This window comes from Pristimantibacillus sp. Z349TD_6, assembly GCF_056173205.1.
Map to the genome: position 1 here is coordinate 2,249,386 of NZ_CM149662.1, position 57,671 is coordinate 2,307,056.

Here is a 57,671-nt window from a genome sequence, read left to right on the forward strand (position 1 = left end):
CAGTATTACATATGGTTTGCTATTTTTAATGGGATCGCCGCGGGGCTTTACTGGACTGGTTATTTAGTTATTCAATATGATGTCTCAACGGAAGCGAATCGCATACGTTTTCTTGCAATCAATATGATTTTCTTTAATGCATCCGGGCTAGCAGGGCCGGCGCTTGCGGGGTTCATTATTCAGCGAAGCGAGGGGCTACAGGGTTACATCATTATTTTCACGCTTGCCTTCATTATGTTCCTTATCGCAGCGATCGTCAGCTTCCGCATTCCGATGATCAAATCACATCACAAAGCCTATTATTTAAAATTCATGGGGCTGGTGATGCATAAGAATCGTCGCTGGCTGAAGGCATTGTACAGTTTTTTTGTATTAGGTCTATTTCAGGGAATTATGCTCTTCCTGCCCAATATTATGCTGTTTCAGACGGTTGGGCGTGAGGATTGGGTAGGTTACTTGGGTGTTTTCTTTTCTTCGCTTACGGTAGCGACGGGTTATGTCATTTCAAGAAAAGCACAGAAGGAGCAAGTACGCAAATATGTGCTCCTGTCTACAACTGGGGTAGCCATCGGTTCATCGCTGCTGCTCATTCAAGTGGAATTTTGGTCGGTTGCCTTATTTATGATTTTGTTCTCGATATGCAATCCGCTTGCCGTCAATACGCTTACTTCCTATTATTATCGCTTAATCGGTACATTGCCTCTTAAAGGGCAGCTGCGAATAGAATCCGTTGTTATGCGGGAGCTTTTTCTAAATGCGGGAAGGGTGCTTTCCATTTGCTTGCTCATTATACTTGCTAAAGATCTGCAATCTATATGGATGCCGATTGTGCTGTTTGCCATGGCGGTATTGCAATACATATCGGTATTGCTCATTAAGGAGAAGCAAAACTCGGAGCAAAATTAACGAAAAGAAGGTAGTATTAATTATCTTGGAAGAAGAGCCTCGACCGTGGGATGACATGGTTGGGGCTTTTTGGCGTGAAGTTCAGGAGCAGTCTGTTAAATCGTAAAAAAGTATTAAGATAATCTTTATGAAATCTTAACGGTTACATTAAGCTCGCTTTAGGCGTCTTCCTTATACTAAGTAGAGTGCAGGGTATCGTACAGGTACCAAGGCAGAAGGAGATGTCACTAAGCTATGACAACAAAAAATCCCGTTATTGATATAAGACAAATATCCAAAATATACGGAAGCAATAAGGCGAATCAGGTATATGCGCTGAACAATATTTCGTTCACGATGGAAGAAGGAGAGTTCATCGGCATTATGGGAGCTTCCGGTTCGGGCAAAACTACACTGCTCAACGTAATCTCGACGTTGGATAATCCAACAGAGGGTACGATTTCAATTGCTGGAACAGATATTACACGAATGAAAGCCCGTGAGCTTTCGGATTTCCGGGCGCAGCGGCTTGGGTTTATTTTTCAAGATTTTAATCTGCTCGACAATCTGACAGTCTATGAGAATATCGCACTTCCCTTGTCCTTGCAGGACGTCCCTGCTAGCGAGATCCGAATTAAAGTGCGTCAAGTTATGGACAATCTTGGTATTACAGCGCTAGCCGAACAATATCCAGCGATGATCTCAGGAGGGCAGCGGCAGCGTACAGCCGCGGCGCGCGCCATCGTTCATGAGCCTGCGTTGCTGCTGGGTGACGAGCCTACTGGCTCGCTTGATTTGAAAAATGCGGTCAGTCTGCTCGAGACGATGAAGCGCCTAAACGAGGAACAGCGAATATCGATTCTCATGGTGACTCATGACGCGTTCAGTGCAAGCTATTGCGGAAGAATTTTATTTATACAGGACGGTCAGCTTGTGAAAGAGCTGTACCGCACGGGCAGCCGTGAATCCTTTTATAAGCAAATTTTGGACGTGCTCGGCGATTATGGTTCGGCAGCTGCCGCTGCTGTATCCGATGAAACTTACGAATCGGAAAGGCAGTGAGGTGAGAACATGCTTATAAAACTAGCTTTATCCGGCATGAAAAGCAAATTCAAGGACTATATAGTACTGCTTGCTGGACTTGTCATGTCGATAGCCATCTTTTATATGTTCCAGACGATGGCGTGGAACCGCGATTTTACGGAGGCAAATGCAGTTATCAACTCAATAGGGCTCGTCTATATATTAGGCTCGGTACTGCTCTCGGCAATCACTTTTTTCTATATTATTTATGCCAACAGCTTTTTGCTGTCGCTGCGCCAGCGGGAATTTGGACTCTATCTCGTTCTGGGGGCACGCAAAAGTAAAATACGTACTTTAATGTTTATTGAGACGATTGCGCTCGGCATTATTTCACTAGCGGTTGGGCTTGGGCTCGGGTTTGGCTTATCCACGCTTGTGGGGCATCTCATGGCTAAGCAGCTTCAGACGAGTCTTATCGGTTACCATGCCGTATTTGGACCAGCCATTTTGTTTACTATTATCTTCTTTACTTGTTTATTTGGATTGTCTGCGTTATGGAATCAGCTGAAGCTTTCTCGCATGAAGGTATTGCATCTTGTCCATGGCAATATGCAAGCAGATCGGCTGTGGGGAAGCAGCCCGTGGAAAATTGTACTTAGCATCGTCGGAGCAATTGCTCTCGGGCTCGGTTACTTCTCCCTTACGTTTATGGAGCAGCTGCGGGAGATTGGATTGTATACCGCCACATTCATGACACCGCTCGGAACGTACCTTCTGTTTATGATGCTGCTCCCGCCACTTGTAGTAAGAATGAAAAAGAGGAATCAAATACGTGGAATCGGCGCCTTCACTTTCGGTCAGCTGAGCTTCCGAATTAACGGCTTAACGAAGCTGCTGGCAACAGTAGCGATGCTGATTGCACTAGGAGCTGGTGCAATTGCCGGAGGTATGGCTTTTGTGAATGATGCGAAAATTAGGGGAGAGAGCTACCGCGTTTATGACGCGATCGTGCATAACCCGAATGCGGAAGAAGCAAAGATACTCGCTTCCATTCCGTTCAAGGAGCAGTTCAAGTATCGCTACAAAATAGAGAACGAAATGGTTTATTATGCGAAAGAGGACCTCGAGAGCCAGCGGCCATTTGTTCATTCGGGGCAGAGCCGCGAGTATTGGGATGAGATAGAACAGATCAAAGGCCCTCTTCCAGCAAGCTCTGAGAGTGATGGAAATAATACGGATACGGAAGAGCTGTCCAGTCAGAAATGGAGAGGTTTCATCTGGGAGATTTCGCCACCCATAAGTGAGTTCAGGCTTGTTGACGCAGGAGACTTCGCAAAGCTTGGTGCGAAGGAACAGGTCGTTGTGATTGGAAGAACGGGCGACTTCCTCGCTTATCGGATGTCGTGGAAGGCGTTAGACCAGCTGGAAACAGAGAAATCAAATGGGGAGTACCTATCATGGAGCAAGTACAAGAACTATGAGAATGCAATAGGTATCGCTAGCGGTACAGTCTTTATGGGCTTTTTCCTTGGCATCGCCTTTCTTGCTATGATGGCGAGCTGTTTGATGTTCAAAATATTATCAGGTGCAGCGAAGGATGTTCAGCGGTATGAGATGCTCAGCAAGCTAGGGGTAAGGAGAGAGCGGTTATCGCGTTCAATCTATTACGAGCTGTTTCTCGTATTTTTATTTCCTGGCATCGTTGGGCTCGCGCATGTTCTAGTCGGTATGAACCTCTTCTCGTTTATACTAAGTGAGCCTTATTATCGCTTATGGATTCCCATTTCGTTGTTCGCGGCTATCTATGCTGCTTACTATCTATTAACCGTTCGATTGTACCAGAACATCGTGCTGTCTAAGCGGGACAAGACTGTACATTCAAGGTAACCAAAAAATGAGCTCTCAGGTTGAATGACCTGAGGGCTCATTATTTTGATAGGACATTACAAATAATTGCCTTTTTTATATTAATTTTATGTATAATAGCGCTTAATACGATTATTGATTATGGGAGGATCACATGAGAGAAATAGATTATAGTCAATATTTTTGGCAGGATGAGGAGATCAGATTACGAGCGATTCAAGACGCTGACTGGGAAGGGCATTACTACAACCGCTTTGATACGCCAGCTCGGCGCTTATTAGAGTGCACGGTTGAGCTGCCGCCTACGATTGCCGAGGCTAAAAATTTCGTTGAAACTTATGCTGATTTCTCTTCGGATAACAGGCGCATCATGTTTGCGATTGAAAATAGAAACGCTGAAAATATTGGAGGCGTAAATCTAAATAGTATCGATGAGAAAAACGGCACGTTTAGCATTGGCATACAGATCGATAGAGATCACCGAGGCAAGGGATACGGGACTAGAGCGATGAGAATTCTCTTAAAGTATGCTTTTATGGAAAGACGGCTTAATAAGTTTAATGACTATGTACTGGAAGGCAACGTAGGCTCAACAAACATGATGATCAAGCTGGGCTGCCAGCAAGAGGGTGTGCGCAGGAAAGTGATTTACACTAACGGTGAGTATAAAGATCTTATTTTATTTGGTCTAACGAAGGATGAATTTGTAGAACAGCTGAATAAAGATCGTTCTGTTTAGGTGGTTTAACAATATGAATATTCGATTGTTCGAGCACAACGACAGGCAAGATGTAATAAATATATTATCGGAGCATCCGCTGCAATTCCCAGATTTCGTTATTGAAAGATATCCGCCTCGGTGGGCGGACTTCGCCAAAGCTCCAGCGGGCAAAAGCCAATATCATGTAGCTTATAGCGATGACAATCAAATTATAGGTCATGCAGGATACCTATTTAATAATGAAGTAGGCCTTTATGAAATCGTAGGCGTAGTCGTGAAAAAGGATTTTCAACGAGCGGGCGTTGGCAAAGCTCTGCTTTCTACCATCTGCAATAAAGTAAACGAGCTGAAAGAGAAGGAAATTATTCTTTATACTTTAGGGCATCCGGGGAATGAAGATACGATAACCTTTTATCAACGGATCGGTTTTGAGGTCAGCCTGTATGAAAAGGACTATTTTAGCAGTGGTTACGATAGAGTCACGTTTATTAAACAATTGAGCTAGTAGATTCGTTGAGTATAAAAGAGTGGGTGATTGCATTCATGATTAACGATGTTGAAGGCTTGATAAGCGTTATGGAAATGGATCGACCAGAAAACAATGGTTTATCATCAAAGTCGTTGCTTGCGTTTTTCAGTCAAATCAAGCAATTAAACTTGAAGTTGAACAGCTTTATCTTGATGCAAAACGGCAAGGCTACTTCCAAGTTTTATCGTGATCCTTATCGTCCAGGCACGCCGCAGCTGTTATTCTCACTTAGCAAAAGCTTCACATCTCTCGCAATAGGCATTGCTTGTGACGAGGGCCTGTTGGATTTAAGGGACAAGGTTATCTCTTTTTTTCCTGATAAGCTGCCTCCTGCGATTTCTGACAACTTGTCTGAAATGACCATTCACCATCTGCTATCGATGAATGCTGGCCATCATGACAATATTTACGGAAGCGTTGCGGAGCAAACGGACTGGGTTAAAGCCTATTTAGCAATGGATGTAGAGCATAAGCCAGGAACCTATTACCGTTACAGTACACATTCTACCTATATGTTGTCTGCTATCCTTGAGAGAGTAACAGGTCAAAAGCTAACCGAATATTTAATGCCTCGTTTGTTTATGCCTCTAGGCATTTCATCCGCTTCTTGGGAAACCTGTCCGCTTGGCGTCGTTGCTGGGGGAATGGGACTAAGTATTCCTACTGAAGGGATAGCTAAGTTTGGGCAAATGCTGCTAGACAAAGGCATATTTAATGGCCAGCGAATCGTTTCAGAGAAATACATTTCACTCGCCACCAGCGTGCAAAGCGATACATCGCGAGACGAAGAGCGCATCGATTTTTCCCAAGGCTATGGGTATCAATTTTTTCTTTGTCGTGATGGCTGTTATATGGGAAATGGCGGGTATGGGCAGTTATGTTTTGTGTCGCCCAAACATCAGGTTGTCATTGCGGCAACATCGAGCTTCTCTTCCATGAAACAGCTTCAAACCATGCTAGATTTAGTGTATGAACATATTCTCATGCAAATAGACATGGATATCCACTTTGAAGATGGTGAACAAAAAACAGATTTAGATCAGCATCTCTTGAAAATGGCTAATCCGTTCATACCATCATTAAGTGAGCCTAGCCCTATTCGCTTAGATGATCTTCGTTTTTCATTCAGGGATAATAAACAAGGATTCACTGAGCTTCATTTTGCAGCAATCGGGAACGAATTTCAGTTTAAGTTAATTTTTGGCGAACAGAGTGTGAAGACGTATCCTTTTAACTTCAGTACCATCATTCATGCAACTGATCATTTTGTGAAAGATTTGGAAACACATGATCAGGAAGTGGTTACACAGGCTTGTTGGATAGACAGCAATCAACTATCTCTTACTTTGATCTACATAGAAACCCCGTATGTGATAACCTATTCCGTTTGCTTTTATGATCATAAAATAGAACTTAAATGTACCCATAATGTGTCATTTGGTATTGATGCGTACGAATTAATTGGTGTACAGGTTTAGTGTTGTGACAGCATAGCTATGCGCTTTAGCGTAAATTCAAAGAGGATGCCAAGCGGCGTCCTTTTTTCATACATACAGGAATAAAAAAATATAAATTTACCGAACGAAACGGAGTTTAGCGATCAATATCATATATTACACAATGTGATGTGAGTTCTTTTTGACAGCAGAAATCAATCGTCGGATTGATCAGGTATTAGGAGGCAATCTGGAGGCATTTTCCGATAGTTATAATACAATAAAGCGAGGTAGGAATAAGGAGATGTGGGCAGTAATATAATCACCTTGACTTGAAATATCATATTAAGTATAATTCCAATAAATTGAATATTCTAACAAAAGCTGCGATGAGAAAGAGTACCAAGGCGATGTCTTTTTACAGAGAGCCCCGGTTGCTGAAAAGGGGTAAAGAATAACTTTGGGAATATGGTCTCTGAGCTGCGCATCGAAACCTCATATGGTTGTAGGCTGCGCCGGAACCCGCACCCGTTACTGTGCTAGGGTATACATGCATAAGCATCGTACCTGAAGAGGTTAATGTCGCAAGGCATTAATAAAATTGGGTGGTACCGCGTGAGCACAGCTCTCGTCCCTTTGGGATGAGGGCTTTTTTGTTTGTCAAAAAAAGGAGGAATTATGATGACAAATGTGTTTATTGGCGGTGCTTGGCCCTATGCGAACGGTTCATTGCATTTGGGAAGATTGGCGAGTGTATTGCCAGGGGATGTGTTGGCACGTTATTACCGCGCAAAAGGAAATAAGGTATTGTACGTATCTGGAAGTGACTGCCACGGTACACCTGTTGCCGTGCAAGCAATTCAAGAAGGTGTTTCTCCGGGAGATATTGCAGATCGATTTCATCAGGAATTTGCCGAATGCTTTAAACAGCTTGGGTTTACGTATGATTTGTATACTCGAACAGATCAGCCATTTCATCACCAAGTCGTTCAACAGTTATTTTTGACACTTTTAGAAAAAGGACATTTATATAAAAAAACAATCCAACAAACGTATTGTGAAACAGACCAACGATTTTTACCGGATCGCTATGTTGAAGGGATTTGTCCTGTTTGCAGCAACCGTGCGAGAGGCGATCAATGTGATTTTTGTTCAACCTTGCTTGACCCAGCCGACCTGACAGACAAGACATGCAAGATTTGCGGGAATCCTCCAATTGAGCGGCCAACGGAACATTATTATCTTGCACTCTCTTCCTTCCAAGCTGAATTGACTAAGTATGCAAATAAAACAAAAGATTGGAAAGAAAATGCAGTACAATTAACGCAAAGATATCTTGCAGAGGGGCTTCAAGATCGAGCGGCGACAAGGGACTTAGATTGGGGCGTGGAGGTTCCGGTTGCAGGGTTCGAAGATAAAAAAATTTACGTCTGGATTGAAGCAGTGAGCGGATATTTATCGGCAAGCAAGCAGTGGGCTGCTGAAAAAGGCGATAGCTGGGAGGCCTTCTGGAAGGACGGAAATGAGGAAATAACCGCTTATTATGTACACGGCAAAGACAATATCCCTTTTCATACACTGATATGGCCGGCTGTACTTCTAGGCGCTGAGGATTATCATTTGCCTGATCGAATCATCTCTTGTGAATACATGACGCTGGAAGGGAAAAAGTTTTCGACAAGCAATAATTGGGCGGTTTGGGTGCCGGACATTTTGAAGCGTTATGAACCAGACTCTATTCGTTATTTTCTGATCGCAAACGGTCCAGAGAAGCGGGATACTGATTTTTCATGGCGAGAATTTATTTATAGTCACAACGGAGAGTTGCTAGGCGCATTTGGCAATCTAGTCAATCGTACGCTAGCGTTTGTAAATAAATCTTTTGAAGGAAACGTTCCTGAAAGCAAGCAGAACGCGGAATGGATGAAAGCCATTGCTTCTTTATATGTCGAGTCAGGTGCATGCATTGAAGATGGACGACTAAAGGAAGCGATTGAGTTAATTTTTGCTATTATTCGCAGAGTAAACAAATATTTTGATGAACAAAAGCCATGGATTCAGATTAAAGAAGATCGAGAGGCTTGTGCTTATTCAATAAACACTTGCGTGCAAATTATAGCGAATCTTTCTCAATTGTTGACCCCGTTTATTCCTTTCTCATGCGAGAAAATAAGAAGGTTTCTAACTCTTCCTGAGCCTAGCTGGAAGTTCATTACTGTAGCTGCTAATCAAAAAATTCAAGGTTTAGAGCTGTTGTTTGAGCGTATTGACGTTGGTCGCATTGAGGAAGAAACAAATGCGCTAAAGATTCAATCCAAAAGGGAGTGAGCCTATGAATAAGAGAATTATCGTTACTGGCGGAGCCATTATTAAAGATGAAGCTGGAAGAATATTGTTACAGAGAAGATCAGACTACGGAGATTGGGGTCTGCCTGGCGGCGGAATGGAAGCGGGAGAAAAAATTGAAGAAACGATGATAAGAGAGGTGCTGGAGGAAACGGGTCTGCATGTAACAGAATATGATTTGTATTCCATTTATACTGGTCCCAATATGCAGTATCAATATCCTGATGGCAATGAAGTTGTATTCGTCATGTTTATCTTCAACGTGGCGGTAGATCTAACAGGTAAATTAGCTGAGGATGGTAAGAATGTACTGCATACGGATAGCAATAATGAGTCGCTGCAGTTGGTTTTTACGAAGTTGGAGGATATCGACATTGAATGTATTAGCAGCGTGCAGAAGCAGCTGTTTAGTGATCTATTAAATCATAAAACGGATATTTTGCGAGGGTGATAATTGAAGGATCTTTTTGTTACAATAGTTAGAATAAATTATAAATTTTAGGAGTTGTTATTGGTGGAAAATAATAGTGTAAACTTGGTTCATTTGAAAGGACCATCATTTGTTTTTCTAGTAGCCGATTTACAAGATTCCATCCATTTTTATGAAAATATCGGATTTACTTCAGAAAATATTGGCGGACATATTCATATGAATTACGGCGATGTGACCTTTATTTTGCACGAAGCTAAAATGAAAAGTGATATTCGGCCCAATTCGTCAGTAGAAGGCGGACTTTATTTTGATGCTTTCTGCTACACGAATCCAGAGGGATTAAGACAGTTACATAAGTTGTTTATTTCAAAAGATGTGAAGATTGTGCAAGGACCGCATTGGTCAGATGGATGGAGTGAGCTCACCATTGCCGACAATAACGGTTATCGTATTGCTTTTGGCGGCTGAGCATTGTTTATTAAGTCGATGTGCCCGATCTTAAAAGCCTTGATTTGAATAATGGCATAAAGCCATGTCATTAATCGAAGTATGAGATAAATTTGAAGCGTTGAGAAATAGTTTGGGCAGTTTTTGCCTAGAGTTGACTATGAAACGTTTTTTACCTTTGAGCGAGACAGCAGTGAGGCTAAAATAAATGTATAACTTTGTTAAGGAGCTGCTGCAATGCTTAATAAAAACGAGCTTATCTCATCATTATTATTAATGGCCAAAGAATGGGGTTTAACGGATATTACGCCTCATGTGCTTAGTGAGGGTGGGAATTTAATTATTCATCTAGCTCCTTATCCCATTGTGGCAAGAATAGCGATTGTTCTCTCAGAAGCAGATGGAGAGTATGCATACAAGATACAGGATCGAGAGCTGCTTGTAGCGCGTTACCTACATTCCAAGAATGTCCCTGTGCTGCTGCCAACTAGCCTTGTTGATGCGGGTCCTCATAGCGTGGCAGATACATGGCTGACGCTGTGGGCTTATGTCCCTCCTGCAGCCTTGCAACCTCCATCACCGAAGGAAGCAGTTGATCTTATTAACAAACTTTCTAAGGCAATGAAGGACTTCGAAGGTGATGTTCCTATGCTTGGCGTCTGGGAGCGCACTTGTCAATCAGCACAAAGATTAAGACAAAACCCCGATGAACGAATACAAGCATTATTGCAGAAGTTTCATAAATGGGATGAGCAGATGCGGGAGGAGCTAGGCCTGTTAGTACCCAGTCATGGAGATGCCCATGCAGGAAACCTGATACCGAGCCCGGAGGGCTGGTTATGGATGGATTTTGAGGACATATCATTAATGCCCTACTACTGGGATTTGGCCTCCTATGTTGGCAATCTTGTTTTATTTGGTGGAACACAAGAGCCAACTTTCACATGTATGCTGAATCATTCTGATATTGTTTCTGACAAAAAGACTTTTGGTTTTGCAGTTTCTGCACGCATATTGATGTCTACCTTAGGCAATCTGGATTTTGCTCTCGCAGGGCATGGTGATCTGGAGTTTGCAACGAAACAACTTGAATTAGCTGAACCCATTTTGCAGCAGATAGATTTATTAACAGGCGAGACTCTCAAAGGGGAATAGATTCGATGAGCAACGATCAATTCTACTCTATAGGCCAAGCGGCAAAGATATGTAATATCGCTGTTCAAACACTGCGCTTTTACGACAAGATCGGCTTGGTCATACCCAGCCATACGGATAAATCCACTGGTTATCGGTATTACTCCAATTACGAACTTCTTTATATTAAAATCGTCCAAGACATGAAAACATTGCAATTTTCGCTTGATGAAATAAAAGCTGCTTTAAAAGATGGAAGCTTAAGCAGTTTAGTAGAGAAGCTTGAATTAAAACGAAGAAACACGATTACTGAAATAGAACAATTAGAGCAGCTTGTACAATTAATAGGAAAGAGATCGGAACAAATCAATTATTTGCTGGATTTAGGCGATGAGCTTAAAAACCTTGATGTGTTAGTGGAATTAAAACATTTGCCGGAGCGGCTTATCCTATCTGATCGCAGCAGATCAGCGTGCGGGATGGAAGCATCGGTTGTGAAGTTTACACGATTATTTCAGCAGGCGGAAGCAAACGGATTAATTCCGAAGCAATTGATGACGATTTACCATGAAAATATTTTGACATTTGATCGAGAGGATTCTGATTTGGAGTTTTGTATTTCTACTGACACTATTGGTGCTCACGCTCTTAAAGGTTATGGCCGAATCATCCCTGAAGGCGAGTATATTACAGCTCTTTATTGCGGAATTCCGAACGCCGAATCGTGCAAACGGATTTACAGCAAGCTGCTCGCGTGGATGGAGAAGCATAACTACATCGAAGCGGGTCCATCGATTGAGCTGTATTTGGTTGATATGGCTCAAATGATGAAGCCGGAGGAGTTTATTGTGGAGCTTCAAGTTTCTGTTCGAAAAGCGTTGACCCTATAGTTACTATAGGGTTTATATTGTTTTTATTCGCCAAATGGGGAGGAAAAAACAATATGAATGTGATTTTCGGAACGGGTCCGCTGGGCATGGCCGTCATGAGGGAGCTTGTTGCTCTTGGAGAACCTGTCAAAATGGTTAGTTTGAGCGGGAAAGCGACTGTACCTTCCGGGGTGAGTGTAAAGCAAGCGAACGTAATGAATGAGGATGAGACAAAGGCCATAATGAAACATGCAAAGGTTGTCTTTCAGTGTGCGCAGCCGCCATATCAGAAGTGGCATGAGTTGTTTTTGCCTTTTCAGGAGCATATCATATCGGGAGCTATAGCTGCAGGAGCGAAGCTTGTCGTTGCCGAAAATGTATATATGTATGGGCAGGTTAATGGGAGCATGCATGAAGGATTACCGTACACAGCCGTGACTAAGAAGGGGAAAGTACGCGCAGACATGTCTAATCGTCTGCTGCAGCTCTATCAAGAGGGGATGCTGCAGGTGACGATGGGACGGGGAGCGGATTTTTTTGGACCGAATGTTCACCATTCTTCTGTTGGTTCACGGTTGTTCAAGCCGATAGTGAAAGGTAAAGCATGCACGGTTATGGGGAATCCGGATAAGAAGCATACGTATACGTTTATCGATGATTTTGGGAAAGCGCTCGTTGTGTTAAGTCAACATGAAGATGCATATGGCCGCGCCTGGCATGTTCCGAACGATGCTGCGGTTACAACAAGAGAATTTATTGAAACAGCTTATCGACTTGCTGGATTCCCTGCAAACATTCAAACCATGGGGAAAGCGATGCTTCGAATAGGGGGATTGTTTATACCGGCAGCGAGAGAAAGCATCGAAATGCTGTACCAGTTCGAAAATGATTTTATTATTGACAGCAGTCTATTTTCAGAGAGGTTTGGCTTGAAGGCTACGCCCATAGAGGAAGCTATAGCAAAAACATTGGAATCGACGGTAGTGTAGAGGTTATGCAGGCGTGATTACAGGGCGTAAGGCCTGCTAATACTCAAGGAAGATTTATTCATACACGACTGCTGTCGTCATTCCTCCCAGCGAAAGCGTCATATTATTACTAACATGATGCGGGAAATGACAATGCAGAGGCCAGCGACCCGGATTATTAGCGATAAACTCAATATCTCTCGTGGTACCCGACGAGATTAGTATTGTATTTTTTTTAAGACGATTTTCTATTGCAATAGAATTTCCATCCGCTGCAGTCTCATAGAATTGATGTCCGTGAAAGTGAATCGGGTGATTCATCATTCCAATATTCCCGAATCTTATTCTAACGCGGTCACCCTCGTTAACTGGTAATAGGGCTGTATATGGAAAGCATTTTCCGTTTATAGTGAAAAAATTACTTTCATGTGCAAAAGGGTCAATTTCGTAGTTTCCATTTTTTAAAACCCCAGGCTCCAAGCCCATTAGTTTAAATGCTCCCAGCATAAGGTAATAATCTTTTTGTATATCCTTTTTGCTTTCATTGGGATCAAGGATAATAAAACCTCCTTCTAACCCAAGCATATCCTGAACTACACTGTAAAAATGCGAGTGATACATATGGGTACCAGGAGCGTTGGTGATTTTAAAATGGTAATCAAAATAATGGCCTGGATCAATTTTAGGTGAAGGTTCGATTTCTGGCACACCGTCCATTCCATTTGGAACATCTAAACCGTGCCAGTGCACACTCGTAGGCTGAGGTAATTTATTATGTACTCTAAGACACACATAGTCTCCGGGATATACACAGATCGTTGGCCCCGGAGACATTCCATTATAGCCCCATGCATTCACATAGATTCCGGGAAGTATTTCGCTCTTTACAACTTCTGCAACAAGATTAAAATACTTCACTCCATTTTTTTCAGTAAAGGGTAGATTTGGAATGTTTGGTGTAATGACCACATTCATACCTCCAAAATTTATTCTTAAATCATTGTATGAATGGATAATAAAGATTAGTGCTGTTAGATAAGATCTGATTATGTGTTTCCCGGAGCAAATACTTGTTTGCCTATGAAATTCAGAAAGTACTCAATAGAGTAGTCATACATATAGACAAATTGTCTCTCGATCTAATAAGCTGAAAGAGATGTATCCATATCAAGAGCCGCGAGAGCGCGAAGTGAAACAAAAAGAGAAATGTATTACCATCGTTAAAGAGTCAATGACATTACAGAATGACGCTTTTTCTATGTTAAAAGACATTTATGCGGAGGACAATGATGATCAAATATCCGAGGTTTGAAGAAGGAGCAACGATAGGCGTGACGGCACCATCGCATGGGGTTTCTGCTTCTATGCATGATTCGTTTAAGCTGGCTTGCAGTCGTATGGAGACGAAAGGGTATTCAATCATTTGCGGGGAGACAGTTTGGACGCAAAATAAAGCCAAATCATCACCTGCCCAAAAACGAGCGGACGAGTTTAATGAAATGATGAGCAGTGATCACATTGATATCGTCATTCCTCCATGGGGAGGCGAGCTGTTGATTGAGATGCTTGAATATATTGATTTTAACCGCTTAAATGATAAATGGATAATGGGCTATTCAGACATAAGCGTGCTGCTATTTGCGACTACGTTAAAGACAGGCATAGCGTCTGCACATGGTGCTAATTTATTTGATCTAAGAGGCGAATATTCGGATGAGACGACAGCCATGTGGCAACCGGTTTTATCAACTAAGGCAGGAGAATCTATCATTCAATATTCGTCTAATAAGTATCAAAAAGAATGGCAGCACGATAATCCAACCCCTTATGTGTTTCATTTGAACGAGCCTACATACTGGAAATCGACCTCCAAGCAACAAGTGAAGACCGAGGGACGTTTACTTGGAGGCTGTATTGACGTGATCAGACATTTAGTCGGCACACCTTATGGTGATGTATCCGCTTTTCGAGAGCAGTTTATCGATGGTGAGCCTATTTTGTGGTACCTCGAAAATTGTGAGTTATCGACCGTAGATTTACGCAGATCACTGGTTCAAATGAAGCTGGCGGGCTGGTTTGAGCAGAGCCCATGCATTTTGTTCGGACGGAGTCCAGCAAATCAACCCGTAGACGGTTATACCGTTGAAGATGTGTATCAAGAGCTCGCTGAAGAGCTTCAAATTCCGATCATTTATGATGTGGATTGCGGGCATGTTCCTCCTCAAATTACGCTCATAAACGGTGCTTATGCCGAAGTGGAAGTTAATGAGGGTAAAGGTATAGTCAAGCAGTTTTTTAAATAGTGGTAAAAGACAAAACAATTCTATTTGCACTATAGTGCTGATCCTAGAATTAAGAGAACGTAGCAGCAGTATTTCAGCAGGGGTGAGTCCGTCTTTCGAAAGCAATGGCCTAAAGCTATTTGCGATCGGGAGGACGGATTGGTTAAAAAAGTAAGCGTTTACACATGCTCAATTAGCATGATGAAAATTCACAAGCAAGGATGGGTGATCAGGTTGGAAAATACGACAAGCAAACAAGACCTTCATCAACGTTATATTGCAAATGCGAATAAAGCGCTTCAAGAAAATGTGAAAACGATTGATACAACATATCGGCTTCATTATCATATGATGCCGCCAGCAGGCTGGATGAATGACCCGAACGGCATGATTTATTTTGAGGGACATTATCATCTGTTTTATCAGCATGATCCCTATCAATCGAAGCAAGGTCCGATGCACTGGGGACATGCTAGAAGCAAGGATTTAGTTCACTGGGAGCATCTGCCTATTGCGATAGCACCCTCCGAGAATTATGACAAAGCAGAGTTTGGCGGACAGGGCTGTTGGTCAGGAAGCGCAGTAGATAACAACGGCGTTTTAACGTTAATTTATACGGGACATGTTGATGGCAAAACACCGGAAGAGGTCCAAGCTTTAGCGACAAGCACTGACGGTGTGACGTTCCACAAGTATGCTGCTAATCCGGTGATCGGTGATTCACCTGACGCGCAGCGGTTTGGATTCCGTGATCCGAAGGTGTGGAAGCATGAAGATAAATGGCATATGGTCGTTGGTTACGGCAAAGACGGACTTGGAAAAGGGATAATTTATACGTCGAGCGATCTGTTGAGCTGGGAATATCAAGGTGCTGCGACGCAGAGTGATGGTACGATGGGTGATATGTGGGAATGTCCAGATCTATTCCCGCTTGGACAAGGCAATCAGCATACGCTGCTCATCTCCCCGATGAATATTGCACCAATCAAAAACCTGTATTTGTCAGGGACGTTCGATTACGCAAGCTGCCGCTTTGAGAGACAGCAGATGGGACAAATCGATTATGGCTTTGACTTTTATGCGCCGCAAACGCTGCTTGATGATCAAGGCAGAAGAATTATGATCGCATGGATGAACATTTGGGGAGCGACGATGCCAGAGCAAGCGCATGGCTGGCTTGGCGGAATGACGCTGCCGCGCGAATTGGCGTTAGCAGCGGATGGTACGGTACGAAGCAATCCAGTGCCGGAGCTTTCCATGCTGCGTGGACAACAGGTTTCGGTGTCTGATGTAGCTCTATTAAACAACGAATTTGTCAAAATAGAAGGCGTCCATGGAGACTCTCTTGAAATGGATATTGTATTTGATCTGTCTGGAACGGAAGCAACAGAAGTAGGTATTCGTGTACGCAGCTCCGAGGATGGGACGGCCTATACTGAAATTAGCTATTGCATAAGCGAACAAAAGATTTGTATGGATCGTAATCTCGGCGGTGAAGGCGATGGCGGAGTTAGCGAGGCGCCGCTTCAGTTGCCTTCAGACGGGCGTTTGCAGCTACGACTGTTTCTTGATCGCTCCTCTATTGAATTGTTTGCAGGTGAGGGCAGAGTCGCCATGACCAATCGGGTTTATCCTAGAGCTGAAGATACAGGTATCTCTTTCTTTGCTCGCGGCGGAGACGCGCTTCTTCAAACCGTAAATGCTTGGCAGCTGCGCTCGATTTGGTAATGAATGTTGATAATGTTGATACCGTAATTGTCTGAGGATTTTACGTTGTTGCACGTGACGAGTTGTTGATGGATTTCACACTTTGCTTAAAAGATTTGGTTGACACGTTTCAGTCAGTTGGTTTGTGATTTTGTCTGCAATCTTCCAAAGGGCTGTTCCAAGCGTAGTTTTATCTACGCTTGAGACAGCCCTACTTTATTTTGAAGGAACTTAGGCAAAACGATGTCCGCCCCTTATCCAATACACGGCTTACGAATCTAGCAGCTCATATTTAAACCATCCGAAAGGGATTAACATTGTAACGAACTCTAGAATCGTTATTTCGAGAAAAGCAGCTTATGACGCCCTAAAAATCATGCTATAGCGTTAATTAGATTCGTTAAAACGCAAGAAGCCTAGTTCTCTATGGAATAAGCTCAATACAGTTCGTTAGAGAATAAAACAACCCCCTATTTTCTTACACGAAATCGTTTATTATGCGCGAATCTATCACAATAGTGACCATATAAATCAAAAAAAGAGAATTACACCCCTTATTAACATAAAAATCCCCTTTCTTTCATAGGTGCAATCCAACTACTATAGGTATGAGTTCGAATGGTAAAAAGTATCATTTTTTTGATATTAGTATCAAATTAGTCAGGATGACCACGCTCTTTGATATCAAAATAAGCTAAACCTTTACAGCATATTCCCACACCTCTTTCATTGCGCAGCTCTTTTCTAGTAAATGATTTCATTGCTAATCTACATGCTTGTCAGTCTCCCCAACAAGTTAACCCACATGTTATTTTAACTCGAATATTCAACCCGCATAAGCTATACCTTCAACCAAAACTACTTAGTCGTATGCATTGAGAAGTTATTAACAAACTATTGTTAACGCTTTCATGTTAACGGAGTGATTTCATTGTCTTTTTATTTTAAAATTTGTAATAAATACAAATAAAAGTAATTTTAAGGTTGTGTTAAAGCACTATTATTTATCGGTATATTAACCAAATTCACTATTTTATGAGGAGTGTGTTATTTATGTTTAGAGAAATTCACAAATCCAAAATTCACCGTGCAGTCGTTACGGAAGCAAATTTGAATTATGTAGGCAGCATCACGATTGATCAAGATATTTTAGACGCATCCAATATTTTAGAGAACGAGAAAGTACAAGTTGTAAATATCAATAACGGCGCGCGGTTGGAGACGTATGCGATCACAGGCCCAAGAGGCTCAGGCATGGTTTGTCTAAATGGAGCGGCTGCGCGAATGGTTCAGCCAGGAGATCTCGTTATTATTATCTCCTACGCTATGATGGAAGATCATGAAGCGAGGGTGTACAAGCCCGATGTGGTCATTATGGATGAGAATAATCGGATTGTGACGGACAAGTATCAAGAGCTGCACTCTACAACGGTATAATGCCACAGACAAAAAGTAGGGGGAGCTATATGAATATCATCCGAAATCTCTCAGAGGTACTCATTGCAAGCGGAACGAGCGGTGCGGGCATTACGTTCTGCGAGGCGGGTAAGGATCGATTTGTGTCGTATGGACAACTACGCAAGGCAGCGGGAGCAGTACTCGGTCAACTGCAGGAAAGAGGGCTTGGCAAAGGGCAGCATGTTGTGCTGCAGACCGAAGATAATGAACGATTTCTTGTTTTGTTTTGGGCCTGCCTATTGGGCGGCATGATCCCCGTTCCACTTACAGCGGGACGAACTGACGAAGGCAGGAAGAAGCTTCTTCAAGTAAGCAGCCAACTTGGAAATCCGTATTTGCTGTGCGAGCCAGAAATATGGGAATCTGTTGCAGCTTATTGTCACAAGAATGAAGAGCATGCCGCAGGACAGCTTCTGCAAAATAAAATGCTGCCGATCAAGAATGTTTTGGATGAAGCAGCTGCTATAGATCGCCAAGGAACAGTCTATGCGGCAACCGAGGATGATGTTGCATTTATCCAATTCACCTCTGGTTCTACAGGTGATCCTAAAGGTGTTGTTTTGACACATGGCAACTTACTTTCGAATATGCGGGCGATATTGGAGGGCGCGCAGTCAACCGAGGCTGATTCCTCTTTAAGCTGGCTCCCGCTTACGCATGATATGGGTTTGATCGGATTTCATCTAACTCCGATGCTTGGGCTTATGAATCAATGGCAGATGCCGACCTCGACATTCGTGCTTCATCCGATGAAGTGGATGGAGCTCACGCATCAGCATCGCATTACCTGTCTATCATCACCTAACTTTGGTTATGTTCACTTTCTACAGCATTTTAAACCTGAGAATGCCACCTGCTGGGACCTTAGCTCGGTAAGGCTTATCTTTAACGGAGCGGAACCAATATCTGCGAGCAATTGCCGCGAGTTTCTCGCACAGATGAAGCCTTATGGGCTTAGAGAACAATGTATATTTCCCGTCTATGGGCTAGCGGAAGCAAGCTTGGCCGTTACATTTCCGCATGTGGAGGAGAGCTTGAATACCTTATATGTAAGCCGAAAAGGCTTGAATATCGGAGATGTTATTCAGGATGCTCCAGCAGATGATCCCAATAAAATAGAAATCGTTGAGCTCGGGTTCCCTGTATCCGAATGCGAGCTTAAAATTTGCGACGAGTCTGGCCGGGAAACGCCAGATCGGTACGTTGGACTCCTCCATATTAGAGGGAGGAATGTCACCAAGGGTTATTTTAACCGCCCTGATGTGAATGCCGTCATTCTATCGACAGACGGTTGGCTGAATACCGGTGATCTTGGATTTATGCAAGACGGCAGATTGTATGTGACTGGCCGCATGAAGGATATTATTTTCGTCAATGGCCAGAACGTATACCCGCATGATTTGGAAATGCTGGCAAGTGAAATTAAGGGAGCAGAAATAGGCAAAGTAGCTGTTAGCGCGATTCAGAATGAAGTAACGAAGCAGGATGAGATCGCCGTGTTTATTCAATTTCGAGGAAAGCTTAATGCTTTTGTGCCGCTGAGGGAAAGCGTGCAGCGACTGCTAAATCGAAAAACTGGACTCCAAGTGGAGCTCATTGTACCAGTGAAGCGTATTCCGAAAACGACCTCTGGGAAAATTCAGCGTTACACTCTTGCTGAGAGTATGCAGAGCGGACAATTTTCTTCAGTCATTTCGGAATTGGAGTCGCTGGCAGCGATTATGGAAGAAACAGCTCCCGAGTCGGCTGCTGCAGCTCCTAAAACGGATGCCGAACAGCGCATATTGTCTATTTGGAAAAAAGTGCTGAAGACAGACCGTATTGGAATCGATGATCATTTTTTGGAGCATGGCGGTAATTCACTTCGCGCAGCTTATGTAGCTGCCCAGCTGCAGTCGACGTTTGGCATAAATGTATCCCTGAGCGAGTTGTTTAAGTATCATACTGTTCGGTTGCTCGCCGCTTATGTCGCTGAAGCGGCTGCTGGGGAAGATCAAAGAAATGATAGAAATGGCCAGTGCGAAGTGATCTCAAATGGAGGCAAGAGGGATTGGTATCCCGCTACATCTGCTCAGAAGAGATTATTTATTGTTGAGGAAATGAGTTCAGGTTTTCTTCGTTATCATCTGCCGCAGCGCATAAGCATTGAGGGGGAGCTGGACCTCAGTAAATTTCAGCAGGTGTGGGAGTCTTTGATCAACAGGCATTCTTCACTACGTACATCATTTGTTATGGACCATGATATCGTGGTCGGTCGAATTGCAGATTCAATAGAGCTGCCCATTGTTTATACAGACGGGCGCGGTTGGTCAGAGAGTGATATGCAGCACAAAATAAGTGCATTTCTACAGCCTTTTGAGCTATATAAGGCGCCGTTGTTCCGAATAGAGTTAATCACACGCGGTCATAACCGACATCTGATGTTATTTGATATGCATCATCTCATTACGGATGGTACGTCGATGGGGATATTAATCGGGCAATTTGTTGCGATGTATGAAGGGGCTGAGCTGCCTCCAAATTCTTTTCAATACAGCGATATTGCTGATTGGGAGAATAGGATCAGGGCAGAAGATAGGCGCATGAGCAGGCAAAGAGAGTATTGGCGGCAAATGTTCAAGGAGGGAGCGGGGGAGATCGACATCCCCGCAGATTATCGGCGTCCGCTCACTCCTAGCTACAAGGGAGCTATCGAAAAATTTGTACTCGATGCAACCCTTACAGCTAAGCTGGAGCAATTAGCTTTCCGAACAGGCGGTACGTTGTACACCGTATTAACTTCCATTTACTTTATGCTGCTGAGCAAGTACACCGGAGCAGTTGATATGGTGATCGGTACTGCGTCGGCAGGGAGAACACGGCCGGAGATGGAAGGTATCGTGGGCCTGTTCGTCAATATGGTGCCGCTGCGACTTCGAGCTGGCAAGGAGCTTTCGATCCTTCAATGCTTTGAAGAGATCAATAAACAAATATTGTTATCGCTAGACCATCAGGACGTCCCTTACGAAGAAATGGTAGAGCTGGCAGAGGCAAAACAAGAACATGGCCGCAATCCATTGTTCAGCACCGTATTTACGCTGCACAACATGGAAATTCCACAGTTTACTACAGCGAATGTCACGTTCAAGCCTGAGCCGATAGGAACAGGTACATCTAAATTTGATATGACCTGGGAATGTATAGCTTCGGAGGAAGGCATTTCAGTATCTATTGAATATTCCCTCGACTTGTACAGTCAAGAAACAGTAAGAGGATTTGCTCGACATTATAAAACATTGGCTGATGCAGCAGTTCAATCCCACGATTCGACTGTTGAGATGCTTCCTATGTTAGACGAGGATGAATGCCAGCTTATTTTGGCAACTAGCGAGTCGAGTCGAGCACCTTACCCTAACGATACTTCGCTGTACCGGCTGTTTGAGAGGCAGGTGGCTCATACACCGCAGCTCCCGGCTATAGTTATGCATGAGGAGACCCTCTCTTACACAGAGCTGAATGAAATGGCAAATGCTCTGGCTAGATGGCTCATCAACCATGGAGTAGTTCCGCATTCACGTGTGGCGCTGCTTCTTCATCGATCCATTAATATGCCAGTTGCGATACTTGCTGTGTTGAAGACCGGCTCCGCTTATGTGCCAATCGACCCGAGTTATCCTATCGACAGGATTGAGTTTATGCTTAGGGACGCTGATATTTCTACAATGATAGTAGATGTTCAGACAAACCATATAGGCGGCAAGCTTGCTCAAGCTGGGAATAGGCCAGTAGATAAGATTGACATCGATGCTATGAGGAACGAGTGGAGACAGGCAGAGGGACATAATTTGAATGTGGATGTAACAGGGGACGACGCAGCTTATGTGATGTACACCTCTGGTTCCACAGGACGGCCAAAAGGAATTTTAACTACGCACCGAAACGTCATTCGCATTGCTCGGGCTACTGATTATATTCGAATAACGAATGAGGATGCGCTGCTGCAGTTATCGAATTATGCGTTTGACGGATCGACGTTTGATTTTTATGGGGCACTTTTGAACGGCGCAAAGCTTGTCCTTGTGAATGAAAACGATTTGCTTGATATCCATCAGCTTATTTTATTGATGAAGAAACAAAGGGTTACTATATTTTTTGCGACTACAGCTTTGTTTAATGCATTCGTTGACTCTGGACTGACGGACTTGCCTTCCCTTCGTCATCTATTGTTTGGCGGTGAACGCGCATCGGCCCCGCATATTAGAAGAGCTTATCAGACCGTCGGTTCAGGCGTGCTGCTTCATGTGTACGGTCCAACAGAGTCTACTGTTTTCGCTACTTGTTATCCGATTGACTCGCTAGAGCAGGACAATGCTGCGATTCCAATAGGCAAGCCTATCGCAAATTCAGAAGCACTTGTATTGGACGAAAATGGTGCCTTGCTCCCAGCACTTGTGCCTGGGGAGTTATGTATTTCAGGCGATGGTTTAACACAAGGTTATCTGAACCTGCCAGAGCTTACTGCAAATAAATTTGTTTCCCATCCTTTTAAAGAGGGAACCAAGCTTTACAGGACAGGGGATTTGGTTAGGCGGCTGCCTGACGGTAATCTAGAGTTTTTGGATCGGCTCGACACCCAGGTGAAGCTGCGTGGATTTCGTATAGAACTGGGGGAAATTGAGAGCAAACTGCTAGAGTGTGAGGACGTTAAGGAAGCGGTAGTTATGCTGAAATACCGCAGCGGCGATCCACAGCTTGCTGCCTATATCGTTGCAAATGGTGAGCTTTCCATAGATCGGCTGCAAGCAGAGCTGGGAGCAAAGCTGCCGCAATTTATGATTCCGACAGTCTTCGTGCGGGTGGAGAAGCTCCCGCTCACCTCTAACGGCAAGATTAACAAAAACGCATTGCCTGAGCCTGACTTTTCCAAACTGAGCATCGGAATGGCAGCAGTCTATGTCCCGCCTGCAACCCAAACCGAGATTCAGCTTGCAACCATTTGGGAAATGGTTTTGAAGGTAGAGGCTGTTGGCGTTAATGATCATTTCCTCGCACATGGCGGTCACTCATTGAAGGCTGCAGCGCTTGTGTCGGAAATTTACAAGAAATATCATGTCCGAATGCCGATCAAGGAAGTATTTCTACGTTCAACAGTTAGAGAGCAAGCAGAATGGATTGACAGCGCGGATAAAGAGGCATATGAACCGATAATACCGATAAACATTTCTCGATCTTACCCGTTAAGTCCATCCCAGCAGCGTATTTTTCTCATTGAAGAAATAGCAAACGCGGGTATAGCCTATCATATCCCGCTAGTGCTGCGCTTAACTTGCCATGTTCAGCGAACGGATATGGAACGGGCCATAAAAGGACTAATTGCTTTGCATGAGCCGCTTCGTACATCATTCCAGCTTATTGACGGTGAGGCTCGTCAAATTATACATGAGCATGCTTCGTTCGAGCTTCAAGAGATAAGCGATACAACAATAGATCTAGAGCAACGGTTCTGCGAATTTGCCAAGCCGTTGCCGCTTTCACAAGCTCCGCTCCTTGACGCACGGCTGCTCAGCAGCGCATCCGGAGAAACTTATTTGCTTCTAAATATCCATCATATTATTGCGGACGGCATTTCGGTGAGTCTGCTTATTGAAGAGCTAGTCAAACGACTAGACGGCAAGCGCTTGGAAGAGCCGCATATTCAGTACAAGGACTATGCGGTATGGAGAGCAGGCCAAGGGAATACGGAACGCATGCGGAAGAGCATCCGATATTGGGAGACCGAGTTAAGCGCCCCACCTCCGAGCCTCGACATGCCGCTTGACTTCCCGCGTGGGGAACGGCAATCGCTGGAGGGGGAGACGTTTGGATTCCATGTTCCTTCAGAGCTAGCTATTCGGCTTCAATCTATATCCGATACGCTCAATATCAGCTTAAACAGTCTGTTGTTTGCTTCCTACGCTCTGCTTCTCCAAAAGTATACAAGCGGAAATGACTTGATTATAGGTGCGCTAGCGGCAGGAAGATCACATCCTGAAACGGCTAATATGATCGGTATGTTCAATAATTTTCTACCAATTCGCCTTAAAATAGGCGATGGCATGAAATTTGATCAATTTGCGAAGGCGTCACATGATCACCTGCTTGCAGCACTCGAACATCAAGATGTGAGCTTTGACCAGATGATTGAAGCTGCGCAAATGACGATTGATCCCTCACGAAACCCGCTGTTCGATACGATGATGATTTTGCACAACCAGATCGGAAATGATTTGGAAGTGAAGGGTCACACCGTAGGAGTACAGCCTGTACGCGCAGGTAAAAACATGACATCAAAATTGGATTTTAAGCTTGATCTTTATTCTCATGGTGACGGAGGCTTTCGAGCAGAGCTAGAGTTCAATACGCGATTATTCCATAAAGCGACGATGATGAGGCTGGCGGATCATTGGCTCAATGTACTGAAACAAGTGACCGATGAGCCGGGTATGAGATGCTCTTCCCTCAGCTTAATTATGGAGAAGGAAGCGCAAATGCTTCAAGAATGGAATGACACTGCGAGGCCGTATCCCGATAGCCAGACCATTCATGGTTGTTTTGAGGCACAGGTACGCAAGACGCCGGATGCTCCAGCCATTCGATCGAACGAGGGTATGTTTACTTACCGTGAGCTCGATGAACGTGCAAACCGACTTGCTCTGCTGCTCCGTAAGAAAGGTGTTGGAGCAGAGACGATTGTTCCGATTGTTGCAGAGCGCTCTCTTGAAATGATGGCAGCGATTTTAGGCATTCTAAAAGCCGGGGGCGCTTACTTGCCTATCGATCCGCATTTTCCAGAGGAGCGTATTGGGTACATTCTTGAAGATAGTGGAGCCAAGTTATTATGTTCCCAGCACAAATGGATGAACCAACTGCCGTTTAATGGTGAAATTATAGATATAAATGCTGTTGAAGACAAGGGTTCGCATGATGCTGAGGAATGGCTATGGGAGCCTGCAGTGAACGCGCATCATTTGGCTTATGTTATCTATACATCAGGTTCTACTGGAAAACCAAAGGGAGTTATGATCGAGCATGCTGCGGTCATCAACCGTATACATTGGATGCAAGATCAATATCCGCTTGACGCGCAAGATGTCATTCTTCAGAAGACACCCATAACATTTGATGTTTCGGTGTGGGAGCTGTTCTGGTGGAGTTTTGCAGGGGCATCTGTTTACTTGCTGGAACCGCGGGGGGAGCGGGAGCCGCAGGTCATGATGAAAGTCATCCGTGAGCAAGCGGTGACGGTCATGCATTTTGTCCCATCTATGCTGGGCGTATATCTCCAGTATGCATCGGAAGTTAAGGCGGACAAGCCTTTCGGAGGTTTGCGTTACGTATTTGCAAGCGGAGAGGCGTTGAAGCCTGCACAGGTGGAAGGGTTCTACAGCCGACATTCTGCAGGCAGCGAAAGTCCACGACTCATAAATTTATACGGACCTACTGAAGCGACCGTGGATGTCAGCGCATATGACTGTGCGAACTATAAGCAAGGATCTGTTCCAATTGGCTCGCCGATTCAAAATATTCGGCTGTACGTTGTGGATGAGCAGCGGCGGCTGCAGCCGATTGGAATTCCGGGCGAGCTCTGCATCGCTGGAGTGGGACTCGCTAGAGGTTATTTGAACCGTCAAGAATTGACAGCGGAAAAATTTGTACCCGATCCTTTTTTTGCTGGGGAACGCATGTACTTGACCGGAGACCGCGCGCGCTGGCTTGCTGACGGTCATATCGAGTATTTGGGTCGATTCGATCATCAAGTGAAGATTAGAGGATTTCGAATGGAATGTGGAGAGATTGAGCATGCGCTGATGCAGCTGGAGGAGGTTTCCGATGCGCTCGTCATGACCGTGAAGGATCGGACGGGAGAGCCAGCCTTATGTGCATATGTGGTTTCTTCTTTTGAACGCAATGAACGTGAGCTGAAGGAGAAACTGAGGGGAATGCTGCCGGAATATATGATTCCTTCTCTGTTTGCCTGCCTTCACTCCTTTCCTCTTAATGCTAGCGGGAAGATAGACCGGAGCAGCCTTCCAAAGCCGACGTTTGCTGATTCTATTGGCGGCGCTGATCCGCGCAGTGAGACGGAGCTCCGACTGGCAGAGCTATGGAAGAGCATACTTGGTGTTCGCATCGTACGCACCGACGATCATTTTTTCCAGCTTGGCGGACATTCGCTGCGCGCAGCGCAGTTAACGGGTGCAGTGGAGCGGCAGTTAGAGGTCATATTTACACTAAAGGATGTGTTCGCCTACCCTGTCCTAGAAGAGATGGCAGCGTTCATTGATAGATCGCCGAAAAGGACTGCTGCATCTATCACAAGGGCCGAGCAGAGGGATGTTTACCCATTGTCGCTTGCGCAGAACCGACTATTCGTTCTGCATCATATGAAGCCTTTAAGTACAGCCTACAATTTGCCGCTCGCACTCAGTATGCGTGGTGAACTGAACGTTGAGAGATTGCAAGAGGCGCTGCAGCGGCTCATTGACCGTCATGAGCCGCTCAGAACAAGCTTTGAATGGCGCGATGGCGCCCCCGTGCAGCGCATTCATGAGCGAGTAATGGTGCGAGCTGATGTAACAAAAACGGATCAAGTGGATGGATGGAGCAGCATGCAAAAATTCGTTCAGCCATTCGATTTGAGCATTGCTCCGCTGCTGCGCGCTTCGCTTATTACAAATGGCGCGCAAGAGCATTTGCTGATGCTTGATATGCATCATATCGTATCTGACGGTATTTCAATGACAGTGCTGGCGCATGATTTCACCAAGCTTTATGAAGGCGGCACATTGCTGCCGCTTGAAATCCAGTACAAGGACGTAGCTGTATGGCAGCAGGGCTTTATGAAGAGCCGCGAGCGGGACAGGCAAGAGCAGTACTGGCGAGAGGAGCTGGCGGGAACGCTGCCGCTTCTGGATTTGCGAGTGGACAAGCCAAGGCCAGCCGAACAAAGCTTTAAGGGGAGCAAAATCATCCATGCGCTGCCTCTCTCGTTAATGTCCGAGGTAGAGTCATTGGCAGCAACGGCTGGCATGACTAGTTTTCCAATATGGCTTGCTTGTTTTCACGTGCTGCTTCATAAGCTGACGGGGCAAGAGGATCTTATCTCTGGTACACCGATTGGAGGAAGATCCCATCCAGAGACAGCCCCGCTTGTTGGGATGTTTGTCAATACCGTTGCTATACGGAGCCAGCCATCGGGTCAGCACAGCTTTCTTCATTTTGCCCGACAGATCAAGGAGAAGGTGCTTGGTGCGATGCATAATGGGATGCTGCCGTTCGAGCATTGTGTAACCTCACTTGATGTAAAGCGAGACCTGAGTCGAAATCCAATCTTTGATGTCATGTTTGTAATGCAAAATATGGATGTGCCGGCAATGAAAGCTGATGTGCTGCAATTAAAGACGCAGCCGCTGGAGCACGCTGTATCCAAGCTGGACCTGACGTTTGAGCTTGCAATGCGCGAGGATGGTGCAGACCTTACTGTAGAATATGCAACGGATCTATTCGAACAGCAAACAATCAACCGAATGATTAGCTACTATATTCGGATTGTGAAGCAAGTTACGAAAGATACGCATATCTCTTTAAACCAGATAAGATTGCTGACTTCGGATGAAGAAGCCATTCAACTTGTTCAATTTAATGAAACGGCTACCGCTTATCCAAGTCATATGACTGTTGAGTCTTACTTGGAAGCACAAGCTGAGTGGATACCGCATGCTACTGCCCTGATCTATGAGACTGGGGAAATGTCCTATCGTGAACTGAATGGGAAGGCTAATCGGCTGGCAAGAGTTCTGAGAAAACACGGGGTGAAGCATGAGGATACTGTAGCCGTCATCATGGAGCGTTCTGTTGACATGATCATTGCGATTTACGGCATATTGAAGGCGGGAGCGGCGTATGTCCCTATCTCACCTGGGCTTCCTGAAGAGCGAGTTCGGTATATGCTGGATGACTCGGGAGCAAAGATTGTGTTGACTCGGGGCTTAGACGGGCAGTTCGGCAACATGTCGCTAGATTCTAAACGATTGAACATAGAGGAAGCGCTGCAGCATGAGCAAAATGATGGACCGTTAGAAAAAATTCATCGATCGCGCAGCTTAGCGTATGTGTTATACACCTCTGGGTCGACAGGACAGCCTAAAGGGGTAATGATTGAGCATCATTCCGTAGTGAATCGCCTTACGTGGATGCAAAACAGATACACACTTGATTTGCATGATGTGATTTTGCAAAAAACGCCATTCACGTTTGATGTGTCGGTATGGGAGTTGTTCTTATGGAGCTTCTCAGGCGCTAAGCTATGCTTGCTTGCACCAGGCGGAGAAAAGGACCCTCGGGCGATATATGATGCCATTAATAAGTATGCGGTGACTACGTTACATTTTGTACCTTCTATGCTTCATCTGTTTTTGGATTACCCGGGCCTTGTTAACGATAGTAAAAAGCTTGAGAGCTTACGTTATGTTTTTGCCAGTGGAGAAGCGCTTACGGTCAATCAAGTAGAGAGATTCAGAGAGCGAATCGGAGAACTTAATGCTGCGAAGCTCATTAATCTGTATGGTCCAACCGAAGCGACGGTCGACGTGTCCTATTACGAGTGTATAGGAGAGCAAAGTTTAACGAGCGTGCCTATTGGCTCGCCTATCGACAATATTTCCTTATATGTGGTCAATGATGTTATGCAGGTTCAACCGGTAGGCGTGGCGGGAGAACTGTGTATTGCGGGAGTTGGCTTGGCGCGGGGGTATTGGAAACGTCCTGATTTGACCTCGGAAAAGTTTGTGAAAAATCCATTCGCAGCTAACGAGCTCATGTATCGTACAGGCGATCTTGCGAGGTGGCTGCCTGATGGCAGCATCGAATTTCTGGGACGAATGGATCACCAGGTGAAAATTAGGGGGTACCGCATTGAATGCGGGGAGATCGAGCATGCGCTTACGGGTCATCCAGACGTGAGGGAAGCCGTTGTCATGAAGCGTGACGGAGCTGCGGCGGAAAGCGCTTTTCTATGCGCGTATGTCGTAACGAGTGATGCAGTCACTACTGCACAATTACGTTATCATTTGGCTAAAACATTACCCGATTATATGGTTCCGGCTGTCTACGTGGAACTGGATCACATGCCGCTTTCTCCAAATGGCAAGGTAGATCGTAAGTCATTGCCAGCACCAGACGAGCGGTTGGATGCAGGCGTGCGTTATGTGGAGGCAGCAAGCGAAACGGAGAAAACCATTTCTATCGTGTGGGGAGAAGTGCTTGGCCGAACCGCTATTGGAACGCATCATAATTTCTTTGATGTTGGAGGAGAGTCGCTGCTGCTTGTCCGTACCCACCAGCGACTGGAAGAGTTGTACCCAGGTTTACTCAAGGTGACGGATCTATTTAATTACCCGACGATTGCCGCGCTTGCAGAATATATTGATTCCCAAAGCAATCTTTCTCGCACTTGGCATTACGCTGGAATTGCTGCAGGCGAGGACTGCTTCAATAACACATACGCTGCGCAGAGGAATGGTTCGTACCAATTTACCCTTGAGGACGATTTAATTGAAGGACTGGCGGAAATGGCATATACGGAGTCCGTGTCCATTACAACCGTTGCACTAGCAATCTATCTGCTCTTCTGGAAGCAGCAGTCAGGCGCTAATGACTTGGTTATACCAGTTGCAACATCAAGGAGACGGCTCACACCTTTAGAGCTTGACTTTAGTACGGTGCTGGAGTTTAGCGAACTAATCCGAGCAGCCGACTCGTTGTTTGACGACACGAAAATTTCCTACGATTGGAATCAAGTGGAGAGAGAGCTTGGGAGCCATAATAGTTCCCGCATAACGCCTTTGTTTGTAGATCGCTCGCGCACCGGTTTCATTTCCGAAAACGAGCTTCTTCATCTCTTCGATATCATTCTCACGTTAGACAGCGGCAGGGGCGGAGCAGGTAAAGGAATGAGCGGTTTATGGGAATTTAATGCACGTCGATTAAAGAAAGAAAAGGTTAAGGCATGGGCTCAGAGCTATATTAAGCTGCTCAGAATGGCCGTTCATCAATTTCAGCAGACTTCTAATGCTAGAGCTGGCGGCAAGCAGTAAGGACAACCCCATATGCAAAGGAGCATTACGTTGAAAAAGATCATGTTTATGCTCGGGAATATCGCATGGTATTTAGGTATCTTCTACGCTTTGCTTTATCTTCTGCGATCAACCTATCAGTATGAAGCTACACTCAGCCTTGCCAAGTTTATGGATCGTAACCCGGCGATGTTCATGGCGATATTATTTACCTCCATTTTGCTCATCTATATGCTTGTTCTCCGTTTGAAGAGAAGCATATGGAAAGAGCAGAAGCAAACTTTGTTTCAAGTTAGCGGCTTCAAGAAGATCGGGGTCAAAGATGCCGGGTTGATGCTGGCTATGGGGGCAGCCGGATGCCTGTTTAGTATTGGTCTAATTGAAATTGATGTCATCGCTCGGCACTTTCCATCCATCCCCTTTCTCGTAGATGATCTCATTAGGGGAGATTCTATTTTTTACGTAATTTTGGGTGCGGGGCTTATTGCCCCCATCTATGAAGAAATTTTGTTTAGAGGATTAATTTATGGACAATTGCGTCAAGTGATGCCGCTGTATGCTGCGCTTATTTTGCAAGCATTGGTTTACGCCTATTTTCAGCCAAGCCTCAGCCTGTCATTCATTGGTTTTGGTTCTGGACTCATCTACGCAATATTGTATATCCGAATAGGGAGCCTGTTGGCGCCAATTATTGTACAAACCTCAGCCATGAGTTTTATTTTTATTACTAAATATGTTGGATGGCATGAAGCGATTAACGAATTAGGAGAACCCGCGTTGTATGTCCTAACGGCTGGAAGCCTGCTCTTCCTCGTAGGTGGAACGGCATACATTTGGCGCAGAGGGCTCGAAAAAGGTGCAAGTTCAGTACAAGCAGACCCGATTACGGTTGGAAGAGGGCGATAAGATGAGAAATTGGACTGTATCGATAGGGAGAGTTCTACTAGTCATCGGGTTGTATTTCGCTTGGTTTCTTACCGTTACCAAATTATTTTTTGAATATATCTACCCGTTAAGTCCTTGGTTTGAACAAAATACGCTTATTGTCATCATATTAAATGACATTATTGGTTTTCCGCTTATGTACTTTGCAATAAAGCTAATATTTAAACAAAACCTATTCAAGGAAGCCCGATTTCAAAAGATGGATGGCAGCGCTATTTCCTTGTCGCTATGGGTGGGTTTGGGTGCGGGGTTGTTCACTGTGGCATTCTCGCAATTGCCTGCGATCCAGTCCGATCAGTTCAAATTCCAAGAGTTATTCGAGTATTTGAATCGGGCAGAATGGTATGTTTTCCTTGTTTTTCTATTGCTAGGCAACGTATACAAGGAAACGTTATTTAGAGGTTTACTGCTGAACAGTTTTAGAGGCGTTCTGCCTGTCACTCTTGCGATTTTGCTGCAAGGGTTATTATATGGCGTTCTATTCTTCTTTGGTGATATTCCGCTTTCCTTGTATGGGTTCCTTGGGGCTATCATTTTTGCGCTCTTGTATGTGTGGTTTGATTCCATCTGGGCGCCGATTGCCGCGCAGGTGGCTTGCCAAGGAGTTCAATACTTGCTCTGGCATCTAGGCCCGAAGAGTGACGATATATTCATATTGTCAGCTGTAATGGCAGTTGCAGGTGCGATGATTGCAACTGGCTTATATTTGGGCAATCGCCGCTTTCGCAAGCCATTCAGTCACGAAGAGGTCGTTCACACATGAGAACGTTAACTGTAATTAGTAAAGTTCTACTCTATTTAGCTATTTATATGTGCGTAGTTTTATTCACAAACTGGGCGTTAAACAATTGGATTCAAGATGCTGAGTTTAGTGCGTGGCTTAGCAATAATCCAGCGAGCTCTCTTATTGCAGCGAATACGATTGTGATCGCCATTTATGTGCCGCTGCTTCGCTGGCAAAACATTCGAATGCAAGACCTCGGCTTCGTTCGACCACAATCAGCAGCGATGGCTGCTGGGACAGGAATTTGGCTTGGTCTGTTCATCGCGGTGTTCACACAGCTTGGTTGGATCGCTGAGAATTTCCCCGAAATTGCGAATTTGGTTCAATTTGTTGCTGGTGGAGGGAATTTCTTCGTATTTGTGTTGAGCAGCTTATTGCTAGGTTCTTTGCTCGAGGAATTGTTGTTCCGGGGGATGCTGATCCATGTTTTCCGTCAACGCTTCTCCTCTGCATGGTCTGTGCTGCTGCAAGCTTTGTTGTTTGGAACTGTATTTATGAGCGTAACCATTGGTGCCTTCGCTGCTCTTGGAGCGATTATTTATGGTGTAATTCGCGTGACCACAGGATCGATATGGTCATCTTTGCTCGCGCATGTGTTCAGTACAGCAACCTTGTATGTCGTCTCTCATTTTATGAAGGATTCCTCTCCCGAAACTTTTCTTATTCTGTCGTTCATAAGCGGTATAGCGATTATTGTGCATTTGCATATATTGCTGCGTAGACAATCGGAGAATTTGAAGCGGCACAACAAAAGTATAACGAGTTAAATCAATGATTCATGGTAGTGATTACATTGCCACTGCAAACAACCGCAAAAGAGGAGTGTGCAGCATGTTCCAGTTGGATTTGTTGGAACCAAATCGCAATGAAAATGAAGGAGACGCAAGCAGTGACGCGGTGCTGGAAACCGCAAGCCAAGAAATTGCGATCATCGGCATTTCTGCCAAGCTTCCGAAGTCGGACACACATCGAGAGTTTTGGGATATGCTTCAAAATGGAGTGGACGGTGTACGCTCCTTCCCGCAGTCGAGGCGGCAGGAGTTGGAACCGTATCTTCGTCGCCTGAGCGCATTGTATGAAACCATTTCAATATTTGATGGTGCATATTTGGAGGATATCTCTTCCTTCGATTATTCCTTTTTTCGATTGTCTCCGAAGGAAGCTTCACTAATGAGTCCGAACCAGCGCATGTTTCTGCAGACCGCATGGAGCGCATTGGAGGATGGCGGTTATGGGGGCGAAGCGCTCCATGGCTCACGAACAGGTGTATTTATCGGTCATAACGCCGATGCGCTGCATGATTATAAACGTATTATTGAGACGGTAAATCCAGAAGCGCTCGCAATGGCAGCGCCAGGCAATTTAAGTTCAATGATCGCAAGCCGCATCTCTTATCTCTTGAATTTGAAAGGGCCGGCACTTAATGTCGATACCGCATGCTCATCCTCTCTTGTGGCCGTCCATTTAGCATGTCAGTCCATTCGCAGCGGTGAATGCGATGCTGCTATCGCTGGAAGTGTGAAGCTCAATCTGCTTCCAATCGATATGGGCATTCGGCTTGGGATCGAGTCAAGCGATAACCGTGCAAAGCCGTTTGATGACAGCTCTGACGGGACGGGTATCGGGGATGGTGTAGTCGCATTGCTGCTTAAACCGCTCGCAAAGGCGCTGCAGGATGGGGATCATATTTATGCACTCATTAAAGGAAGCGCTATGAATCAGGATGGCAGCTCCGTAGGCATCACTGCGCCTAACGCCTTGGCGCAGGAGGATGTCATTGTCCGTGCTTGGCAGGATGCAGCCATTGATCCCGAAACGATCATGTATTTGGAAGCGCATGGTACAGGAACCACATTGGGAGATCCTATTGAAATTGACGGCATTACGAGAGCGTTCAGACGTTTCACAGACAAGAGGCAGTTCTGTGCGATTGGCTCGGTCAAAAGCAATATCGGACATCTCGATCATGCTGCAGGTATTACGGGGCTGCTGAAGGCAGTTCTTTCCCTTTGCAATAAACAGATTCCACCTACGCTGCATTATCGTTTTCCCAATCGCAAAATATCGTTTGTTGATTCTCCAGTGTATGTCAACGACAAGCTATCGCATTGGAGTGACGAGTTTGGTGCGCGTAGATGCGGTATTAGCGCATTTGGTATGAGCGGAACCAACTGCCATGTTGTGCTGGAAGAAGCACCGTCAATGTCAACGAATGATAGCGTTATGTTGGACGAGGCAGCGTATACAGCTTATGGGGAAGAAAAAAATGAAGTTTTTTGCCTATCCGCCCAAAGCGAATCGGCTCTTAAGCGATCCATTATTAATTATCGCGCTTGGTTTGCCGATCAGGAGCACCATGAATGGCGCTTATCGGACATTTGCTATAGCGCGGCGATAGGTCGCGGACATTATCGATATCGTTTGGCGATCGTCGCCAAAAATGAAGTTGAGCTTAGAAATAGGCTGGAAGCTTTGGATGTTGAGCGGTTGCAAAACACGATGATGCCGAATATTTATTACGGCGATTCAAATGCAGTGCATATGGGAGGGAATGACGAGCGAAAGCAAAAAGAGCTCTTAGAGGAGGTTGTCCGAAGTAATCGGGGCAACGATGATGCAATTACACAGTTAGCTCAGTTATATGCTGCTGGTGCTAAAGTAGATTGGAAGGAGCTTTATCGTGATGAGAGACGCAGAAGGGTACCGCTGCCTGTATATTCTTTTGATCCCTATCCGTGTTGGGTAGAGGAAGATGATCGCAGTGTTAATATAGCACCTCTGACAGAGATCAAGCATGAATCGGCAGTTAACCACGTGAGGCTGTGCAGTGAAGGTACCGTCTTGGAATCGGAGCAAAGTGTCGCTAATGTATGGGGGGAACTGCTCGGTTATCGTGAGCTCAGCAATGATGCTAACTTCTATGACTTGGGCGGTGATTCGATCATTGCGCTGCGAATCGTTAATTCACTTAGTCAAAGCTGGGGGATTCGACTAGAAGTGCAGCATTTGTTAGGACATCCTACACTTAGCGAGTTTGCTGGAGTTGTGGAAGAGCGGCGATTAAGGAGCGGTTCGCCAGAAACGGAAAAAGTAATTCATATGCCCCTGGTGGCGGAGCGGGAGTATTATACGATCTCTTCGTCGCAAAAGCGCATGTACTTGCAGCAAGCTGCCTCGCCTAGCGATAGAAGCTATAATTTGCCGGAGCTTTTACATATAGAGGGGGAAATTGATGCAGGCAGATTGGAAGCGTCTATTCATTCATTAGTAAAACGGCATGAGATGTTAAGAACGTCTTTCGCCATAGTAGACGGTGAAATTTGTCAATTTGTTCATACTGATGTTCACTTTTCCCTTCAGCGGCTGCAGGCATCAGAAGAAACGGTGCTTGAAACGCTGCATAGCTTGTTTACATCATTTGACCTGAGTCATGCGCCGCTGCTTCGCGCTGCTTTATTGACCGTTAACCCTGAGCGGCATGTGTTGTATTTGGATATGCATCATATTGCTTCGGATGGCTTCTCAGCAGGTATTTTGCTCAAAGAGCTTATGATGCTTTACCGAGGAGAGAGTCTTGAGCCATTAACCTTGCGGTACATAGATTACGCTGCGTGGCAGAGAGAGGAACTGCAATCGGAGCGGATGGAGCGACAGAGAAGTTACTGGATGAAGCAATGCCAGGGGGAGTGGCCTGTGCTGGAGCTTCCGACAGACTTTCCTCGTCCTCTGATGAAGAGCAATCGTGGCGAAACATTTGATATTTATGTGGACAACGAATTATCGGATAATCTGCGAAAGCTGGCAAAATCAACGGAATCTACGCTATTTATGGTGCTTTTATCGGTCTATTATACGCTTCTTGCAAAGTATTCTGGCGGGGAAGATATTGCTGTAGGCACACCGATTGCGGGGCGAGTCAACCGTGAAGCTGAAGCTCTGGTAGGGATGTTCGTCGGAACACTTGTATTGCGCGGGTATCCCGTGGCAAACAAACCGTTTACCCAGTTTTTAGAAGAGATAAAAGCAGCATCGACAGAGGCTTATGAAAATTCGGATTTTCCATTTGAAGAGCTAGCGGCCATGGTGGATCGGCGAGACAGCAGCCGCAATCCGTTATTCGATACGATGTTTATTATGCAAAATTTGAACATTCCCAACTACTCGAGTGAAGAATTGGCCTTTCGGCATGAGAGGTTCCCGCATGGGACGGCGAAATACGATCTGATGGTTCAAGCCGTAGAGCAAAATGATGGCACCCTGCGATTGGTAGTCGAATATGGCAGGGACTTGTTCCGCGAAGAGACCGTAAGGTCGATGATGAGGCATTACGTTACGTTGCTAAGTTATGTAACGGACTATCCAGACCATACATTAGGCGAGTGTGAAATGTTGTCCCCTCAAGATTACAACAAGTTGCTGACGGAATTTGGCAGTCGTGCGTCTGCTTTCCCTAGCGCTCGCTGTATCCACAGCAGCTTTGAAGAACAGGCAAGGCGGGTTCCTGAAAGAGTCGCCGTTCAGTGCAGAGGGGAGTCATTAACGTACGAACAATTGAATGGGCGAGCAAATGCGCTGGCGCGCAAGCTTGTTCGCTGCGGTGTTGGCCCTAACAGCATTGTCGGTGTGATGGCTGAACGTTCGATTTCAATGGTGACAGGAATGCTTGCGATTATGAAGGCTGGCGGTGCATACCTGCCAATCGACCATCAATATCCGCAGGAGAGAATTAGCTATATGCTTGCTGACAGCGGAGCAAGTTTGCTCTTAGTAGACGATTCGGTTCATAGAAATGCGTATCCATCCGTTCAGGAAATGCGATTAACAGATGAAACGATATATGACGGGGATAAAAGCAATGTGGACGTATCCATTTCAGCAGATGATCTTATGTATGTCATCTACACTTCGGGATCTACTGGACAGCCGAAGGGGGTTATGGTTCCGCATCGCAGCTTTTATAACTTCAGCCATTCGTTGAAGCTGTTTTATGACGGATATTTTGATGAAAGAGATCGCTGCTTAAGCCTTACCAATATTTCGTTTGATGTGAGCGTATGCGAGCTGTTTATGCCTTTTATGTTTGGCGCGTCCCTTGTCCTTTATCCAAATCCCAAGCTGCTTGACCCTAGAGAGCTAGCTAAAGTAATAGTAGAAGAGAAGATAACTTTTGCTTATATTCCGCCGACGCTGCTTCGGGATGTGGCGCAATCGTTGGAACAATCGAGGATGACGATCTCCTTGGACAAGCTGCTTGTTGGCGTTGAACCAATAAAAGATACAACGCTTGCGCTTTTTGTTCAATTAAATCCGAATATACGAATGGTTAACGGCTATGGTCCGACTGAGGCAACAATCTGCTCCAATATGTATGTGTATAAATCAGCTGCAGCCAGCGGCGTTAATGTGCCAATTGGCGGACCGATACATGGCGTCGCGGTTCATATTTTAAATTTTGGAGACAAGCCTGCACCGGTGGGATCGGCTGGGGAGCTATGCATCTCCGGCAGCGGCCTTGCTGCTGGGTATGTTAATAAACCGGAATTGACCGCGGAGCGGTTTGTTGAACACCCGCTGCTGCCTGGCACCATCATGTACCGTACTGGTGATTTGGCTAAGTGGCTGCCAGACGGAAATGCGGTGTATTTAGGCCGGATGGATGATCAAATCAAGCTAAGAGGCATTCGGATTGAGCTTGGAGAAATTGGTGCGCAGCTTCTAAGACATGAGGCTGTAGACGAAGCGGTTATCATCGCTCATGAGGATCAAGCAGGCGATAAAAAACTTTGCGCATACATGGTTGTGAATCAAACAATAGGTGCTCAGGATTTAAAGAGCTTTTTGAAAAACAAAATGCCAGACTATATGATCCCTTCGTTTTTTATGGAGATCGCTGCGATACCGTTAACACCTAATGGCAAAGTGGATCGCAAGGCGCTCCCAGAACCTGTTTTACAGCAACGAGTCGTTGCTGAGCTTACCCTGCCGCGAACCTCGCTGGAGGCAGAGGTGGCTGAAATATGGAGAGATGTACTCGGCATTGAGCAAATTAGTATGTATGATGATTTCTTCGAGTTGGGTGGACATTCCCTGAAGGCTGCGGTATTGGTAAGCCGGATTCAAGCTAAATTCCATGTTGAAATGCCGCTAAGCGTCGTATTTGAACGACTGTCTGTTGCGAGTATGGCTGAGTGGCTGGCAGGGGGAACGCTGTTAAATTCTGAGCTGGGCATCGGAGGAGCTATCATTCCACTGCAAGCAAATCGGGATCATTATCCAATGTCTCCTGCACAGAGACGCCAATATATGATCGAGCTCATTGCCGGACAATCGACGATGTATCATATTCCGTTTGTGCTTCACATCCTAGGTAATCTGGAAAAAAAGAAACTGGAAGCCGCGTTTACTGCACTAATTACGAGGCATGAGAGCCTGCGAACATCATTCCACTATGTGGGTGAACAGTTCTGTCAGCGAATTCATCCTGCAGAGCCATTTGAGCTAACGGAAATGGTTATAAAAGGCGAGCAGGCTGATCTATGGCAGCGCGCGTCATCTGCAATCGGAGCAGATGTGAGGATCAATGAATTAATGGCCCAATTTACAGATCCATTTGATCTCGGAAGCGGTTCACTGCTAAGAGTCGGTCTTGCTGAATTGGCAGAAAACCGTCACTTGTTGTTGCTGAACATCCATCATATTGTGACGGATGGGATATCGATGAGCGTGCTCATAAAAGAGTTGATCGATTTATACAACGGGCAGGCGTTGTCAGAGCTGACGGTGCAATATCGTGATTATGCAGTCTGGCAGCTGGAACGATTAAGCGGTGACTATTACTCGAAGCTGAGGCGTTATTGGCTGGGCATGTTCTCGGACGAACTCCCGGTGCTTGATCTGCCTGCAGACAAGCAGCGTCCGGCGGTTCAGCGTTATGAGGGCCGAAGGTATGCTTTTCAGCTAAACGAGGAGCTGGCATATCGGGCGCGGCAATTGGCAAGGGAACGAGGGACGACTTTATATACGGTGCTGCTTAGCACTTATACGGTACTCCTTGGGAAGTATAGCGGACAAGAGGATATTATCGTGGGTACTCCCGTAGCCGGACGCAATCACATTGATGTAGAAAGGCTAATCGGCATGTTCGTCAATACGGTTGCCATTCGTTGCCGCCCGCAAATAGGAATGACGATTGGCAGTTACATTACTGAAATGCACGGGAATGTGCTGCAAGCGCTGGAGCATCAGGAATTTCCGTTCGAGGATCTTGTAAATCAGCTTGATATGGAACAGGATTTAAGTCGCAATCCCTTATTTAACACGATGTTTATATTGCAAAATATGGAGCAGCCAGCAAGGCAAGCGGGGGATTTGATCTTCGAGCCGCAGCCGTACGAAACCGGATTCAGCAAGTTTGATTTGTCGCTGGAAGCAGTGGAGACGGGGAAGGGGATCACATGCTGCCTTGAGTATGCAACCTCCTTATTTCATGAGAGTACGATCGAGAGAATGGCCTCGCATTTCTGCACAATCGTTAAGGAGATGACATCAAGCGAAGGGTCCAGGAGAACGATAGGTGAGCTGGAATTAGTGGATGAGGCAGAGCAATTGCAGCTTTCTTCGCTTTTAGCAAGCGCTGATGATAAAGCGGAACAGAAGGGCAATGACATCGCGGAGAGGGTAGGAAAAGCACTGCTCGGTGAAACAAACGTGATTGCAGAGATGACTGCAATGGAAGCACATTTCTCTGCATCCACCGAAGAGCATCCCTGCTGGATGAGCATCATGGAAGAGATAGAGCGGCAAGCGGCAGAAACGCCGCATGCCGCTGCGATTTTATTTGGTTTGGAGACGCTCTCGTATTTCGAATTAAATGAGCAAGCGAATCGTCTTGCCCATACGCTTCGCAGCCGCGGGGTAGGACCGGAGCGAATTGTAGCATTGATGGCAGACCGTTCACCTCTGTTGATGATCGGCATTCTTGGCATTTTGAAAGCAGGAGGGGCTTATGTCGCTATTGATCCGGCATATCCTGCTGAGCGTATCCAGTGGATGCTGGAGGATTGCGGCGATCAATGGCTTCTGACAGAAAGGAAATATGCCGGGTTTGTCATGAATGCGTCAGAAGAATGGTATTTGGATGATGCTGATCTGTATAGCTCGGAACGAGGGAATCTGGAGATCGTAAGCCGTCCGGAGCATCTGGCGTATGTACTGTATACTTCCGGCTCAACGGGCAGGCCGAAGGGTGCAATGATCGAGCATCGCGGACTGGCAAGCTTCGTATGTTCATTCCGTGAGCGAATTCCATTCGAAGCAGGCCAAAGCATATTGGCAATGGCGACCGTATCATTCGATATTTTCATTGTAGAGAACCTGCTCCCATTAACAATGGGGATGAGAATTGTGCTTTGCAATGAAGAGGAACGGGGTGATGCTCATCTGCTGCAGGAGCTTATAAAGAAGCATCGGGTAGAAGTTCTGCAAATTACGCCATCACGCTTCAAGTGGTGGATGGCGCAGGTGAGCCAAAGCGAGGTTTGGAAAGCCTTAAGTATAGTCATGATTGGAGCGGAGCCGTTGACGATGGATCTGCTGGGGAGACTACGTGCGGTGACGAATGCACGTATCTTCAATCTCTATGGACCAACGGAAACAACGGTATGGACATCGGTGTGCGAAGTAACTAGCGGCGAGAACATTACGATTGGCAAGCCTATTTCCGGGGCAGCAATGGTTGTGCTAAATCCAGCACTGCAGCTGCAGCCGACGGGTGTGATTGGTGAAATCTGCATCTTAGGGGCAGGCGTTGGACGGGGTTATCTTCGCCATTCAGAATGGGATCAAGGAGTATTTATTACGAGCCCGTTTGGTACAGGTGAGAGGATGTACCGCACGGGTGATCTTGGCCGAAGGCTGGCAAACGGTGAATTTGTATACGCAGGCCGCCGCGATCATCAGGTGAAAATACGAGGACATCGCATTGAATCCGGTGAGGTGGAGCAGCAGCTGCTGCTGCATGAGCTTGTGAAGGAAGCTGTTGTCATCGCATTTCAGGAGGAGGATGGCGAGTATGCGCTTTGCGCGTATGTTGTACCCGCTTCCGACTCTAGTTGTAACAACAATATTAGCGAAAACAACTTCTCCGACATGATTTCGGAGCTACAGACCCATCTCAGCAGTAAGTTGCCTGCCTATATGATTCCAGCTTATGTGATGCTGCTGGATGCAATACCGCTCACACCAACCGGAAAGCTGCATCGAAAGGCGCTGCCGAAACCTCATAAGACTGCGCTGAGTGAGCGCCAGTACTTAAGGCCAAGAAACGAGACGGAACGCAAGCTTGCCGAGCTGTGGAAAGATTTGCTGATGTCGGATGATATTGGCGTGATGGACAGCTTTTTCGAGCTTGGCGGCCATTCGCTCAAGGCTGCAGCGCTGGTAAGCCGAATCCATGAGCAGTTTGGTGTACATGTGCCGCTGAGGGAGCTGTTTTTAAATCCAAAGCTAGGGTCCCTTGCTGAAGTAATTGAAAGTAAACATCTGCAAACATATAAATCGATTCCGCGCCAGATGGATCAGGAGCATTATCCGATGTCGCATGCGCAGAGAAGACAATATTTGCTGGGGCTGCTAACAGGAGAATCAACGATGTACCATGTTCCGTTTGCACTGCGAATTCGGGGCAATCTGGACGCTTCGAGACTTGAAGCTGCGTTTACATCATTGGTCGCTAGGCATGAGAGTTTACGAACTTCGTTTCATTATATGGATGAACAATTCAGGCAGCGAGTCCTCCCAGCGACGGCATTTCATTTCGAAGATGGTGTAGATGAGCTAGTACCAGCTGGCAAGTGGTTGGGAGCATCTGGTGATAAAGTAAGCGCTGAATCTGTATTGCTGAATGAGCTCATTACAAAGTTTATAAGACCTTTTGATTTGGAAAGCGGACTGCTGCTAAGGGCAGGACTTCTTCAACTGGAAGAAGAGCATTACTTGCTGCTGCTGGATATCCATCATATTGTGACGGATGGCGTTTCAATGAGTGTGCTGGTAAAGGAATTAACGGCATTATACGGCGGAAATGAACTGCCAGAGCTGCGGGTGCAATATAGGGATTATGCGGTCTGGCAGGAAGGACAGCTAGGCGGCGAAGCAATCGAGGCGCATGAGCGTTACTGGTTGAAGAAGTTTGAAGGCGAGCTGCCGCTGCTGGAATTGCCGACAGATAGGAAACGCCCGATCATTCAAACTTTTAAGGGGCGAAAATATGTCTTTCATCTAGACGGAGAGCTTGCACAGCGGGCGCGGCGTTTGGCGGTAGAGCAAGGTGTGACACTATATTCAGTGCTGCTGAGTGCTTATGCTTTTATGCTTGGGAAGTACAGCGGACAAGAGGACATTATTATTGGCACGCCAGTAGCTGGACGAAATCATGCTGATGTGGAGGGACTCATCGGCATGTTCGTCAATACAGCAGCCATTCGTTGTCGACCGCAGCTCGAACGTACGGTTAGCAGCTACGTTTCCGAATTGCACGAGGATGTGCTGCAGGCGCTGGAGCATCAGGAGTATCCGTTCGAGAAGCTGGTGGAGCGGCTAAACCTCGTTCAGGACAAGAGCCGAAATCCGTTGTTCGATACGATGTTTATTTTGCAAAATATGGAGCGTTCAGCGTTGCAAGCGGGCAGTTTGAGCTTCGAGCCGCAGTCATTTGAACACGGTGTCAGCAAGTTTGATTTGACACTTGAAGCTGTGGAGCGCGCGGAAGGCATTGCTTTCAGCTTGGAATATGCAACGGATCTGTTTCATGAGGAAACAGTCATCAGGATGGCGCACCACTACTGCGCGATTATTAAAGCAATGACGTCGAGCGAAAATCGACTGCGGACACTAGGCGAACTAGAGCTGCTTAACGATGAAGAAAAGTTGGAGCTGCTTGCGGCATTGAATAGTATGTCGTGGATGAAGAGCAGTGGGGCTGATGCTGAAGGGGCTATAGCACTAGGAGATGCACCCGCTAAAATGCCGCTGAGTTTGCAGGGCCAAGCTTCATCTTTGCCAGGTGTCCCGTTCAAATGGCGATCCGTCATTGAAGAGATGGTGAAGCAGGCTGCAAAAACTCCAGATGCGGTTGCAGTCCATTTTGAATCGGAGCAGATGACCTATCGCGAACTAAATGATAGATCCAACCAGCTTGCACATACGCTTCGGAGCCGCGGGGTGGGACCGGAGCGAATCGTAGCGCTGATGGCAGACCGTTCACCCCTGTTGATGATCGGCATTCTTGGCATTTTGAAAGCAGGGGGCGCTTATGTCGCTATTGATCCGGCATATCCTGCTGAGCGTATTCAGTGGATGCTGGAGGATTGCGGAGATCAATGGCTTCTGACAGAAAGGAAATATGCCGGGTTTGTCATAAATGCGTCAGAAGAATGGTATTTGGATGATGCTGATCTCTATAGCTCGGAACGAGGAAATATGGAGATCGTAAGCCGTCCGGAACATCTGGCGTATGTACTGTATACTTCGGGATCAACGGGCAGGCCGAAGGGGGCAATGATTGAGCATCGCGGACTGACAAGCTTCGTGAGTTCATTCCGTGAGCGAATTGCATTCGAAGCAGGTCAAAGCATATTGGCAATGGCGACCGTGTCATTCGATATTTTCATCGTAGAAAGTCTGCTCCCATTAACAATGGGGATGAAATTGGTGCTTTGCAATGAAGAGGAACGGGGCGATGCCCATCTGCTGCAGGAGCTTATAAAGAAGCATCGGGTAGAGGTGCTGCAAATTACACCATCACGCTTCAAGTGGTGGATGGCGCAGGTGAGCCAAAGTGAGGTTTGGAAATTCTTAAGCGTAGTCATGATTGGCGCGGAGCCGTTGACGATGGATTTGCTCGAGAGACTGCGCGCGGTGACGAGTGCACGTATTTTCAATCTCTATGGCCCAACGGAAACAACGGTATGGACATCGGTGTGCGAGGTAACTAGCGGTGAAGCTATTACGATTGGCACACCTATTGCAGGGGCAGCAATGGTCGTACTGAGTCCAGAGCTGCAACTGCAGCCAACAGGTGTAATTGGCGAAATTTGCATCGGAGGAGCAGGCGTTGGTCGGGGTTATCTTCGCCATCCGGAATGGGATGAGGGAGTATTTATTATGAGCCCGTTTGGTACAGGTGAGAGGATGTACCGCACGGGTGATCTTGGCCGTAGGCTGGCGAATGGTGAATTTGTATACGCAGGCCGCCGCGATCATCAGGTAAAAATACGAGGACATCGCATTGAAACCGGTGAGGTGGAGCAGCAGCTGGTGCAGCATGAACGTGTGAAGGAAGCGGTTGTCATTGCGTTTCAAGAGCCTGAGGGTGAGCCTGTTCTCTGCGCTTATGTTGTCCTACAAAAGGCTGATGATGCTGATCTGCCAAGTATGACCTCGTACGCTGATCATTATGTTGCAGCTGCTTTCGAAAGTATCCATAAGGGAGAAACCGTATGGTTAGAGAGCGTAGGCGGGCATTCTCTCGGTGTAACCGAGGAGCTAATCGAGCATCTGAGAGGCAAGCTGCCTGCTTATATGATTCCAACCTATGTGATGCTGCAGGATGAAATACCGATGACGCCAACAGGCAAAATAAATCGCAAGGCACTTCCAAGACCGCAGCAGACAGAACGGAATGTACGACATTACCGGGAGCCGAGCACGGAGACGGAGCGCAAGTTGGTTATACTCTGGCAGGAGCTGCTATTGACGGATAACATCGGAGCGACAGACAGCTTCTTTGAGTTAGGTGGACATTCGTTAAAGGCGGCAACATTGGTCAGTCGGATAGGCGTACAATTTGGTGTGCGCGTGCCGCTGAGAGAATTGTTTCAGAATCCGACACTAGAGTCACTCGCTCTAGTAATTGAAGGTCAAAGCCAGCAAACGTATGAATCGATTCCGCGTCAGCTGGACAGGGCGTATTTCCCGATGTCGCGCGCTCAAAGAAGGCAATATGTTTTATCTCTGCTGTCTGGAGAAGCAACGATGTATAATGTCCCTTTCGCACTGCATATCCGTGGGAATCTGGATGCGAAGAAGTTGGAGCAGGCGTTCACCGCTTTAATCATGAGGCATGAGAGTTTACGGACGTCTTTCCATTATGAAGATGGACAATTCAAGCAACGGATTCATCCATTAGCGGCATTCAAGCTGGATGGCAATGCATGGGCACGAATGACTGCCAAACGTTTGTTGTCAGAAGCGGGAATGGATGAAACCATCACTAGATTAATGGCGCGGTTCATCCGTCCATTTGATCTTGGCAGCTGCTTATTGCTGCGGGCAGGTCTTGTTCCGCTAAGCTCTAGCTCTCACTTGCTGCTGCTTGATATGCATCATATTGTTACGGATGGTGTATCGGTCAGTGTGCTTCTGAAAGAATTGATCGAATTGTACTCCGGCAATGAGCTTGCAGAGCTGCGGGTGCAGTATAGAGATTATGCCGTCTGGCAGGAAGCTCAATTAAATGGTCCAGGGTACGAGACGCATGAGCGCCACTGGCTCGATATGTTCTCAGGCGAACTGCCGATATTGGAGCTCCAGGCAGATAAACCGCGACCAGCGATACAGAGCTTTGAGGGGTGCAGATATAGTTTTAAGTTGAATGAGGAGCTTACGAGAAGAGCGCAACAAATGGCAAGAGAGATGGGGACAACATTGTATACAGTGCTGCTTGGCGCTTATGCGCTTTTGCTTGGCAAGTACAGCGGCCAAGATGACATTATTATTGGCACGCCGACAGCGGGACGTGACCATGTTGATCTCGAGGGCCAAATCGGCATATTCGTTAATACAGTTGCGATTCGATGCCGACCACAGCCTGAAAGAACACTCGGCGGTTACATCACCGATGTTCATAATGATGTACTGCAAGCGCTGGAGCATCAGGAGTATCCGTTTGAGGATTTGGTGAAGCGATTGGAGCTTGGGAAAAATCAGAGTCGAAATCCTTTGTTCGACACGATGTTCATTTTGCAAAATATGGATCGTTCTGTCATGCAAGGAGGCGATTTAACCTTTGAGCTTCAGCCGTTCGAGCCGGGAGTTAGTAAATTCGATTTGACGCTGGAGGTTGTGGAGAGCAATGGAGAAATGATTTGCAGCTTGGAGTATGCCACAGCACTGTTTCACTCAGATACGATTACGCGCATGGCTCAGTATTATTGTGCAACCGTAGAGGAAATGACGGCTGCTGCCAGCCCTCTGATGAAACTATGTGAACTATTGCTGCAAGATGGTTCGAAATAACAGCGTTCTCGGCGGTATTTCCTTCGTGATGTACCGCCGAGAAACGATTAAATGATACGAGTTTGGATCAATTAAGGAGGATAAGCGGATGAAAGTTACGTTGGACAGACAACCATTTAATGAATTCTGGGCGAACTGTATGCTCAATCAAGCCTATTCAATCGCTGTTTCTGCTCATCCCAGCTACCGATATGCGGCATATTTGAACATTCATCGATATTATCCTTGGTCTGCAGCGACAGACCAGCAATTTCGATATCCGACGATTGATACGCTATATTATCTCGACGATTGGACCAAATTCCCATTAACCGGTGTTATTAAGTGGATTGAGCCGGGGCACTTCCGCGATAAGGAAAAGTTTATAGATGAAATAAAAGAGGTGCTTGACGGTGGGCGCAATTTAAGTGTGAATGTCGATTTGTTTTATTGGCTGCCGGGAAGCATGGCTTGGAAAAAGTTTCATTGGTACCATTATTCACTGTTTAATGGTTACGATAATGAACGCTCATCCTTCTATGTCATTGACGATACGCTTGCTGGCTACAGTGAACATGAGGTTCCTGAGGACCGGCTCAGAAAAGCATTCAAAAATTCAGAGTACAATATCAACAAAAACTATAATGGCCCTGCCTATTATATTTACAATCTTCATCCAACGATCAAGCCGTATGAATTGAACTTATCGGAAGTTGTTGACAATGCCGAGCGGCTTACGCGGGAGCTTGACGATTTCTCCATGGAGGGAATGTGGCAAGTAGATTCAAGCCCGGATAAATATAGCGCTCATATTACGTATGCACTCATTGGAATCAACATTATATGCAACCGGCATATTGCAAATGAAGGTCTTATTCGAACGCTGCGAGAGCAGAAGCAAATCAATGTGACATTATACGAATCCCTTAAGGATCAATTGGAGATGATCTGTGACGGCTGGAATGCGATTAAGCAATCTTTTGTTACGCATAAATTTCAGCGAGATAGAGAGATAGCTCTAGCAGAAAAACTATTTGCGATGGAAAAAACATTTTGGCGTACGCTGGCTAGTGGTGTTTAACAAAATCAAATAGCTTCCTAACAAGGTGGTCGTTCCTAATTATGGATAGTATACCGTTGCTTTGTTTGCCTTACGCGGGGGGCTCCGCTCAGGTTTATAAGAAATGGTCGCGGCAGCTGGATCCTTCTATTCAATTGATTCCGATTGAATTAGCTGGGAGAGGAAGCCGGATGAGTGAGCCGCTCTACGAGGATATTCATGAGGCAGTTAAAGATATATTGCATTTAATCCGCGACTATACACAAAATCAGTATGCTTTATTCGGCCACAGCATGGGATGCTTGATTGCTTATGAATTAATTCATAGCATTCATGCAGCAGGATGGACGCTCCCATCCGTAGTTTTTATGTCAGGGTACGGGGCGCCTCATTCCAGCCATGTGAACCGAGAAATATATCAGCTTCCCGATAAAGCTTTTATTGAAGAAGTATTAAGCCTTGGCGGAACATCTGCTGAGCTGTTCGAGCATAAGGAGCTGCGAGACGTATTTATGCCCATATTGCGAGCTGACTTTAAGCTGGTTGGCACGTACAAGCCAGAGGTTAAGCCGCCGCTCCCTCTTCATCTCATTGTTATGAATGGCTCTGAGGACAGCAGCCTATACGGGACTTCAGAAGATTGGCAGTCACAAACGACGGAGACCTGTAAAATCGTCAACTTCGAAGGAGGCCATTTTTTCATACATGAACGGGAACAACAAGTCGTTTCGCTCCTAAATGATACGCTCCTGAGGACATGGGCTGGCAAAGAAATCATCCATTCACAATAGAGAGGAGCAAAAAATATGGATAAGGTAGTCATAGACGCTGGCCAGAGAAATCAATATTTGTGGCGAGAGGATGGAGGGTTTCCCTCAGACTTGCTTAGCAGAGAAGCGGAGTATCATTCTATGGAGCAGCGCATCCATTTACCCAAAGAGCTCGCAGAAATGCTGCTCCGATATGCTGAACATTCCAATCAGCGATTGTATAACGTACTGCTTACTGCGGTTTACATCATGCTTTATAAATATAAAGGGGATAACCGATTAACGATCGGCATTCCGTCTAAGAGATTCGGAAGTCATATGGACGGGACATGGATTCCGCTTCAAATCAGGGTAGATGAGCAAAATATGCTTCAGTCATTGCTAAAGCAATTAGACGGAGTTCTGAATGAATTCGAGGACAGTAACAAGGGACATATTTTGGAACTAGAAACTATGGATTCCGCCAGAACAAGCAGCTTCAATTCGGGACAGGCTGTAGCCGTAACCTTGGAAAATAGTTATGGGAAACCGAGTGCTGATGGGGTTGGTTTGCTCTTTTCGTACAGTGTCTTGGAGTCAGAATCACCCGCCATAACGCTTACTATGATATACAATAGCTCTGCTTACAGCACGACAATGATGAAAAATCTAGCTAATCATGTTCATCGGGTAGCGGAGCTGTTAGTTCGAGGCGACGACATTCTCCTTAGAGATGCAGCCATATTGAATGAAGATGAAGTTCAAGCATTAATAAAATCACTTTGTGTTGGTTCATGCTCATCGACTGAAGCTAAGCCTTTGCATAGAAAGGGAATAGCTGGTGAATCAAGCATGACCATGGATCACCTATTCGAGAAGCAGGCACAATCTCGCCCCCATGAGACTACACTTATTTGCGGCGAGGAGTCGTTTACTTACGACACGCTGAATCAGCGGGCCCACGAACTTGCTAGTAGATTGCGTAGCGAAGGCGTGCGTTCAGGAATTGTGGTTGGACTGATGGTGGAGCGAACGGTCGAGCTGGTAGTTGGCATTATCAGCATTTGGAAGGCTGGAGGCGCCTATTTGCCCATTGATTTGGAATACCCAGAGGATCGCATTCATTATATGCTGGAGGATACTAAGGCACCGATTTTGCTAACACAGCACCATCTTCTCTCGAAAGCTTCACAATATGAAGGCAATATTGTTTGTATCGATGAGAGAGATGAGCAGGGCGAAGCTGGCAGGGAAGAGAAGGATTCACACATACTCTCAAGGAGCATGGAGCAGGACAATGCCTCTCAAAATCTAGCTTATGTGATCTATACATCAGGTTCAACAGGCAGACCAAAAGGTGTCATGATTCAGCATGAGAGTGCGATACGGTTTATAGAAGGAATGGCAGAGCAAGTAGAATATGTACCAGGAAAAACGATAGTTGCTTTAGCAAGCGCTGCGTTCGATGTATCTATACATGACTTAATTATGCCGCTTCTTTATGGGATGAAGGTGATTCTAGCATCACAAGCGGAGCGCAGAGACCCAGACCTGCTGGATCATCTCATCGTCAAACATGATGTTGAGATGATGGTAACTACCCCGATGAGACTGCAAATGCTGCTGGCTGGCAAAGAAGAGAGACCATACTTGCGCTATTTAAAAGATTTGATCATTGGCGGGGAGCCGTTTATTCCAACCCTATGGAATCGGCTGAAGCCTTATCCACAGCTTCGAATATACAATGTGTACGGGCCGACAGAAACGACGGTATGGTCAACGATACAGCGGATTGAGGATAATCATCCCGGAATAGGCAAACCGCTTGCTGGAGTGCGAACGTACATTTTGGATAAGGCGGGACGTCTTCAGCCTCCTGGAGTAGCTGGTGAACTTTGCATAGCGGGGACAAGATTGGCCCAAGGTTACTTTGGGAAGCCGGAGCTTACGGAGGAACAGTTCGTTAGCGACCCTTTTTATCCCGGTGAGAGAATGTATAGAACAGGTGATCTTGCACGTTACTTAAACGACGGAAACCTTGAATTTCTCGGGCGCAGTGACTTCCAAGTGAAAATCCGCGGACATCGCGTCGAGCTGGAGGAAGTTGGAATGATGCTCGCACGGCATGAGGACGTTACTGAATCGGCGGTGCTGCTGGAAGAGGGGCAGTCTAATGGCGGATGGTTATGCGCTTATTATGCAGCGGAGTCTGAATTGTCCGCATCAGAGCTTCGCAGCTTTATGGCAAGTCGAGTGCCTGAATATATGGTGCCGCAGCGTTATATTTGGCTTGCAGCATTCCCATTAAATAATAATGGAAAGATTGATCGCAAGGCGCTGCCAAAGCAGAGTGAAGAGACTCGTTTGCGGGATGATGCTGCATTTGCTATGCAGCTGCTTGAGCTGGACACCGATACGGAGCGGAAAGTAGCGGCTCTTTGGCAAGAGGTGCTGCATACCGTCGACTTTGCCGCTGAAGACAACTTCTTCGAGGTAGGAGGCAACTCCATCCTGCTTGTTGCTTTACATCACAACTTGGAGCAGCACTACCCTTCTCGTGTATCCGTTGCAGATCTGTTTGGACATGCGACACTCCGCGGAATGGCTGCGCTAATGGATGCACCGTTCAGTGAAGAAGGAGATATGGATGGGCTAGCAGGGCTGAAAGGTTTAACTTTCCCTAATCGCAACATAAGCAGAGAAACGGGTATAGATCATGCAGCCATTCCCCGTTCATGCAAGCTGGATGAAGCGCTGCTGGGGAAATTGATGCAGCTATCAGAAGACATTGGATCAGATATCGTTGATATATTGCTTGTCCTTTATATGTACGTGCTCTCCGATCTTACGATGTCCGATGAAGTTACAGTCATCGTCAAAGACGGTGTAGGAGATCGGATGGTGCCTGTGACGCTGAATATGTCCCACTATATGACGGTTGTGGAAATGATCCCTGAAGTAGCTGATCAACTGGAAAACGGCGACTATTATACCTTTTCCTCGCTTGCGACAGCAGCTGGTTTCCGTACATTGGACAATGGAATCATACCATGGTTCTCATCAACCGACTTGAGAGGAATGGAGTCCTATATGCCGCTAATTGGCTTTGCGCTTCAGCTTGAGTTTAGTGAAGATGAGTTAAACATCCGATGTCTATATGATGCTCTTTCATGGGACATAGCAAGTGTGGATGAATTGCTCTCTCTGTATCTAGCATCACTTAAGGTTGTAATGGCAGAATTAGAAGAGGGAGCTGAAAGTGTATGGTAGGCGGCACATTGCTGTTTCCCGGTCAGGGCTCACAGTATGTTGGCATGGGCAAGGATTTGTATAGAAAATATGAGCTCGCCAAAGAGACCTTTCATGAAGCGAGTGAAGCGATAAGCATGGATCTCACAAAGCTTATGTTTGAGGGCAGCATGGAGGAATTGACAAGGACGGAATATGCACAGCCAGCTATATTAACTGTAGGGATGGCAATGTACAAAATATACAGAGACCTGCTGGGAAAGGCTCCGCGATTTTTAGCCGGTCATAGCCTTGGAGAAATTACCGCCTTAACTTGTGCAGGGGGTATCCTATTCGACAGCGCTGTCCGTATCGTTCATCGTCGCGGTGAGCTCATGCGTGATGCGGACGCTGCCGGCAGTGGTGCAATGGCGGCGGTAATATCGCTTAGCGCAGCTGAAGTTGCAGAGATCTGCAAGCACGCTAGTTCCTCGTTTCAGGGTGGAGCTGAAATTGTTGTAGTGTCTAATATTAATTCAGATGATCAGGTTGTCATCTCTGGACATAAAGGCGTATTGAACGAAGCGGTGCAGCGTATTTCCAAGCGGGGAGGCGTTGTCATCCCGCTTCATGTGAGCGCGCCGTTCCACAGTCCTCTTATGGCACCAGCGGCTCAGCTATTTGCAGAGGAGCTTAAAGAACTGAAGCTTGGAATACTCCAGCATCCGGTTGTTTCCAGTGTGACTGCAAGATTATATCGGAGTGCGGATGAGATTCCAGCAGTGCTGACTGAGCAGATTACCGCACCCGTACAATGGACAGCGGTTATCCGTTTTTTGCTGGAGAACGGGGTTTCGGAAGCGGTTGAGATGGGCCCCCAATCGATATTGAAGAAACTAGCCAACAATAGTACTGCCCTTAGGGTGCTTTCTTTCGACCATGAACCGGATAGGGAACAGCTCCTTGGGAAGGGGCGGGATGAGGGGCAAGACTATTCGTTAGATTTTATTAACCAATGTTTGACTATCGTTACTTGCTTGCGTAATCGGAACAGGGATTTAGAACAGTATGAGCAAGGTGTAGTTGTACCTTACCGCGAGGTTCAGTCGATGTTGAATGAGCTTCAGCTTTCTCGTGGCAGGGCAGAGTGGAAGCATCTGGTTAAGGCTTATGAGATGCTGATCTCTGTGTTCCATACGAAACTTGTTCCAGAGAACGAACAGAAGGATCGATTGGAACAATTGCTTCAAGACAACGGCCTTAAGGATAGATTAGGGAGTGAATTTTTAGCTTCTAATAGAAGTTAAAGGATATAAAAGGGAAGTCAACCATGCCAAGGAGGACTTTACGATGATTAGCAGCTTGGACGGGCCGATATATGAGTCCCCTCAATATCTATTGCAGCAATTAATACGGTTCAATACAACGAATCCACCAGGCAATGAGCGAGATTGTATTTATTTTATTCGTGATCTTCTTCTTGAATCGGGTATTAGCGATACGATCATTATTGCACAAGAAGAGCATAGACCTAATTTAATTGCACGATTAAAGGGGTGCGGAGATGCACCTCCTTTTCTCATGTACGGGCATGTTGACGTTGTAGGTGTAGAGAAGCAAGCATGGAGCCGCGATCCATTCGGGGGTGAGATTATCGATGGTTACGTATGGGGGAGAGGAAGCCTAGATATGAAAGGCGGTGTAGCGATGTTGCTTGCCGCCTTTCTAAGAGCCCACGCAGAGAAAACAGCATTACAAGGCGATATGATTTTGGCTATTGTAAGCGATGAAGAAGCAGGCGGGGATTTAGGAGCCTCCTACTTAGTTAAACATCATTCTTATCTCTTTGCTGGCGTAAACTATGCGATTGGGGAGTTTGGGGGCTTCTCCTTTCATGTAAGCGGCCGAAAATTTTATCCCATTATGGTGGCAGAGAAACAAATTTGTTTCCTTAGAGCTACGGTTAGAGGAGGAGGCGGACATGGTTCTCTCGGCCAAAATGAAGGAAGCATGGCGCAGCTTGCCTATATGCTGGGAGCGTTAAATAAGGTCAAGCTGCCGATTCATGTCACGCCTGCAGCATCGTATATGATTCAATCCATGGCATCGGCATTGCCCCTATTGCCGAGGTTATTATTGAAGGGGCTGCTTCGGCCAAGCCTGAGCAATCTCATGCTGAGGATATTGGGTGACAAGGGGAAGTTGTTTCAACCGCTGCTTCGCAACACAATCAGTGCTACGGTTGTGCATGGCGGCGATAAAATCAATGTGCATCCCAGTGAAATCATCGTGGAGATGGATGGGAGGCTGCTGCCCGGTTTTACTCCAGAGCAGTTCATTGCCGAGCTGTACGCTCATGCCATACAACATCAAATAACGTTACAGGTAATTCGTCATGACCCTTGTCCAGAAAACCCGGAAATGGGAATGTTTGAATTGCTGTCAGATGTGCTGAAGAAAGCGGATGAAGCTGCAGTGCCCATTCCGATGCTGCTGCCGGGTGGAACAGATGCGAGACATTTTTCAACATTAGGCATCCAAACGTATGGTTTTTTGCCTATGACGCTCCCAGAGGACATGAATTTCTCGGAGTTGATCCATGCGGCAGATGAGCGTGTGCCTGTTGAGGCTATTCGTTTTGGGGCAAAAGCTATTCATGAAGTGATGGCGCGTTATGGGAAAACGAATTTATGATAGATTCAGACGAGTGCTTTTAGGATTTGTTGAGGGGGAAAGGAGCGGCAAACTGTGCAGGCTGAGATCATGGTTTTGAAAATACCTCAAAACATTACGTCGAATGACTACCAGCAATTGTTAAGTCTCGTATCAGAAGAGAAACGTATTAAGATAAGTCGATTGCGACACCAATGTGATGTTTATCGGACGTTATTTGGTGAAGTGCTTGTACGTGCTGCAATTGTGCGAAACCTAGACCTATCCAATCAAGCGATTCAGTTTACTTACAATTCATATGGAAAGCCGTCACTTATCGGCTGCGAAAGTTTTCACTTTAATATTTCGCATGCTGGAGATTGGGTTGCCCTATTTATAAGCTCTTCCCCGGTAGGTATTGATGTGGAACAAATCTGTGAAATAGATGAAAGTATAGCAAAATCTTATTTTTCGAAAATGGAATATGAACGTTTGTTTTGTTTGAGAGGGGAGGAGCGAACCGCTTATTTCTATGAGCTTTGGACGCTGAAGGAAAGTTACATAAAAGCAAAGGGTAAAGGGTTGTCTATACCGCTGGATTCCTTCTCTATACATATTGGCGAGGATAGCTCCATCGTTTTAACTCCAAGAACAGAGGCTTATTTTTTCAAACAATATGAACTGAACCGAAGCTATAAGCTGGCGGCTTGTACTACTGCTCCAAAGGGATTCCCTAATCAGCTGCAGCATTGGAGCATGGAGGATTTAATACACCTCTTTTTCTAATTAAGTGAAACGACATGACGCGTGATAAGCGAAAACCCTTTCTGTATCGAAAGGTGTACTTGGCTTATCGCGCGTCTTTTGTGTTTATACTATAATCAAAGATACTTGTGAATGGAAGAAAACGGATGTATGGAGGTTGTTGGATTGACATTAACGTTGATTGGTGAAATTACTGGCATAAGCAGGTACCCGATTAAGTCATTTGCAGGAGAGGATCTGGATACCTGTAAAATCGATAGTTACGGATTAATGGGCGACCGTTGTTATGCTTTTTATGATGAAACAAAGGAAGGCTGGGATAGCTTCTTTACTGCAAGAGAAATTCCGGCGATGCTTGCATACAAAGCGAAGCTGGTTGATGAACGCACGAGCGCAGAGCATCCCTTAGTAGAGATAACTTCTCCAGAGGGTCAGACCTTCAGCTGGAACGAGGAGCTGTTAGCTGAGATACAGAAGTACTCCAAGAAGAAGATGCGGATGCGCAGCTATCAGGCACAAAGTCCTGACCTTAAAGCGGTGGATGAAGGCAGCATTCTCATCATCACCGATAGGAGCTTGCAAAAGCTCGAAGCGATATGGGGAAAACAGCTGGACGCACGGCGTTTTAGAGCAAATATACTGATTACAGTAGAGGAAGGCGCTTTTGGAGAAAAAGAGTGGATAGGCAGAAGAATAACGGTAGGCGGTGCTGAATTGCAAGTGGATAAATATTGTGATCGCTGCTCCATGGTTACGCTTGATCCAGATTCCCTTGCACGTGATGCTTCCCTATTGAAAAAAATTAACACAGAGATGAATTTAAACTTCGGGGTGTATGCTTCTGTGAAAAAGACAGGAGACATTGAAGTAGGCGAAAAGGTATTTCTAATGGGTTGATATGAAAAAAAGATCGCTCCCTGTATGCCATAGTGGCAATAGGTTAGCGATCTTTTTTTGAGCTAAGATGCTTATAGTCGTTTCCGTTTATAGAAGACGATGAATGCACAGGAGAGAAGCAGGATCACGATGGCGATTCCAGCCGTCGCGGCTTCTTTAGGGCTGCCTTGTGCCTGAGTTTGCTGCGTGCCAGGGCCGCCGAAGCCTCCGCCCATTCCGCCACCCATATCATTTGGTCGTTGGCCGCCAAACCCACCTTGCATGCCGCCTTGCTGATTAGGCATTTGACCATCTGGCGGCGCCATGCCCGCATCGCCCTGAGGGACCTGCCCGTCAGGAGCAGCAGCACCAGCATCGCCCTGAGGGGCTTGCCCGTCAGGAGCAGCAGCATCTGCATTGCCTTGAGTGCTCTGCGTAGTAGGGGAGGTAGTGTTATCAACTACTTGCTGAACGATGCCATCTGCCACAGCACCTTGCGGACTCAGCTCTTTGTTCGCTGTTATTCCGGCATTAAGCTGCCCAGCTCCTGCATTAACAGCAGCATTGCTGTTTCCGGTGTTGCCCTGAGCGTTACCCTCCTGAGCGTTTGGCCGATTGCCGCCGAATCCGCCACCACCGCCCATGCCACCACCGCCACCCATTCCGCCGCCGCTGCCAGATCCGTCGCCAGCTGCAGGAATGGTGCTGGCGAGCTGCTGTGCAATGGTGCTGGTTTGCTGCGAGTTAAAGGAAACAACCTGAGCAACGCCTTGCTCATATTGCTCATACGTGTAGAAGGAGGAAGGGTCAGCCTTTACATAATCCGAGATCATAGTTTTAATTTCATCGACCCTTGCCTGAAACGTATCAGTTGCCAAATATCCTTCTAACATGCTTGTAACGATTTTGTGATATTTATCTTTATAGGCATCCACTTTAAGCAGCTTGTTAATAAGCGGCCGATCGGTTATCGCGCCGGTAGTTGGCTCATCAATGAGCACGCTGGAGCCGCCGAAACCGCCAAAGGACATATTATAATCCCATGGCAAAATGCTGAAAATACCATCATCCTCATACAAATAATAATTATGTTTTTTCTCAGAGAGGTAGCTGTCAAAGTTGCCGGCTACTGCGTTTAAGGCAATGAACTTAAGCGCTTCATCAACGTCCAGCACACTCTCGTAACTTGCGCCATTGTTCAGTACATCCAGCATATCGAGCAAAATATCATCATTTGATTTGTCGGACTTCAAATCGAGGCCCGTATAGGCATCGATCGTTTCCAGCCAGTTGAGCTCGCTGCCGTTGCCGCCGTTTGCTTTGTAAAGGGCACCATATGCATTGCCGAAATTACGCTCAAGATACGCATCGCCTATTTGCTCGACAGCCAAATAAAAGCCCCATAGCTCTCCATTGACGTATACATTGACATATGAATATTTTGGGGTTGGAAGTCCCATTTGCTCAGCAAGCTCATACGATAGAAACTCTCGCATATAAGAGGCATCGCTGTAGTTGTTATTTAAATTAATTTTGCTTATTCCTTGCAAGGTTTGATTAACATACTCATCGAATGAAATTTTAAAGCTGTACCGATCGGAATCGGTCATTCTTACGACACTGTTCAAGCTGAGGTTGCCCTTCGTTCGAATGGCTACGTTATCGAACTTCTGACCGTTGTATTCGACCGAGGCTTCTTTATATTCCTCCGCGCTGGCGTTGTCCAGCATATTTTGGAACGCATCCTCGTCGATCGTAATTTTTACATCTACGATTTTATCTTTAGGAAAAACCGTTTCATCTAGCTTTTGCTCATCCGCTGATTTCTCATCTGTACCCGTTGCCGCACCCGAACTGCTGAGACTGAAGGATGTACCGCCTGCGGCACATCCAGCGAGTAAAGTAATCAGGAGAATGGAGCAAAAGCATAACAAGATTACACGCGCTTTCGCTTTCATGAAAACACCTCCCGATAATTAGGATACATAGTCCCCGCTATAGCTAATAAGTACGGCGTTACGAACGCCAGCCAGCTCCGTCAGTTGGTTAACGAAACGTCCGGTTTCGTCGCGAAGGCGAATTTCCAGCGTCATTTCAATATTGCCCTGCGTCACGGTTTTTTGCTTCACGTTATAACGTTTA

Annotated in this window: 30 protein-coding genes and 1 other annotated feature (2 of these 31 only partly in view); of the genes, 27 read left to right on the top strand and 3 right to left on the bottom strand. The window is 46.0% G+C overall.

The window, feature by feature from the left end; all coding sequences use genetic code 11:
- The 12 genes from AC0VYE_RS09700 to AC0VYE_RS09755 form a co-directional block, all read left to right on the top strand.
- Positions 1-906, top strand: partial view of an MFS transporter gene (locus tag AC0VYE_RS09700; RefSeq protein WP_475447465.1) — the 3' portion only. The gene continues 351 nt to the left of window position 1, outside the view; 906 of the gene's 1,257 nt are visible here — the last part of the coding sequence; its start codon lies off the left edge, out of view; its stop codon occupies positions 904-906.
- 234 nt (positions 907-1,140) lie between these two features.
- Entirely contained in the window at positions 1,141-1,947 is an 807-nt protein-coding gene (locus tag AC0VYE_RS09705; RefSeq protein WP_475447468.1) for an ABC transporter ATP-binding protein, read from the top strand.
- Positions 1,948-1,956: 9 nt separating this feature from the next.
- Positions 1,957-3,795: an FtsX-like permease family protein gene (locus AC0VYE_RS09710; RefSeq protein ID WP_475447470.1), complete on the top strand. Its 1,839-nt coding sequence runs from the start codon at positions 1,957-1,959 to the stop codon at positions 3,793-3,795.
- 133 nt (positions 3,796-3,928) lie between these two features.
- A complete protein-coding gene (locus AC0VYE_RS09715) occupies positions 3,929-4,513 on the top strand; it encodes a GNAT family N-acetyltransferase (protein WP_475447472.1) in 585 nt (194 codons plus the stop codon).
- A 13-nt stretch (positions 4,514-4,526) separates the two neighbouring features.
- The gene (locus AC0VYE_RS09720) at positions 4,527-5,000 is read left to right on the top strand and encodes a GNAT family N-acetyltransferase (RefSeq protein ID WP_475447474.1); all 474 of its coding nucleotides are present in this window, start codon (positions 4,527-4,529) and stop codon (positions 4,998-5,000) included.
- Positions 5,001-5,038: 38 nt separating this feature from the next.
- Entirely contained in the window at positions 5,039-6,502 is a 1,464-nt protein-coding gene (locus AC0VYE_RS09725; RefSeq protein ID WP_475447476.1) for a serine hydrolase domain-containing protein, read from the top strand.
- A 335-nt stretch (positions 6,503-6,837) separates the two neighbouring features.
- Positions 6,838-7,099, top strand: a binding site (T-box leader).
- 42 nt (positions 7,100-7,141) lie between these two features.
- Positions 7,142-8,788, top strand: a complete 1,647-nt coding sequence (metG, locus tag AC0VYE_RS09730) for a methionine--tRNA ligase (protein ID WP_475449505.1) — start codon at positions 7,142-7,144, stop codon at positions 8,786-8,788.
- Positions 8,789-8,792: 4 nt separating this feature from the next.
- A complete protein-coding gene (locus AC0VYE_RS09735) occupies positions 8,793-9,257 on the top strand; it encodes an NUDIX domain-containing protein (RefSeq protein ID WP_076270785.1) in 465 nt (154 codons plus the stop codon).
- Between the two features lie 63 nt (positions 9,258-9,320).
- The gene (locus AC0VYE_RS09740) at positions 9,321-9,707 is read left to right on the top strand and encodes a VOC family protein (protein WP_475447478.1); all 387 of its coding nucleotides are present in this window, start codon (positions 9,321-9,323) and stop codon (positions 9,705-9,707) included.
- A gap of 216 nt (positions 9,708-9,923) precedes the next feature.
- Positions 9,924-10,841 carry a phosphotransferase gene (locus AC0VYE_RS09745; protein WP_475447480.1) on the top strand — a complete coding sequence of 306 codons (918 nt, stop codon included), beginning with the start codon at positions 9,924-9,926 and terminating at the stop codon, positions 10,839-10,841.
- 5 nt (positions 10,842-10,846) lie between these two features.
- Entirely contained in the window at positions 10,847-11,710 is an 864-nt protein-coding gene (locus AC0VYE_RS09750) for a MerR family transcriptional regulator (protein WP_475447482.1), read from the top strand.
- A 53-nt stretch (positions 11,711-11,763) separates the two neighbouring features.
- Complete coding sequence (locus tag AC0VYE_RS09755) at positions 11,764-12,678, top strand: NAD-dependent epimerase/dehydratase family protein (RefSeq protein ID WP_475447484.1); 915 nt, start codon at positions 11,764-11,766, stop codon at positions 12,676-12,678.
- 54 nt (positions 12,679-12,732) lie between these two features.
- Here AC0VYE_RS09755 and AC0VYE_RS09760 read toward each other — a convergent pair whose 3' ends face one another.
- Positions 12,733-13,626, bottom strand: coding sequence for a multicopper oxidase family protein (locus tag AC0VYE_RS09760; protein ID WP_475447486.1), 894 nt, complete (start codon positions 13,624-13,626; stop codon positions 12,733-12,735).
- A 320-nt stretch (positions 13,627-13,946) separates the two neighbouring features.
- Between AC0VYE_RS09760 and AC0VYE_RS09765 the strand changes: the two genes are divergently transcribed.
- The 15 genes from AC0VYE_RS09765 (at position 13,947) to AC0VYE_RS09835 (ending at position 55,550) form a co-directional block, all read left to right on the top strand.
- Complete coding sequence (locus AC0VYE_RS09765) at positions 13,947-14,960, top strand: S66 family peptidase (protein ID WP_475449507.1); 1,014 nt, start codon at positions 13,947-13,949, stop codon at positions 14,958-14,960.
- Positions 14,961-15,098: 138 nt separating this feature from the next.
- Positions 15,099-16,667, top strand: a complete 1,569-nt coding sequence (locus AC0VYE_RS09770) for a glycoside hydrolase family 32 protein (RefSeq protein WP_475447488.1) — start codon at positions 15,099-15,101, stop codon at positions 16,665-16,667.
- A 1,032-nt stretch (positions 16,668-17,699) separates the two neighbouring features.
- Entirely contained in the window at positions 17,700-18,083 is a 384-nt protein-coding gene (gene panD / locus AC0VYE_RS09775) for an aspartate 1-decarboxylase (RefSeq protein WP_076270779.1), read from the top strand.
- Positions 18,084-18,112: 29 nt separating this feature from the next.
- Entirely contained in the window at positions 18,113-30,217 is a 12,105-nt protein-coding gene (locus tag AC0VYE_RS09780; protein ID WP_475447490.1) for an amino acid adenylation domain-containing protein, read from the top strand.
- Positions 30,218-30,247: 30 nt separating this feature from the next.
- On the top strand, positions 30,248-31,102 hold the full coding sequence (locus tag AC0VYE_RS09785) for a CPBP family intramembrane glutamic endopeptidase (RefSeq protein ID WP_076270777.1): 855 nt from the start codon (positions 30,248-30,250) through the stop codon (positions 31,100-31,102).
- Between the two features lies 1 nt (position 31,103).
- Positions 31,104-31,904 (top strand): CPBP family intramembrane glutamic endopeptidase, encoded by an 801-nt coding sequence (locus AC0VYE_RS09790; protein WP_083682550.1) that lies wholly within the window; start codon positions 31,104-31,106, stop codon positions 31,902-31,904.
- The gene (locus AC0VYE_RS09795; protein WP_475447493.1) at positions 31,901-32,692 is read left to right on the top strand and encodes a lysostaphin resistance A-like protein; all 792 of its coding nucleotides are present in this window, start codon (positions 31,901-31,903) and stop codon (positions 32,690-32,692) included. The genes AC0VYE_RS09790 and AC0VYE_RS09795 overlap by 4 nt, the downstream gene beginning before the upstream one ends.
- 64 nt (positions 32,693-32,756) lie before the next feature.
- Positions 32,757-46,220: an amino acid adenylation domain-containing protein gene (locus AC0VYE_RS09800; protein WP_475447495.1), complete on the top strand. Its 13,464-nt coding sequence runs from the start codon at positions 32,757-32,759 to the stop codon at positions 46,218-46,220.
- Positions 46,221-46,308: 88 nt separating this feature from the next.
- The gene (locus tag AC0VYE_RS09805) at positions 46,309-47,280 is read left to right on the top strand and encodes a cysteine peptidase family C39 domain-containing protein (protein WP_475447497.1); all 972 of its coding nucleotides are present in this window, start codon (positions 46,309-46,311) and stop codon (positions 47,278-47,280) included.
- A gap of 41 nt (positions 47,281-47,321) precedes the next feature.
- Positions 47,322-48,050, top strand: coding sequence for a thioesterase II family protein (locus AC0VYE_RS09810; protein WP_475447499.1), 729 nt, complete (start codon positions 47,322-47,324; stop codon positions 48,048-48,050).
- 15 nt (positions 48,051-48,065) lie between these two features.
- On the top strand, positions 48,066-51,278 hold the full coding sequence (locus tag AC0VYE_RS09815) for a non-ribosomal peptide synthetase (RefSeq protein ID WP_475447501.1): 3,213 nt from the start codon (positions 48,066-48,068) through the stop codon (positions 51,276-51,278).
- Positions 51,272-52,543 (top strand): ACP S-malonyltransferase, encoded by a 1,272-nt coding sequence (gene fabD, locus AC0VYE_RS09820; protein ID WP_475447502.1) that lies wholly within the window; start codon positions 51,272-51,274, stop codon positions 52,541-52,543. The genes AC0VYE_RS09815 and fabD overlap by 7 nt, the downstream gene beginning before the upstream one ends.
- A gap of 43 nt (positions 52,544-52,586) precedes the next feature.
- Positions 52,587-53,930 (top strand): M20/M25/M40 family metallo-hydrolase, encoded by a 1,344-nt coding sequence (locus tag AC0VYE_RS09825; protein WP_475447503.1) that lies wholly within the window; start codon positions 52,587-52,589, stop codon positions 53,928-53,930.
- 54 nt (positions 53,931-53,984) lie between these two features.
- Entirely contained in the window at positions 53,985-54,674 is a 690-nt protein-coding gene (locus AC0VYE_RS09830; protein WP_475447505.1) for a 4'-phosphopantetheinyl transferase family protein, read from the top strand.
- 144 nt (positions 54,675-54,818) lie between these two features.
- A complete protein-coding gene (locus AC0VYE_RS09835) occupies positions 54,819-55,550 on the top strand; it encodes an MOSC domain-containing protein (protein WP_256710968.1) in 732 nt (243 codons plus the stop codon).
- Between the two features lie 71 nt (positions 55,551-55,621).
- Here the strand turns inward: AC0VYE_RS09835 and AC0VYE_RS09840 are convergent, their stop codons facing one another.
- Positions 55,622-57,487: a CotH kinase family protein gene (locus tag AC0VYE_RS09840; protein WP_475447508.1), complete on the bottom strand. Its 1,866-nt coding sequence runs from the start codon at positions 57,485-57,487 to the stop codon at positions 55,622-55,624.
- Between the two features lie 18 nt (positions 57,488-57,505).
- On the bottom strand, positions 57,506-57,671 hold the end of the coding sequence (locus AC0VYE_RS09845) for a DUF4956 domain-containing protein (protein WP_441961658.1). Its footprint extends 551 nt past the window's final position; 166 of the gene's 717 nt are visible here — the last part of the coding sequence; the start codon falls outside the window, past its right edge; it ends in the stop codon at positions 57,506-57,508.

What these genes read in the sequence shown, in the direction of transcription:
- AC0VYE_RS09755 (WP_475447484.1), top strand. Translation starts at nt 11,764, where the DNA reads ATGAATGTGATTTTCGGAACGGGTCCGCTGGGCATGGCCGTCATGAGG.
- AC0VYE_RS09745 (WP_475447480.1), top strand. Translation starts at nt 9,924, where the DNA reads ATGCTTAATAAAAACGAGCTTATCTCATCATTATTATTAATGGCCAAA.
- AC0VYE_RS09795 (WP_475447493.1), top strand. Translation starts at nt 31,901, where the DNA reads ATGAGAACGTTAACTGTAATTAGTAAAGTTCTACTCTATTTAGCTATT.
- AC0VYE_RS09705 (WP_475447468.1), top strand. Translation starts at nt 1,141, where the DNA reads ATGACAACAAAAAATCCCGTTATTGATATAAGACAAATATCCAAAATA.
- AC0VYE_RS09765 (WP_475449507.1), top strand. Translation starts at nt 13,947, where the DNA reads ATGATCAAATATCCGAGGTTTGAAGAAGGAGCAACGATAGGCGTGACG.
- AC0VYE_RS09810 (WP_475447499.1), top strand. Translation starts at nt 47,322, where the DNA reads ATGGATAGTATACCGTTGCTTTGTTTGCCTTACGCGGGGGGCTCCGCT.
- AC0VYE_RS09735 (WP_076270785.1), top strand. Translation starts at nt 8,793, where the DNA reads ATGAATAAGAGAATTATCGTTACTGGCGGAGCCATTATTAAAGATGAA.
- AC0VYE_RS09780 (WP_475447490.1), top strand. Translation starts at nt 18,113, where the DNA reads ATGAATATCATCCGAAATCTCTCAGAGGTACTCATTGCAAGCGGAACG.
- AC0VYE_RS09790 (WP_083682550.1), top strand. Translation starts at nt 31,104, where the DNA reads ATGAGAAATTGGACTGTATCGATAGGGAGAGTTCTACTAGTCATCGGG.
- AC0VYE_RS09805 (WP_475447497.1), top strand. Translation starts at nt 46,309, where the DNA reads ATGAAAGTTACGTTGGACAGACAACCATTTAATGAATTCTGGGCGAAC.
- metG (WP_475449505.1), top strand. Translation starts at nt 7,142, where the DNA reads ATGACAAATGTGTTTATTGGCGGTGCTTGGCCCTATGCGAACGGTTCA.
- AC0VYE_RS09715 (WP_475447472.1), top strand. Translation starts at nt 3,929, where the DNA reads ATGAGAGAAATAGATTATAGTCAATATTTTTGGCAGGATGAGGAGATC.
- AC0VYE_RS09800 (WP_475447495.1), top strand. Translation starts at nt 32,757, where the DNA reads ATGTTCCAGTTGGATTTGTTGGAACCAAATCGCAATGAAAATGAAGGA.
- AC0VYE_RS09815 (WP_475447501.1), top strand. Translation starts at nt 48,066, where the DNA reads ATGGATAAGGTAGTCATAGACGCTGGCCAGAGAAATCAATATTTGTGG.
- AC0VYE_RS09750 (WP_475447482.1), top strand. Translation starts at nt 10,847, where the DNA reads ATGAGCAACGATCAATTCTACTCTATAGGCCAAGCGGCAAAGATATGT.
- fabD (WP_475447502.1), top strand. Translation starts at nt 51,272, where the DNA reads ATGGTAGGCGGCACATTGCTGTTTCCCGGTCAGGGCTCACAGTATGTT.
- panD (WP_076270779.1), top strand. Translation starts at nt 17,700, where the DNA reads ATGTTTAGAGAAATTCACAAATCCAAAATTCACCGTGCAGTCGTTACG.
- AC0VYE_RS09720 (WP_475447474.1), top strand. Translation starts at nt 4,527, where the DNA reads ATGAATATTCGATTGTTCGAGCACAACGACAGGCAAGATGTAATAAAT.
- AC0VYE_RS09710 (WP_475447470.1), top strand. Translation starts at nt 1,957, where the DNA reads ATGCTTATAAAACTAGCTTTATCCGGCATGAAAAGCAAATTCAAGGAC.
- AC0VYE_RS09725 (WP_475447476.1), top strand. Translation starts at nt 5,039, where the DNA reads ATGATTAACGATGTTGAAGGCTTGATAAGCGTTATGGAAATGGATCGA.
- AC0VYE_RS09840 (WP_475447508.1), bottom strand. Translation starts at nt 57,487, where the DNA reads ATGAAAGCGAAAGCGCGTGTAATCTTGTTATGCTTTTGCTCCATTCTC.
- AC0VYE_RS09825 (WP_475447503.1), top strand. Translation starts at nt 52,587, where the DNA reads ATGATTAGCAGCTTGGACGGGCCGATATATGAGTCCCCTCAATATCTA.